The organism is Mycobacterium sp. Root135 (genome assembly GCF_001426545.1).
Taxonomy (GTDB): Bacteria; Actinomycetota; Actinomycetes; order Mycobacteriales; family Mycobacteriaceae; genus Mycobacterium.
In genome coordinates, this window is sequence record NZ_LMEZ01000005.1 from 56,796 (window position 1) to 112,784 (window position 55,989).

The following is a 55,989-nucleotide window of genomic DNA, read 5'->3' on the forward strand; positions in this document are numbered from 1 at the left end:
TCACGAGGGACGCCGAGACGGCGTCAGCCCGCAGTTGACACTTCGAGGTCGCGCAAGCGCCTGCGCGTCACGTCCTGGATCGTCGCCAAGCGGGACTGGTCGACCAGGAGCGACCGGACGACGAAGTCAGCCGCCTGGAGTGGTCGCTCCTCACGCATGCGTCCCGACGGACCGCCCTGTTCACGCAGCGTTTCGAAGAGCACGCCGTTGATCGCACGCTGCACGAAGCTCGGTTCGAAAGACACGAACTCACCATCGACGCATCCACCGCCGACGACACGTTCGAGTTGCTCGTGGAAGAGCGCGATGCCCTCTCGCTCGTCGGCGAATTCGTCGAGTGCGAGCACGGCGTCCTGATACAGCCCGCGCGCGTCGAACGGTTGCGCCAGGATCTCCCGCACGTCACACGCGATGGCCAGGTGCAGCTTCTCGGCCCAGGTCGACTGTTCGGCAAGCCGCTGATTCATGCGGTCGATCGACGGTCCGAGGTCCATCTCCACGAGCGCGCGAAAGACCTCGTGCTTGGCCTGGAAGTGATGGAACAGCGACGGTTGACGGATCTGCACCGCTTCGGCGATGTCACGCGTCGACGTGCCGAAGTATCCCCGCTGAGCGAACAGGACGGAGGCCGCCACCAGAATCCGGCCCCTCGTCGAGGTCCAGTCGACCGGCTTCGGCTGCAAACCCTGCCCGTATTTCACGGTCCCACTGTGACACACGTCCCTGTGCGGGAGGTGTCCCGCAGCCGAAAACCGAAGCAGCCTAGGGGGTTCGGTTCTCCCTGGCCGCCACGGAACCGGGTGGGTCGTCGATGCCGATCTCGTCGCAGATCGGCGGGATCGGAAACAGCACGCCGCGCGGACTGCAGAACGGGTGCGGCGCAGGCGGCGGGGGTGGCGGAGGTGCCACCACGGGGGGAAGCGGCGCGGCCGGGTGGGGCGGCCCGGACCACGGGTACATCACGTTGGTGGTCACGTCGGCGATTCCCTCGGAATTCCAGTACCAGTCATGGCACACGTTCCAGTCCCAGCCCAGGACCTGGCTGCCGGGCGGCAGCGGATCACCGGGACACCAGTGGGTGCAGGTCATTCCGCCCGGACAGTTCCCGCCGCTGTAACTGGGTCCGTCGGCCGACGCCGTCCCGACGCCGACCGCCGACCCGCCTGCGGCCACCGTCCCTGCCACGGCGAGCGCCATCGCGAAGTTCCCGAGCCGGTTCACGAGATCGCGGCTAACCGCGGGGAAAGAGGCGCAGTGCTCATCGTCGTAGGACCCGTCGTCGTCCCCGCACTGGCCACCGTGGTGTCTGCGAGGTGCTGGATATGCCACGGTGAGTGCACACCGTCATATCGGCTACCGATCCCAAGTACTACGACTTCGACCGCAGTCGTGCGGTCAGCTCGGCGACACCGACACCACGACCTTGTCGCCGTGGCGCTCGGCGGCCGACCGGAACGCCTTGGCCGCCTCGGTCAGCGGGTGACGCTCGGTGACCAGCAGGTCCAGGTCGATCCCGTCGCCGGCAAGTGCGATTGCCCGCGGATAGGTGTCGTTCATGCGTCGCACCATCGCGAACGTCAGCCCCTTGCGGCGAGCCGGTGCCGCAGGGAACGACGAGTCGTCCCCCGACGGGATCCCCGCGAGCGCAATCCGAGCACCCGGACGGCTGGCCTCGACGGCGATCGCGATCGCGGCGTCGGTTCCGGCGATCTCCACCACCACGTCGACGCCCCTGCCGCCCGTCGCGTCGAGAACCTCCTCTGCGCCGTGCTCGTCAGAGAAGGCGGCGTCGGCTCCGCTGCGAAGCGCGGTCGCCCTCCGATGCTCGTGGGGTTCGACGGCGAACACCCGGGCCGCGCCCTGGCGGCGGGCGACCTGGATCGCCAGCGCTCCGATGGGTCCGGCGCCGACGACGAGGACGTCCGCGCCGGGCCGCACATGGCTCAGCCCGATCGCGTGGATGGCGACGCCGAGCGGCTCCAGCAACGCTCCCGCGTCGTCACTGACGTCGTCGGGCAAGGGGTGCAGCAGGTGATCCGGCCAGAGCAGCTGTTCCTGCATGGCGCCGTCAAGTGTGCCGTGGCCGGCGAATTGCACCGTGGGACAGAGGTTCTCGTAACCCATTCGACACAGCTCGCACGCCCGGCACGGGATCGCCGGGTCGACGGCAACCCGGCGCCCGGCATACGGCCCGGTGATGGCGACGGCCGCGAACTCGTGCCCTGGCACGACGGGGCGCTCGATGCGGTTCTCCCCGATGCCACCGTCGGTGAACCAGTGCAGGTCGGACCCGCAGATGCCCACCGAGGTGACCGCGAGCAGGGACCACCCCGGCGGGGGATCCCCAGGCGGGGGTTCGTCTCCCACACGAAGGTCGCCGACGGCGTGCAGTCGGGCGGCGATCATCGCGACCGTCCGCTCACAGCCCAGCGGCGACGTGGTGATACACGTCGTTCCACTTGAGTTCGTGCTGGAAGCCCCGCACCGTGGTGGCGGCGTCGATGACCAGGAGTTCGGTGTCGGTCATGGCGGCGAAGTCGTCGATCGTCTCGGTGCCGACGGCCGTGGACATCACGGTGTGGTGGGGTGCACCGGCCATCAGCCACGCCTCTGCCGAGGTCGACCAGCACGGCAACGGTTCCCATACCGCACAGGCGACCGGAAGGTTCGGCAATTCGTGGGCCGGCTCGACGACGCGTACTTCGTTGGCGACCAACCGGAATCGCGAACCCATGTCGCAGATGCCGATGATGACGGCGTCCGACGGTGCCGCGGTGAAGCGCAACCGGACCGGATCCTCGCGGCCGCCGATACCCAGCGGATGCACCTCGAGGGTGGGCTTGCCCGCCGCGATGCTGGGGCACACCTCGAGCATGTGAGCACCGAGGATGCGTTCCTGACCTGGTGTCAGGTCGTAGGTGTAGTCCTCCATGAACGAGGTTCCACCGGGCAACCCCTCGGCCATCACCTTCACGGCGCGCAGCATCATCGAGGTCTTCCAGTCCCCCTCGCCGCCGAAACCGTAACCGTCGGACATCAGGCGTTGGACGGCAAGGCCCGGCAGCTGCCGGAGGCCACCGAGGTCCTCGAAGTTGGTGGTGAACGCGTGAAAATCACCATCCTGCAGGAACTTCCGCAGACCGATCTCAATCTGGGCGCCGTGCCGCAGCGACGCGTGCCGGTCTCCTCCGGGCAGCAGTTCGGCGGCGACCGCGTAGGTGCCCTCGTACTCCCTGACCAGTTTGTCGACGTCGGCGGGGCGGACCTTCTCGACGTACTCGACCAGGTCGTTGACGCCGTAGGTGTTGACCGAGGCCCCGAAGTGCGCCTCGGCCTCCACCTTGTCGCCCTCGGTCACGGCGACGCCGCGCATGTTGTCACCGAAGCGGGCGACCTTCATCGTCGACAGCTCGGCGCGACCGAGCGCGGCCCGCGCCCACGAGCCGATCCGGCGGCGGGTGTTCGGATCGCTGACGTGGCCGGCCACGGTCTTGCGCGGGGTCGACAGGCGCGACTGGATGTAGCCGAATTCGCGGTCGCCGTGGGCGGCTTGGTTCAGGTTCATGAAGTCCATGTCGATGCTCTGCCATGGCAACTCGACACCGAACTGGGTGTGCAGATGCAGGAGCGGCTTCTGCAGCGACTTGAGGCCGCGGATCCACATCTTGGCAGGCGAGAAGGTGTGCATCCAGGCGATGACGCCGATGCATTCCTCAGATGTGTTGGCCTCACTCAATATTTGGGCGATTGCCTCGGAGGTGGTGACGACGGGGAGCCACCGCACCTCCACCGGAATCTCGGAGCTGCCGTCGAGACGATCGGCGATCTGACGCGACTGGTCAGCGACCTGATCGAGGATGTCCGGTCCGTACAGGGACTGACTGCCCGTGATCAGCCATACCTGGCTGGTGACGAGTCGGGACGCGATCATCGCTGGTTCTCCTGGGGGGTTGCGGTTGGCGTGTCGGCCTGGCCGTACACGTTCTGGTAGCGCTCGTAGAGCGAGGTCACGTTCGCGGCGTCGATGGGCGAGGTGGTGCCCAGCTGGCGGCTGATGTGCACGGTGCGCGCGACGTCCTCCACCATGACGGCCGCCTTGACGGCGTCGCGGGCCGTACGGCCGATCGTGAACGGACCGTGGCTGTGCATAAGGACTGCGGGAGATCTGCTGCCCCGCAACGTCTCCACGATGCCGCGGCCGATCGAGTCGTCGCCGATGAGCGCGAACGGCCCGACCGGAACGTCACCACCGAATTCGTCGGCGATCATCGTCAGCACGCATGGGATCGGTTCGCCGCGCGCCGCCCACGCCGTGGCGTAGGTGGAGTGGGTGTGGACGACGCCGCCCACCTCGGGCATGTGCCGGTACACGTAGGCGTGCGCCGCGGTGTCCGACGACGGGTTGAGCTCGCCGTCGACCAGGTTTCCGTACAGATCGCACACCACCATGTCGTCGGCGGTCATCGAATCATAGTCCGCGCCTGAGGGTTTGATCACCATGAGATCGCTGTCCGGCACTCTGGCGCTGACGTTGCCCGCGGTCCAGATGACGAGGTCGTAGCGGGTCAGCTGCGCGTGGAGGTCGCAGACTTCCCGACGCAACTGGGCGATGACGCGGTTGGTCTCTTCAGTGACGGTCATCGTGCAGCCCCCACCGCGTCGAGCGAGCCGATGCGACGCAGGCGGCGCATCATGTCGTTGCCTCGGCCGAACCAGTCGTACAGCGTGACGTATTCGCGGTACAGCTGGTCGTAGAGTTCGACGTTCTCCGGAATCGGGGTGTAGGCGTTGCGCACTCGTTTACCCATCTGTTTGGCGGCGGCGCGGACGTCGGTGAACGCGCCGGCGGCGGTGGCGGCGTGGATCGCCGAGCCGAGGGCCGGCGCCTGCGTCGAGGGCACCGTGGACAGCGGCAGCCCGACGACGTCGGCGTAGATCTGCATCATGAGCTGGTTCTTCAGCAGGCCACCGGCGACCACCAGCTCGGTTACCGGGACCCCGCAGTCGACGAACGTCTCGACGATCATCCTGGTCCCAAATGCGGTGGCCTCCAACAAGGCCCGGTACGTGTCGACCGCGGTCGTCTCGAGCGTCTGTCCGACGATCACGCCCGACAGTTCGTGGTCGACGAGCACCGAGCGGTTGCCGCTGTGCCAGTCGAGGGCCACCAGACCGTGTTCGCCGATGCGCTGGCTGCTGGCCAGCTCGGTCAGGTGCTCGTGCAGCGACTGGCCGCGGTTGCGGGCCTCGACCTCGTACCGCTCCGGCACGCAGTTCTTGATGAACCAGGCGAAGATGTCGCCGACCCCGGATTGACCGGCTTCGTATCCCCAACTGCCCTCGAGGATTCCGCCGTCGACTGCGCCACACATGCCCGGTACGTCTCGCAGCACGTCGGAGTTCATCACGTGACAGGTCGACGTGCCGATGATCGCCACCATCTGCCCGTTGTCGAGCGCGTCGGCCGCCGCGACCGTCACGTGGGCGTCGACGTTCCCGACGGCGACGGGGATGCCCTCGGGAAGGCCCGTCCACCCGGCGGCCTCGGCGGTGAGTGTGCCTGCCGCCTCGCCCAACTGGCCGATCGGTTGGTCGAGTTTGTCGGTCACGAAGCCGGCGAAGTCGGGGTTGAGTTCGGCGAGGAACTCGGCCGACGGGTACCGCCCGTCCTGCCGGATTCCCTTGTACCCGGCGGTGCACGCGTTGCGGACGTAAGAGCCGCACAGCTGCCAGACGATCCAGTCCGCGGCCTCGACGAAGCGGTCCATCCTCGCGTAGACCTGCGGGTCGTCCTCCAGGATCTCCAGGGCCTTGGCGAATTCCCATTCACTCGAGATCAGACCGCCGTAGCGCGGCAGCCAGCTCTCGCCCCGTTGTGCCGCAAGGGCGTTGATGCGGTCGGCCTGCGGTTGTGGCGAATGGTGGCGCCACAGCTTGCCGTAGGCGTGCGGCCGGTCGGCGTACTCGGGCAGCTCGCATAGCGGCGTGCCGTCGGCGAGCACCGGAACCATCGTGCAGGCGGTGAAGTCGGTGCCGATCCCGATCACGTCACGGGGGTCGACGCCGGCCTTCTCGACGGCGGCGGGAACGGCGGTGCGCAGCACCTCGACGTAGTCCGCGGGAACCTGAAGTGCCCACTGGTGCGGCAGTCGACGGTCGTCACCGGGCAATGTCTCGGAGACGACGCCGTGGGGGTAGACGTGTTCGGCTTGGGCCAGCTCCTGACCGTCGCTGACGCGGACCACCACCGCGCGTCCGGACAGGGTGCCGAAATCGACTCCCACCGTATATTTTTCGGCGGTTTCCTCGCCTGTCATCGGTTCTCCTCGTACGTTGCCGTGCTGTCACGGACGATCAATTCGGGGGGGAGCAGTGGGACGTTCGTGGTCGACCCGTCCAGGGTGGCGGTGACCAGGTCGATGGCTCTGCGACCGATCGCCTGAAAGTCCTGGCGCACCGTGGTCAGCGACGGATTGAGATACCCGGCTTCCGGGATGTCGTCGAACCCGACGACGCTGACGTCCCGTGGCACCACGAGGCCCGCCTCGGCGAAGGCGTGCAACACCCCGATGGCCATCTGGTCGTTCGCGACGAAGACCGCGGACGTCTCACCGCGCCGGGCCATTTCGCGTCCAATCTCATAGCCGCGCGCGGGGGTCCAGTCCCCCTCCCACGGCTCTCGAACCTGGAGTCCGGCACCGCGCATGGCCTCTTCGTAGCCCGCGCGGCGGCCCTTCGCCTCGGTGTAGCTCAGCGGGCCGAGGACGTGGTCGATCTCTCGATGGCCAAGATCGATCAGGTGTTGGGTGGCCTGGCGGGCGCCGTCGATCTGGTCGACGCCCACGCTGAGACCCCGCCCGGAGAGGTCGCCCTCCACCACGATCAGCGGGAGGCCCGGGTCGGCGGAGTGCACCACCGCCAGCGCTTCCTCCTGCGCGGCGATCATCACGATCGCCTCGACCGCTTGGCGCGCAAGGTAATCCAGCGCTCCGGCCAGTTCCTCGACGGTCACCTCGGACAACGGCACCAGGCTGGAGAAGTAGCCGGCGCCGCGCGCGGCCTCCTGCACGGATCGCTGGATGCTGGACGGACCGTAGAGCGCACTGTTCGTGCCGACGATGCCGATGATCCCGGAACGGCGGGTCACCAGCGCACGCGCAGCGGTGTTCGGTCGGTAGCCGAGTTCGTCGATCGCCTGCTGGACACGTGCCTTGGTTGTCGGCCGAATGCTGGCCGAACCGTTGATCACTCGAGAGACGGTCTGATGGCTGACGCCGGCCAGCCGTGCCACGTCGGCCATCACCGGTTTCGGTGCCGCGGGCTGCAAGTGCTGACTGCTCATCCGGGCTTCCTCACCAATAGTCGCTGAACCAGGACGAACATCAGCAGGAGCACGCCGGTCATGATCCTGGTCCAGTACGAGTCGAGGTTCGCCGCCGTGACGAAGGTCTGGATCGTGCCGAGCACCAGCACGCCGATCAACGAGCCGAGGACGAAGCCCACCCCGCCGGACAGCAGCACTCCGCCGATCACCGCGGCGGCGATCGCGTCGAGTTCGAGCCCGATGCCGTTGAGGCTGTAGCCCGACAACTTCTGGACGCCGAGCAGCAGACCCGCGAAGGCGGCACACAGGCCGCTGATCGCGTATACCGACACCCGAGCCCGTGATGCGTTGAGCCCCATGAGTTGTGCGGACTGCCGATTGCCGCCCACCGCGTACACCGTGCGGCCGAATCGGGTCTGATGCAGCACGTACACCGCGATCACGACGACGACGAGCGCCGCCACCACCGTCCACCGGATGAACTTGTCCTCGTAGAGGTAGACGTAGTTCAGGCCGAACTGGCGCAGGGTCTGGTCCTTGATGGGAAGGGTGTCGACGCTGATTATGTAGCAGAGCCCGCGGGCCAGGAACATCCCGGCGAGGGTGGCGATGAACGGTTGGACGTCGAAGTACTCGATGACCAGGCCCATCATCACACCGAGCAGGGGACCCACCACCAGCACCGCGCCCACGGCCAGCGGCATCGGCCACCCGGCCTTGAGGGCGGTGGCCAGGATCACCGTGGACAGCGCGACGACCGACCCGACGGACAGGTCGATGCCGCCGGTGAGGATGACGAAGGTCATGCCTACCGCGAGCACGATCAGATAGGCGTTGTCCACCAACAGGTTCAGGAAGACCTGGGTGGGGCTGGCGAAGTCGTAGCGCGCCACGACTGCGGTGAACATGACGATGAACAGCACCAGTGACCCGATGGGCGAGAGGTAGCGCCCCGTGATCCGACGCATCACCTCTGAGGTGTCGACGCGTGGCCGACCGACGGTCTGAACGCTCATGACTCCCTCACTTGGCTGCCATCGTCGGCGGCGCCGGAACCGATACCTGCTGTCCGGCGATCTCTTCGGTCTCGGCGTGACCGGTTGGTGCGGCTGGCCGCTTGCGACGTCGCGAGACCAGGGCCCGGAACTTCGGCGCCTGCAGCAGGCACACCGCGATCACCACGAGCGCCTTGAACACCAGCGTGGTCTCCGGAGTGATGCCCGCGGTGTACACCGTGGTGGTCAGCGTTTGGATGATGAGCGCGCCGAGGATGGTGCCGGTGAGGCTGAAACGTCCACCCAGCAGGGAGGTTCCGCCGATCACCACCGCGAGGATCGCGTCCATCTCGATCCAGAGCCCGGCGTTGTTGGCGTCGGCGGCCGAGATGTTGGAGGCGATCATGAGGCCGGCGATTCCGGCGCAGAGCGCACAGAACACGTAGACGGCGAACACGATCGTGCGGTACCGCACGCCGGCGAGTCGGCTGGCCTCGGGGTTGATGCCAACCGACTCGAGCAGCATGCCCAGGGCGGTGCGTCGCGTCAGCAGTCCCACCAGCGCGAACACCGACAGGCTCACCAGGATCGCCACCGGCAGGCCGAACACGAATCCGGAGCCAAGGATCTTGAACGGTGCGCTGGTGATCGTCACGATCTGGCCGTCGGTGATCAGCAGCGCGAGGCCGCGGCCCGCCGTCATCAGGACCAGCGTCGCGATGATGGGTTGGACGCCGAACACCGATACCAACAACCCATTCCACAAACCGAGGCCCACGGCGACGCCGAGGGCGATCCCCATGGCCGTGATCACCGTGCCAGCGCCGGCCGGATCGTCGGAGGCGGCGATGTGCGCACACGCGAGCGCGCCGCTGACGGCGACCACGGCGCCGACCGAAAGGTCGATGCCACGCGAGGCGATGACCAGCGTCATGCCGAGCGCGACCAGCATGGTGGGTGCGCCGTTGCGCAGGATGTCGATGGTGCTGCCGAACAGGTGGCCGTCCTGGACGCGGATGCTGAGGAAGGTCGGCGTCACGATGACGTTGACGATCAACAGCGCGACGAGCGCCAGTACCGGCCAGATGAGTGGAGATGCGCTGAGCTTCTTCGTCATTCGCTTCCTCCCGCCGCGATGAGCGCGGTCAGTTCGCGGACCGAGCGGTCCGAGCCGACCTGCGCGACGCACTTGCCGTCTCGGAGGACGGCGATCCGGTCGCTGATTCTGGCGACTTCGTCGAGTTCGGCGGAGATGAAGACCACACCCATGCCGTCCTTGGCGAGGTCGGTGACGAGCTTCTGGATCTGGGCCTTGGCGCCGACGTCGATGCCGCGGGTGGGCTCGTCGAGGATGAACAGCTGCGGTTCGGTGATGAGCCACCGCGCCAGCAGTACCTTCTGTTGGTTTCCGCCGCTGAGGTTCTTGACCGGTGTGCCTGGGTTACGCGGCCGGATGTCGAGCGCTTCCATGTAGCGGTCGACGAGGTCGTCCTTCACCTTCTTCGACAGCGGTCGGGCGAAGCCGCGGCGCGCTTGCAGTGCCAGCACCAGGTTTTCGCGCACGCTGAGGTCGCCGATGATGCCCTCGCCCTTGCGATCCTCCGATGAGAAGGCCAGTCCCTTGGCGATGGCGGCGCGCGGCGTGCGCATCGCGTCGGAGGATCCGTTGACCGAGATGCTTCCGCTGCTGGCGCGGTCGGCGCCGAACAGCAAGCGCGCCAACTCCGTTCGCCCTGATCCGAGCAGGCCGGCCAGGCCGACCACTTCACCGCGATGCACGTCGAGGTCCACGGGCTGCAGCTTGGGCTTGCGGCCAAGTCCGCGCGCGCTCAGCACCGGCTCACCGGTGGACGGGGTCGTAGAAGCGGCGGCGTCACCGATCTCCTCGAGCACGTCGAGCTCGTGTCCGAGCATCGCCGCGACGAGTTGGACCCTGTCCAGCTCGGCGGTTGGGTACTCGCCGACCAGACGGCCGTTGCGCAACACCGTCATTCGGTCGGAGATCGCGTACACCTGGTCGAGGAAGTGCGAGACGAACAGAATCGCGGTGCCACCGTCGCGCAGCCTGCGCATCACGCGGAACAGTTCGGCGACCTCGTCGGCGTCGAGGCTCGAGGTCGGTTCGTCGAGGATGAGCACTCGAGCGGAGACCGCGGTGGCCCGCGCGATGGCGACGAGCTGCTGGATGGCGATGGGATGCGCGCCGAGGGTGGAGCCCGGGTCGATGGTCAGGTCCAGTTGGCCGAGGAGTTCCGCGGCGCGGCGCCTCATCGCGCGGTAGTCGATGCGGCCGAAGCGACGGGGCTCGCGTCCCAGCAGAATATTCTCTGCGACAGAGAGATTGGTGCAGAGGTTGACCTCTTGGTACACGGTGCTGATGCCGGCGTCCTGCGCCTGCCTCGGGCCGGAGAACCGCTGTTCGACGCCCTCGACGGTGATGCTTCCCGCGTCGGGATCGTAGACGCCGGTCAGCACCTTGATCAGCGTCGACTTGCCTGCTCCGTTCTCTCCCATCAGTGCGTGGATCTCGCCGGGAAGCAGGCGGAAGTCGACGGCGTCGAGTGCCTTGACACCCGGGAAGTCGATGGTGACGCCCTGCATGCGGACCACCGGGGCGGCGGTAGGCCCGGGGTGGGGTGTGGTCATCGGGAATCCTTACCGGTGGTAGCCGACGCCGCTCGGAGCGTTGGGGGGGTCCTGCATCCGAGCGGCGTCGACGGTCTTTTCGGTGGTGCGGGCTAGTACTTGCGGTCGGGCAGGGCGGCCTTGGCCTGCTGCTGGTCGAAGGTCTGGTCCGGGGTCACGATGCGGGCGGGCACCGTCTCGCCTGCGACGACCTTCTTCGCGATGTCCATCAGTTGCGGCCCGAGCAACGGGTTGCACTCGACCAGGAAGTTGAACTTTCCGTCGGCGGTCGCCTGCATGCCGTCGTGCGTGGCGTCGATCGCGACGATCTTGATGTCCTGGCCGGGCTTCTTGCCGGCAGCCTCGATCGCTTCGACGGCGCCGAGGGCCATGTCGTCGTTCTGCGCGAACACCATGTCGATCTTCGGGTTGGCCTTGAGGAAGGCCTCCATGACCTGCTTGCCACCGGAGCGGGTGAAGTCACCGGACTGCGAGGCGATCACCTTGAGGTTCGGGTTGGCCTTGATGGCGTCGGCGAACCCGGTGCTGCGCTCGAGGGCGGGGTCCGACCCGGTCGTCCCCTCGAGCTGGACGATGTTCACCGGACCTGGTGCCGACGCGTACTCCTTGGCCGTCCACTCTCCTGCCCACTTGCCCTCTTGGACGAAGTCGGCGCCGAGGAAGGTCTTGTAGAAGTCCTTTTCCTGGGTGTCGACCGCGCGGTCGGTGAGGATGACGGGGATGCCGGCGTTCTTGGCTTCCAGGAGGACGGCGTCCCAGCCGGTGCGCACCACCGGGCTGAAGGCGATGACGCTGACGCGCTGCTGGACGAAGGATCGGATCGCCGAGATCTGGTTTTCCTGCTCGCCGTTGGCGTCGGAGAACTTCAGGTTGACGTCGGCGGCCTTGGCGGCGTCCTGGATGGACGTCGTGTTCGCCGTGCGCCAGCCGCTTTCCGCGCCGACCTGGGAGAAGCCCATGGTGATCTGGCCTCCCCCGCCGCCTTCGCCGGAGCCACTCGATGGCGCCGGTCCGCTGCCGCACGCTGCGAGAACGCCGGCCGTCGCGATGCCAAGCATCGCGGTGAGGACTCTCTTCACAACAACTCCTTTGGTGTTTTCGGATTGCCGAGCTCGGCGCGTTGCCGGCGTGTGTCAAAGAGCCGCGGGACCGCGGGACGTGATGTGACCGGCGTTACACCGTCAGGATGTTAACGCTCACATTCGAAAACTGTCAACAATTTGTTAGCGCTCACATTCGAGGGTCGACGGGCTTGACAAAGGCGTGAGCCGCATCACAAGATCGGTATGTTAGCGCTCACATGGGCGCCCGCCCCGGCCTGTGAGACCGCGGTGCGAACCCACTTCAGTCGGGAGGATTTCATGCGCAAGGGCATTGTTCGGATCTTGGGGGCGTTCGCCTTCATATTGGCCGTCGTGGCCACGCTTTCGGGTTGTGGTCGGTCGACGACGACGGATCAGCCGGCGGCAAGCAACGGCGAACGATCGGGCACGGTCGGCATTGCGATGCCCACCAAGTCGTCCGAGCGGTGGGTCGCCGACGGCAACAACATGGCCGAGCAGTTCAAGAAGCTCGGCTACGACACCGACCTGCAGTACGGCGACGACGTCGTCCAAAACCAGGTCTCGCAGATCGAGAACATGATCACCAAGGGCGTCAAGGTGCTGGTGATCGCGCCCATCGACAGCTCGTCGCTGACCGACACCCTGCAGCGTGCCGCCGACGCCAAGATCCCGGTCGTCAGCTACGACCGCCTGATCCGCGGCACCGAGAACGTCAACTACTACGCCACCTTCGACAACTTCAAGGTCGGCGTCCTGCAGGCCACGTACATCACCGACAAGTTGGGCCTCAAAGACGGCAAGGGCCCCTTCAACATCGAGCTGTTCGCCGGGTCCCCCGACGACAACAACGCGACGTTCTTCTTCAAGGGCGCGATGAGCGTGCTGCAGCCCTACATCGACAGCGGAAAGCTCGTCGTCAAGAGCGGCCAGACCTCCTTCGACCAGGTGGCCACGCTGCGCTGGGACGGCGGACTCGCGCAGTCGCGGATGGACAACCTGCTGAGCAAGGCCTACACCAGTGGCCGGGTCGACGCCGTCCTCTCGCCGTACGACGGCATGTCGCTTGGCATCATCTCGGCACTGAAGAGCGCGGGCTACGGCACGCCGGCCAACCCGCTGCCCATCGTCACCGGCCAGGACGCCGAGTTGGCGTCGGTCAAGTCGATCATCGCCGGTGAGCAGACCCAGACGGTCTTCAAGGACACCCGTGAACTGGCGAAAGCCGCTGTGCAGATGGCTGATTCGCTGCTCACCGGCGGCAAGCCGGAGACCAACGACACCACCACGTACGACAACGGAGTGAAGGTCGTGCCCGCGTTCCTGCTGCAGCCCGTCAGCGTCGACAAGACCAACTACCAGAAGGTGCTGGTCGACTCCGGGTACTACACCGCCGGACAGCTGGCGTGACGATCGAAGACAACGCACCGCTGCTCGAAATGCGGGGTATCACCAAACGATTCGCAGGGGTCACGGCGCTCAGCGAGGTCAACCTCGCTGTGCGCCCTGGCGAAATCCATGCGATCTGCGGTGAAAACGGCGCCGGAAAGTCGACGCTGATGAAGGTGCTGAGCGGGATCTACCCGCACGGCAGCTACGACGGCGAGATCGTCTTCGACGGCAAGCCGGGTGACTTCAAGGACATTCGGTCCAGCGAGCGGCGGGGCATCGGCATCATCCACCAGGAGCTTGCGCTGGTGCCGGTGCTCTCCATCGCGGAGAACATCTTCCTCGGCAACGAGCACGCCTCCGCAGGCGTGATCAGCTGGCACGAGACCATGACCGACGCCGCACGGTTGCTCGCCCGCGTGGGGCTCGCCGAGAGCCCTCGCACCCGGATCGCCGACATCGGCGTTGGCAAGCAGCAGCTGGTCGAGATCGCAAAGGCCTTGTCCAAGAAGGTGAAGCTGCTCATCCTCGACGAGCCGACGGCCGCGCTGAACGACGAGGACAGCAGGCATCTGCTGGACCTCATCGTCGAGCTTCGCGACCAGGGGCTGACGTGCATCATCATCTCGCACAAGCTGGGCGAGGTGACGCGCGTCGCCGACAACATCACGATCCTGCGCGACGGCCACACCATCGAAACCCTCGCCGTGGACGACGACCTCACCGAGGAACACATCATCCGCGGCATGGTCGGTCGCGACATGACCGACCGTTTCCCCGAGCGGACGGATCACCCCATCGGCGACGTCACCTTCGCCATCGAGGACTGGACCGTGTTCCACCCGCTCGACCAACAGCGCAAGGTCGTCGACGGGGTGTCCATCAACGTCCGTCGCGGCGAGGTCGTCGGACTGGCCGGGCTGATGGGCGCGGGCCGCACCGAACTCGCGATGAGCGTCTTCGGGCGCAGCTACGGCAAGAAGGCAGGCGGCAAGGTCTTCAAGGACGGCAAGGAAATTCGCACGCGGACGGTGCCCGAGGCCATCGCCCACCGGATCGCCTATGCCACCGAGGACCGCAAGCACTATGGGCTCAACCTGATGGACGACATCGCGCGCAGCGTGACGCTGGCCTCGCTGGCCAAGGTCAGCCGCGCGTCGGTCATCAACGAGCACGAAGAGACGGTGGTCGCCGAGCGGTTCCGCAAGGACATGCACATCAAGGCCCCGTCGGTGCGCGCGACGACGGGCAACCTGTCCGGCGGCAATCAGCAGAAGGTGGTGCTGAGCAAGTGGATCTACGCCGACCCAGACGTCCTGATCCTCGACGAGCCGACCCGCGGCATCGACGTCGGCGCCAAGTACGAGATCTACACGATCATCAACTCCCTTGCCGCCCAAGGTAAGGCGGTCATCGTGATCTCCTCCGAACTACCAGAACTGATCGGTCTCTGCGACCGCATCTACACCCTCAACGAGGGCCGGCTGACCGGTGAGGTCGCCCGCGCGGATGCCAAGCAGGAGACCTTGATGCGCTACATGATGAAGGGACGCAGCTAGATGACCACCACCCCGACGGTGAGCACCGCCTCGAGTGCGCCCACGCCGTCATCACCGCCCACGTCGCCGGGTCACCGGCTGCGCGCGATGCTGCAGGGAAACTTCCGGCAATACGGCATGGTGGCCGCGCTCGCCGTGATCGTCATCCTGTTCCAGGTCTGGACCAGCGGCATCCTGCTGAAGCCGTTGAACGTCACCAACATCGTTCAGCAGAACGGGTACATCCTGATCCTCGCGATCGGCATGGTCATCGTGATCATCTCCGGTCACATCGACCTGTCCGTCGGCTCGATCGCCGGGTTCGTCGGAGCGATGTCCGCGGTCCTGATGATCAAGAACGACATGCCGTGGCCGCTCGCAGTACTGCTGTGTCTGCTCCTCGGCGCGGCGATCGGTGCGTGGCAAGGGTTTTGGATCGCCTACGTCGGGATCCCGTCGTTCATCGTCACCTTGGCGGGCATGCTGGTGTTCCGCGGTGCCACGCAGTACCTGCTGGAGGGGCAGTCCATCGCGCCGTTCCCCCGCAGCTTCAGCCAGGTCAGCAGCGGCTTCCTCCCCGACATCGGCGGCAGCGGTGGCCTTTACCACTGGCCGACGGTCATCCTCGGCGTGTTCGTCATGGCGGCGGCCGTCTGGCAGCAGGTGCGGCAGCGTAGGACGCAGTCCCGCTACGGCTTCGACGTCTCGCCGCTGGGCTGGTTCGTGTTCAAGTGTGCGGCCATCGTGGCCGCACTGGCAGCCTTCACCCTCCTGTTGGCCAGCTACCGCGGCGTTCCCGTGGTCGGCATCATCCTGGCCGTGGCGTTCGTCATCTACGCATTCGTCATGCGCAGCACCGTCTTCGGCAGGCAGGTGTACGCGGTCGGCGGCAACGAGGCGGCCGCCCGGCTGTCCGGCGTCAAGAACAAGCGCGTCACGTTCCTGGTGTTCGTCAACATGGGCCTGCTCTCAGCCCTGGCCGGTCTGCTGTTCGCGGCGCGGCTGAATTCCGCGACGCCGCAGGCTGGTATCGGCATGGAGCTGGAAGCCATCGCCGCGGCATTCATCGGCGGCGCCTCTGCCAGTGGCGGTGTCGGCACAGTGCTCGGCGCCATCATCGGTGGCTTCGTCCTCGGTGTGTTGAACAACGGCATGTCACTGATCGGCATCGGCAGCGACGTGCAGCAGGTCATCAAGGGCCTTGTCCTCCTCGCAGCCGTCGGCTTCGACATCTACAACAAGAAGAAGGGTGGGTCCTAGCATGGCGAGCGGCTTCATCGCGGATCGCTTCGCACACGACATCGTCACGTTCATGCGCAACTGGGCGCCCTACGGAGGGCCTCCCGCCGACGAGGTGCTGCCCGAATTCGGGCTGACGAGGGACCAGTTGGTGATGCGGTATCAGGAGATCATGACGGCGGCTGCCGCTCGCCGAGCACCGTCCAGCCGCCCGTCACCCGGCCGGTTGTCCCGCCCCACCAACCGTCCTGCCGGCGACTAGACACCAATCGCGGCACAGTAATTGGCCAGCACCCTGACGTGGGGAGCCACGGCCGCCAGCTGGTGCCGCGGCCGGGCGAAGATCTCCAACAGATAGCCGCGGTCAGCCGATCGCACTCCGACGGCCAGCACCGCGTGGTAACCCATCTCGGCCAGCAGGGCCGTCTCGGCGGGGTCGCAGTCCCGGAGCCCCGCCTCGGCGATGAACGCCGCACCGGTGGACGCCATCACCCTGGCCGTCCACGGATAGTCGGCCAGCGCGTACGTCGCGCCGACGTCGATCCTGCGGAGCTTCGCCAACCCGGAGTATTCGTCGAGCATGCTGTCCACACCGCAGACCGTACGGATGGAACTCCCGTCCTCGGTGACGTCCGACAGTGCCCACGCCGCCGCATCGACGGCGTTGTGCACCTGCATCGCAAGGACTTCCAGAGCCGCGGCGAGCTGCAGTGGCGCGTGTTCGTCGAGTATCGCGATGACACGGGGCACCAGCCGGTCGATCGCGGACGCGGTCTCCTCGGGGTGGGTGGTGCGCCGATTCGGACTGACGACCTGTGGCCGGTACACCCCGACGTTGTAGCGACCCGGCCCCAGCCGCTTGGCGTCCAGCAGAGCCGCGTCGGCGACCGCCAGCAGATCGTGTCCCGAAACAGTATGGGGCCCAGAGACGCTCGCGCCCCAGCTGAGGGTGACGTCGGCGCCGAGAATCCTCCTGACGCGGTGGCTCGTCTCACTGGCCACGCGCTCGGCCGAGTCCAGGGTGCAGTGCAACATCAGCACACAAAATTCGTCGCCGCCAAGGCGCACCGCCGTGACGTCGTCCATCGTCGACGCAACGTCGCCGAGGACCGAGCCGACCTCACGGAGCAACGCATCCCCGGCGGGATGTCCGTCCCGGTCGTTGACCCTCTTCAGACCGTCGAGGTCACCGACCAGTAGCGCCGCGGGCGTCGTCGTCCAGTCCACTTCCTCGAATCGCCGCTCGAGCTCGCGCCGGTTGGCCAACCCGGTCAGCGGATCCTGGTGCGCGAATCGCCACACCGTGCTGAACAACTCGGAGCGGCCGATGGCCACCGCGGTGTGCGCGGCGATGGCTTGCAGGAGCTGGACGTCGTCGGGACCGAATCTACGCCCGTCGACGCCCGCTGCCCAGAGCTCGCCCCACATGAGGTCCCCGTGCATGATCGGCACCGCGAGCTCGCTCTCCTTGCCGACACCGCGCAACCATTCCGCCTCTGAGGGATTGGCGTCCGCGTCGTCGACCGAGAACACGTAGGGGCGACCGTGTCGCAGCAGCGACATGACCGGACCGTCGTCGGTGACGTCGTAGATCTCGGCTTCTGGCCAACGCTGCTCGCCGGGCCCCGGCCTGCCGACGTTGATCAGCGTGCGAAGGTCGGTCTCGGCCTCCCACCGGCTGATGGACACCGCTGCCGCGTCGAGCGCCTGCAGCGCCTGCTCGGCGATGACCTCGAGGGCCTCGTCGAAGTAGTTGGCGCGCAGTACGGCGTTGGAGATCCTGAGTAGCGCGCGCAGGACGGGAGCGTCGGCCATGTCGATCTCGGCATCCCGCGCGCCCGCGTTCGGCTCTTTTGCCTCCACGGCAAGCGCGGCCAACGCCCGCCGCCGCTGCAACGCCCAGTCCGGCACTCGTACCCCCCAGCAACACCCTCGTCAGGCTCGAAGCCTACCGCCAGCAACCGAGTGCTCAGTCACCGATCTTCTGCTCAGGGGCCAACCGACCGTGCCGGACCATCAGTGCGGAGCGGTGGCGAGCCACTCGGTGATGCTCGCGACCACGTCACCGTAAAACGTGCGGTAGAGGTCCTCGGCGACGTAGCCGATGTGCGGTGTCACCAGCGCGTTGGGCAGCGATCTCAGCGGATGGTCGACCGGCAGGGGTTCGGTGTCGAAGACGTCCAGCGCGGCACCGCCGATCGAGCGGTCGGTCAGCGCCGCGACGAGCGCGGCTTCATCGACGATCGGTCCTCGCGACGTGTTGACCAGCCAGGAGGTCGGCTTCATCAGCGCCAGTTCGTCAGCGCCGACCAGACCGCGGGACCGGTCGCCGAGCTTGAGGTGGATGGTCAAGGTGTCGGACTGCCGGAACAGGTCGTCCTTGGACACCAGCCTCGCTCCGGCCGCCGTCGCCGTAGCGGCGTCGAGGTTCTGGCTCCAGGCGACGACGTCCATCCCAAAGGTGGTGCCGAGGCGGGCGATCTCCCTGCCGATGTTCCCAAGGCCGAGGATGCCGAGGACCTGCCCGCGCAGTTCCCGCCCTACCGAGGTCTGCCAGCCGCCGGAGCGAACGGAGCCGAACTCGTCGACGAGATGACGCGAGCTGGCCATGATCAGGGCCCAGGTCAGTTCGACGGTGGCGGTGGCGTCGTACCCGGTGTCGGTGACGACGACGTCGTGGTCGGCGGCGGCGCCGTAGTCGATCGACGCGTTGCCGGGACCGGTCGACGCGATCAGCTTCAGCCGGGGTAGTCGTTCGATGACCTCGCGCGGAAGCGGCGTGCGCTCCCGCATCACGCAGATGACGTCGAAGGGTTCGAGCCGGGCCACCAGGTCGTCCTGATCGGCGATGTGGTCGGCGAACACGGTGATCTCCGCCTGGCGTTCGACGGCCGACCAGTCGGCCATCGAGAGCGCGGCGTCCTGATAGTCGTCCAAGATCGCGATCTTCACGTTCGTGTCCCTTCCATGCGTTGACGAGACCTTCTCAACCTGCGACGGCTGTGCCACAGATACCGCAGACTTCGTACCGCCGGTGGCTCCACCGGGCAACGGGAACGAAGAACACGCTCAATTGTTTGAACTCATCCATCCGCGACCACGTCGTCGTGTTGTGGCAGCGCGGACAGGTCCGGGTCTGACCGTCACCGAGGAACTTCTGCTTGGAGCCGTACCCGAAGAGAAAGAACACTGCGGGTACATACCCGCAATCCGCCCCGCCTACCGTCGGCAATACCCGCTAGCCCCCACTGCACGGTCACGGTCGCAGCAAGGCATGTTGGGGGTCAGCATCGACGCCTCGGGCGGGGCTCTCGACAAGAGTTGAGGCATGGCAGCGAACAGCCCAGAACCCAACGAGATCTACCAGACCGCGACGATGGAGGCGCTGCTCGACGGCGTCTACGACGGCGACGTCGAGATCCGAGAGCTGTTGAGCCACGGCGACTTCGGGCTGGGAACCTTCAACGGTCTCGACGGAGAGCTGCTGATGCTCGACTCGGTGTGCTACCAGCTCCGGTCCGACGGCAGCGCCACCAGGGCCGCCGAGGACGAATTGGTTCCCTTCGCGGTGGTCACGCGGTTCCGTCCGCAACGGACCATCGAGGTGACCACCGAGTCCGATCGCGCGGCCGTGACCGCCCTGTTGGACACCAGCGTGGAGAGCGCCAACCTGATGGTGGCCGTGCGCATCCGCGGCGAGTTCGCGACCGTGCGCACCCGAACGGTCAGCAGGCAGGAACACCCGTACCGGCCGTTCACCGAGGCCACCCGCGACCAAGGCGAAGTCACCCTGACCGACGTGTCGGGAACCCTGGCCGGGTTCCGGATGCCGCAGTGGGTACAGGGCATCTCGGTTGCCGGCTACCACGCGCATTTCCTCGACGCCGACCAGACGCGGGGCGGCCATGCACTCGACTACCGCTTGCTCAACGGCACCGTCGAGATCGGCGTCTGCTCCGACCTTCACCTCAGCCTGCCCCGGACACCGCAGTTCGAGGCGGCCAACCTTTCCGACGTCGACGCCGACGGACAGATCCGTCGCACAGAAGGGCAGTGACATGGACACTGAGAAGAACTCTCCCTCAACACGTTCCGCACAGCGCATGGTCGACACCCTGTCGGCGTACGGCGTCGAGTTCATCTTCGGCATCCCCGGAGCCAAGATCGACGCGGTGTTCGACGCGCTCGACGACGGCGGGCCGCAGCTGATCGTGTGCCGTCACGAGCAGAACGCCGCCTTCATGGCCGCCGCCGTCGGCCGGCTCACCGGCACTCCCGGGGTCGCACTGGTGACCTCCGGACCGGGAACGACGAACCTGGCCACCGGCCTGGTGACCGCGAACACCGAGCAGGATCCGATGATCGCCATCTGCGGGGCCGTCGGCCGCGCCGATCGACTCAAGCGCACGCATCAGTCGATGAACGCCGCGGCGGTTCTCACCCCCATCACCAAGTTCACCGCTGAGGTGGCCCATCCCGACAACGCCGCGGAGGCGATCGCCAACGCGTTCCGGGCCGCCACCACGGTGCCACGGGGAGCCGCCGCCGTGGTGATCCCGTCGGACGTGGCGGCCGAGTCGACCGACGCCGTCGTCACCCCCGTCCCCGTCGCTCCACTGGGTGCCGCACCGGCAGAACACGTTTCCCGCGCCGCCGACCTGATCCGCAACGCCAGCCGACCGGTACTCCTGGTCGGGATGCGCGGTGGCGATCCCCGGGCCTGCGCGGCGATCCGCGACCTGCTCGCCGTCACCGACCTCCCAGTCGTCGAGACGTTCCAGGCGGCGGGAGTGGTGCCGCGCGAGCTGGTGGACCACTACGTCGGCCGGGTGGGACTGTTCCGCAACCAGCCGGGTGACGTGCTCGTCGACGAGGCCGACGTCCTCCTCACCATCGGCTACGACCCCGTCGAATACGACCCCCGGCTGTGGAACGCCGACCCCGCCCGCGTCGTCGTGCACCTCGACGAGGTCGCCGCCGACGTCGACGCGCACTACCAGCCTGCGCTGGAACTTCGCGGCGACGTCGCAGCCACCATTCGTGCCCTCATCCCCGAGCTGACGGGCCTTCGACTGCCGGAGTCGGCGGCGGCGTCCGTCGCCGAGAAGCGCGCCGCCTTGACCGCCATCGACGAGGCGGCCGCCACGCACCCCGACACCGAGGTAGGGGTCAACCCCGCGGCACTGGTACTCAAGATTCGCGACCTCGTCGACGACGACGCCACCGTCGCCTGCGACATCGGGTCCAACTACATCTACGCCGCCAGGCACCTCCGCGCCTACGAGCCCCGCCGACTGCTGTTCTCCAACGGCCAACAGACCCTCGGGGTGGCCCTGCCCTGGGCCATGGCCGCCGCCCTGGTCCGGCCGGGGACCCAGGTCGTGTCGATCTCCGGCGACGGCGGATTCCTCTTCAGCGCACAGGAATTGGAGACGGCAACCCGACTGGGGCTGAGCTTCACCCACGTCATCATGCGCGACAACACCTACGACATGGTCGGCTTCCAGGAGGAGTTGAAGTACGGCCGCAAGTCGGGCGTCCAACTCGCCGAGTACGACGTCGTCCACTACGCGGCGGCCTTCGGGGCCACCGGTGTCCGCGTGAGCGGGCTTGCCGACTTCGAGAGCGCCTTCAAGGAGTCGCTGGGCAACCCCGGCATCACCATCATCGACGTCTGCGTCGACTACCGCTCGAACACCGATCTCGCCAAACAGCTTCACGACGACGTACTCGAATAGGTCGACGGCGACCACGACCACCGAACACCCCCAGACACGAGGAGATTCACCCACGATGCCCACATCAACTGAAGCCAACCAGGGTCCAGACGTCGTACTCGTCGGCGCCGGAGTCATGAGCGCCACGCTGGGAGTCCTGCTCCGCGAGCTGGATCCGAGCCTGCGGGTGGAACTGTACGAAGTTCTGGATCAGCCTGCGCAGGAGAGCTCGAACGCGTGGAACAACGCCGGGACCGGTCACGCGGCCCTCTGCGAGCTGAACTACACACCCGAAACCCCCACTGGCGTGGACATTTCGAAGGCACTGCAGGTCAACACCGAGTTTGACCTCTCCCGTCAGCTCTGGTCCTTCCTCGTCGAGAAGGGCACCATCAAGAATCCGCGCAGCTTCATCAACCCCGTCCCGCACTACAGCTTCGTGCGCGGCGCGGACAACGTGGCGTTCCTGAAGCGGCGGTTCGAGGCGTTGTCCGCCCACCATTGCTACGAGGGCATGGAGTTCACCGACTCGGTCGACGAGCTCACCACGTGGCTGCCGCTGGTCATGGAGGGCCGCGACGCCCGCGAACCGGTGGCTGCGACGCGCATGGTGACCGGCACCGACGTGGACTATGGCGCGCTCACCTCCGAACTACTCGAATCCCTCGGCAGTTCGGGTGGATTCGCGGCTCATTACCGCACCCGGGTCCAGAACCTCAGCCGTGACGGCGACCGCTGGACGGTCCGGGTCAGGGACGAGCAGACCGGTGAGCACCGTGACGTGTCGGCGAAGTTCGTCTTCATCGGCGCCGGCGGAGGGGCGCTTCACCTGCTGCAGAAGTCGGGGATTCCGGAGGCCCGTGGGTACGCCGGCTTCCCGGTCAGCGGAGTGTGGCTGCGATCCGACGACGCCACCGTCGCGGAGCGCCACCACGCCAAGGTGTACGGCAAGGCGTCGGTGGGCTCACCGCCCATGTCGGTACCTCACCTCGACACCCGCCACGTCGACGGCAGTGTCTCGTTGCTGTTCGGACCCTATGCCGGGTTCTCGACGAAGTTCCTCAAGCACGGGTCCTACCTCGACCTGTTTGGCTCGATCGACCCCGAGAACCTGCTGCCGTTGCTGGCCGTCGGCCGCGACAACGCCGCCCTGGAGAAGTACCTCGTCGGTCAGGTCCTCGAATCCGACGACGAGCGCTTCGCGATGCTGCGGGAGTACTTCCCAGATGCTCGGCGCGACGACTGGCGGGTCGAGTTGGCCGGGCAGCGGGTGCAGGTCATCAAGAAGGACCCCGAGCACGGCGGCATCCTGCAGTTCGGCACCGAGATCGTGGGCTCCGGCGACAATTCGATCGTCGCCCTGCTCGGTGCGTCACCGGGTGCGTCGACGGCGGTGTCGATCATGGTCGACGTCATCGAGCGCTGCTTCTCCGACGAGATGAAGAATGACGGGTGGGCGGAGCGGCTGAAGGGCATGATTCCTTCGTACGGCGAGTCACTCGTCGACGACGCGGACCTGTGTCGGCGGGTTCGCGCCAGCACCGCGACTGTCCTGCAGGTCAACCAGCAGCCCACAAATCAAGGAGCCTCAGCATGATTCGCGCGTACCGCCTCTACACCGGTCCCGACGGCAACTCCCATGTCGAGCGCGGCAGCATCACCGGCGGACAGCTGGTGGACGCCGAGTCGATCGAATTCAAGGAAACGGCACCGCATTCGTCGTTCGACTGGCACAACGACCCGATTCCGCAGTACGTCATCACGCTGTCCGGCGTGCTGGAGTTCACGACGGTGGGCGGCGAGTCGTTCACCATCCACCCAGGCGACGTCCTGCTGGCCGTCGACCACACCGGCACGGGCCACGAGTGGCGGCTGCTCGACGACGCGCCGTGGAAGCGTGCGTACGTGGTGTTCAAGACGGGCGCGGACACCCACTTCGTGGCCGACCAGGCCTGACGAGACCGCGCGCCCGTTCGAAAGTTGGGATCGGTAGGCCCCCGGGTGCCGTGTACTTGCCTCACTTACACGGCAACCGAGGGAGTCGACCATGAGTTCAAGGTCTCGCACGAAGGCAGCGGGCGCTGCCACGCTGATGGCAAGTGTCGGCGCATTCGTCGGCGTGCTGTTCAATCCAGCCGTCGCGCAAGCTGATCCGCAGGGGAAGGGTCCATTCACATGGTGCCCCGGCCAGTATCAGTCGTTCCTCAAGTCGGGTCCGCAACGACCCAATTGGGACTGGAACGTCTGCCACACCTACTGGACTGTGTGGGACGTGCCGGGGAACGTGGCCGACTACGTGTGGGAGGGCGAGGTGCCTCCCGCCGGGATTCCGTTGGAGAACCTGACCCGGCCGCCGGTCAACTGCGGGTTGTTCTACTGCCAAGATCCCGGCGGTCACTACACGGTCGACCCGCGGCTTCCGGCACCATAGCGCCTATGCCCGAACGCGCCGTCACCCTCGAGACGCTCGGGGCGTGGGTGATCAAGTGCAATCCCCACCGCACCGACGTCGGGCCGATGCGTGCGGCTGGCGAGACGAAGCCGTCCTGGTGCGTCGCCGACAACTACCGGTCGCAGCTCATCCGCCCCGGCCAGCGTGTCCTGTTCTGGGTGTCGGCGCACCCGCGCCGAGGCTTCTGGGGAGCGGGGCGGGTCACCGGCGACGTCACGATGGAGGACGGTCAGCTGCACCTTCCCGTTCACATCCCGTTGTTCACCGAACCACTGACGGCCGCGGAACTGCAGACTGCTGCCGGCTTGCACTCCCTCGAGGTCTTCCGTTCGCCGCAGCAATCCAATCCGTCCTGGGTGAGCTTGGCTGAGTTCGCGCTCATTGGACGACTGCTGGCTGCTCGACCAGAATCGTCTGCATGACAACCTCTTTCGTCATACTTCAGGGACCTCGGTCGACGAGTAGTCGTTCGGGGTGGTGGAGGTAGTTGACGCGGGCTTGTCCGACGTCGATGGGTAGCGGTGGGATCCATTCGACGACGCCGTTGCGGATCTGAACCGTCCAGCCTTCTTCGGCGAGGCGGTTGTCTCCGCCGCAGGCGAAGACCACTTCGTCGATGTCGGTTTGTCCGTTGTTCTTGGCCCAGCCGTTGGTGTGGTGGACCTGAGCCCCGTAGCCGGGGACGGTGCACCCGGGTTTGGTGCAGCCGCGGTCGCGGGCGTGCAGGATGATTCGCTGCCCGACTGAGGCGAGGCGTTTGGTGCGGCCCAGATACAAGGCTTGGTTGGTGTGCTTGTCGAACACCGCCAGATAATGGTGCGCGTGGGAGGCCATCCGGATCACGTCTGCCATCGGGAGCAGTGATCCGCCGCCGGTGACACCTGACCCGCGCGCGGCTTCTAGGTCTTGCAGGGTGGTGGTGACGATGACGGTGACGGGCAGTCCGTTGTGCTGCCCCAGTTCACCGGAGCTCAACGCGGTGCGGGCAATCGCAATGAGCGCGTCATGGGTGCGTTGTCCGTGGTTGCGGGTGTCGTTGTCGATCTGCTCCTGACTGGGGGTGCCGGAGGTGCGGGGTTCGTGGTCGTCGGGGTTGCACATCCCGGGGGCGGCGGATTTGGACAGGCCCGGTTCCAGCGTGGCCCGTGCTTCGGGATCGAGCAGTCCGGTGATACGGCTCATCCCGTCGGCTTGCTGCGGCCCGATCGTCACGCCCCGTTTGCGGGCTCGGTCGCGGTCGTCGGGTTCGGGTCCGTCTTGGTCGATCGCGGCGGCCAACTTCTCCGCGGCCTTGCGCACCTCGTCCGGTCCGGTGCTGGACCCGACGACCACCAACGTCTTCTCCGAGAGTTCCCGCACCTCGGGGTCCACCCGGGCGGGCAGCTTGTCCAGGAACGACCGGATCTCCGTGACGTGCTCCGGGCCGATCGAGCCGTTACCCTGCGCCGTGGCGGTGGGGGCGAGCAGCGGGTCCAGGGGTTCGCCGTTCAACGCAGTCCTCGGGCCCAGCTCCTTGGCGTCGGCCAACCGGCGCTTGGCGTCCTTGCCCGAAATCCGCAACCGCTGCACCAACACGCTTTTCAGTGACTTGGCGCCCAGCTCGACGGCGGAGGCTTCGCGTTGCAGGCGGGCGATCACCTGATGCCCCACCGCCGGCAGCTGCCAGGTGACTGTTTCCAGTTCCCCCAACAGCTCCACCAGTTCGAGGTGGGTGAACTCTTCGAAGGAGCGCTCCAGGAGTTCGGCCGCAGCGGCCTGGTACGCCGCAACTGCTGCGGTGACCCGATCCGAACTCATACTCGAACACTAGTGCGACCCACCGACAAGAAACCCTGATCTGTGACAGCTGAAACCGAAGTGACACAGGGGGATTGGACCCGTCCCCAATTCGCTCAGAGGCGGGCACTCGCACTCCCCGGCGGAGAGCTTCGACCGTTGTCGGTCAGGATCTGGCCGCGCATTGCACAATTACTACGTCCACGCCCTCGAAGGGAGACACCGGTGAGCAAGCATTACGGCTCCATCGCGTTCACCGATGCCGTCGTCGGCGTGCAGCGCGAATACGGCAGTGACGGCTTCTACGGCCGCAAACGAGTGCAGGGCAACGCCGCTCCCGGGATCGACGCGCTCACCGACGACGAGCGCGAGTATCTCGCCGAACGGGACAGCTTCTACCTCGCCACCGTGAGCGAGACGGGGTGGCCGTACGTCCAGTACCGCGGTGGCCCAAGGGGTTTCCTGCGCGTCGTCGACGACCACACCATCGGCTGGGCCGACTTCCGGGGCAACCTGCAATACATCAGCACCGGAAACGTCGGCGGCGACGACAGGGTCGCCATCATCGCCCTGGACTACGCGCATCAGCGGCGGTTGAAGATATTCGGCCACGCCCGCGTCGTCACGGTCGCCGAGGACCCGGCCTTGGTCAAGAGTTTCGCGGATCCCGGCTACTCCGCCGAAGTGGAACGCGCCGTCCTCGTCACCGTCGAGGCGTTCGACTGGAACTGCCAGCAGCACATCACTCCGCGCTTCAGCGCCGCCGAACTCGAACCCCACCTCGCGCCGCTGCGCCGTCAGCTGGCAGATCTTCAGGCCGAGAACGCACGACTGCGCGAGGGACTCGGAAGCGACGATCCGTCCGCCCGTTAGTGTGCTTTGGTCGGCCCCCAGCGAACTGACCGATAGAAAAGAAGAGCACATCTATGACCGCAGCAGCAGAAACGTCGGAGCTCGAATCCCGAGTCGGCCACCACTACCAGGCTGACGGCACCTACCTGGTCGGACGCGAGAAGGTTCGCGAGTTCGCCCGTGCGGTGCAGAACTATCACCCGGCGCACTGGGACGTCGCCGCTGCCGCGGAACTGGGCTTTCCCGACGTCGTGGCCCCGCTGACCTTCACGTCGACCCCCGCCATGGCCTGCAACCAGCGCATGTTCGAGTCCGTGGTCATCGGATACGACATGTACCTGCAGACCGAAGAGGTCTTCGAGCAGCATCGGCCCATCGTGGCAGGCGACGAGCTGACGGTTGACGTCGAGCTGACGTCGGTCCGCCGGATCGCCGGTCGGGACCTGATCACCGTGACCAACACCTTCACCGACGCCGCCGGCGAGCGCGTTCACACGCTGCACACCACCGTCGTCGGCGTGACCGGTGAGGACGTCGACCCGGCGATCAGGCCGGCCATTCAGGGCGTGATGATGCACGACGTCAACCTCCTCGGCGTCGACGAGTCGGGTGCGGCGTACGAGAAGACCGTGCGGCCCGACGGCGAGGTGCGAATCTCCGACGGCGGTGCGACACGCACCCCGTCGGCGACGTCCTTCGACGACGTGACGGTCGGCGACGAGCTTCCGGTGCATCACGCCCGGCTCTCCCGCGGCGACCTGGTCAACTACGCAGGCGTGTCCGGCGACGCCAATCCGCTGCACTGGGACGAGGCCATCGCCAAGCTGGCCGGGCAGCCCGACGTCATCGCCCACGGCATGTTGACCATGGGCCTGGGTGCCGGCTTCGGCTCCGCCTGGCTGGGCGACCCCGGCGCCGTCACCCGCTACGCGATCAGGCTGTCCCAGCCCGCCATCGTGTCGGCCTCCGGTGGCGCCGACATCGAGTTCGGCGGTCGGATCAAGTCGCTGGACCCCGCGACCCGGACCGGTGTCGCCATCGTCACTGCGAAGTCCGCGGGCCGGAAGATCTTCGGCCTGGCCACGCTGGACGTCCGCTTCCGCTGACGCGTCAAGGATTCGCGGTCGCGAGGCCGGATGAATCCCGACGCGGGACGGCGTTCGACGGGGCAGACGGGTCATCTCGACTCGTTCTCCCCCTTGGGCGTTCAGAAGGAGTAGGAACATGAGCTTGGTCGACGAGTTGGTGCCCTCGCGCTACGCAGTGCAGGTCGGCGACGTCGAGGTGATGGTGATCAGCGACGGAGTGTTGCCGATAACCGCCTCCACGATGGCCACCAATGCGGCGCCCGCCGAGTTGTCGGCGTGGCTCAAGGACATGTATCTACCTCCGGAGATCACCGATTGGCCCCTCAACGTGGCCGTCGTGCGCAGCGGCGACAAGGTGATCCTCGTCGACTCCGGCCTCGGGTCGGAGTTTCCGGGCTTCCCGCGCGCCGGGCAGTTGGCGATGCGACTGGACGCCGCAGGCATCGATCCCGCCACGGTGACCGACGTGGTGCTCACCCATCTGCACATGGATCACATCGGCGGGTTGCTCGTCGACGGGCTGCGGGGGCGCCTACGAACGGATCTGCGGGTCCACCTGGCGGCCGCGGAGGCGGACTTCTGGGAGGCACCGGACTTCTCCCGCACCGTCATGCCGGAGCCGATCCCCGAGGTGCTTCGCTCGACTGCGACGAAGTTCCTCGACCTGTACCGCGGCCAGCTTCGACCGTTCGAGACGGAGTACGAGGTGGCACCCGGCGTGCTGATCCGCCGCACCGGCGGGCACACCCCCGGCCACAGCATCGTCCGCGTCGAATCCCGCGGCGAGGCTTTGACTTTCGCCGGCGACGCGGTGTTCCAGCCCGGATTCGAAAAGCCGGACTGGCAGAACGGTTTCGAACACGATCCGGAGGAGTCCACCCGGGTTCGGCTGCGGCTGTTGAAGGAACTGGCCGCCACCGGTGAGCAGTTGGTTGCCACCCACCTGCCCTTCCCGTCGCTGTGTCACGTGGCCGAGGCTGGCAACGCCTTCCGTTTCGTGCCGACCAACTGGGATTACTGACTCAGCGGTGGCGGCGGGAACGTTCCACTCGGCGGGGACCCGCTGCCCCGTGGTCGTTCACGTCGGCACCTCCAACGTCGTGATGCGCAACCGCACCTCGTCGAGCATCTCGGGGACGGACGCGAAGTCGTCGGGGTGGATGGGCTCGCCGAAGATCACGTAGACGGTGTGGCCGAAGACCGGAAACTTCTTGTCCACGGGCAGCAATTCGTTGGCGTTCACCAGACGGACGGGGATGATCGGCACGCCCGTGCGCTTGGACAGGACCGCAACGCCGGGACGGTACGGCGCGGATTCTCCTGGCAGTACGCACTTCTGCTCGGGGAAGATGCCCACCAGGGCCCCGTCGAGCAACGCCTGCGTTGCGCTTTCCATCGCCTGCTTCCCCGACTCGGAGTCCCCTCGGACGACGGGGATCTGGCCAAGCACCTCGACGAGCCAGCGGGTCAGCGGCGACTTCCACAGTTCTGCCATGGCCATGGCGATCGCCTCTCGGCGCAGGGCCGCCAAGATGAAGAGTACGTCGACCATCGACGTGTGGTTGGCGGCCAGCAGCACCGCACCCTTGGCGGGCACCACGTCGGCGTTCACGATCGTGGTCTTGACGACGCGCGTGAATCCCAGCGTCCACAACACCAGCCGAATGGACCACGTCACGAGCCACGCGCGCGTGCCGAGGCCGCGCGACCGGGGTCGTCCCAACCGTCGGGCCATCCGCCTCCCCAGACCCGCCAGCCCCTGCGCCCGGCGTCGCTCCCCAGTTAACCTCATGGCGTGAGCTGCAACTGCGATGACGGCACCGCTGAACGGGGTTCGTTGTCGCGGCGGTCCCTGCTGGCGGCGTCGAAGTCGACCGCCGTCGGCGCGGCCGTGGTGAGCACGTCGGCACCCGCGACGGCCAGCCCGCAGGAGGCTCCCGCAACCCTGCCGGAGAAGGCTCTGGTCACCCTTGGCGTCCAGGCGGCGACGACCTCTACCAAATCGATTGCGGCTTGGGCTCGTTGAATGCCTTCACCAACGCCGGGTTTACGCGTCAAGAGGATGTTCATCACTCACCTCATTTGCAGGCCGGGGAACTTGTCGAGCAGCCCGGAGTAGACGAGCCGCAGCACGTGCGTGCCCATTTCGGCAGCAAAGCCCCACGATGCGAGATGCATGCCGTTCGAGACGTACGGTGCGAACCACGCGTCCATCACGGCGGGGTCCGGCGTCGTCGGGTGCAGATAGATCGGTGCGCCCGGCGACTCGGCACAGGCGAACAACGGCTCGTAGGCCGGGTCGTCGAGGTAGCGACCCTGGCAGTGCCCGTTGAGCAGGCCACCAGCCATCCCCAATTCGGTGTCCGCACACTGGAATTCCCGCGCCGCGGCGTTGGGATCCTATGTTGCCAAGGTGGCGAAGCCGCCAAATCGTTTGGGGCGAGCGCGCACCGACTCGGCGAGGTCGTCGTTCGCGGACCTAGGTCGACGGCACGGGTGGCGTCCGGTTCGTCCTGAACACCCGGGTCGCCGGACCCCCCGTGTTCCACCAGGTGCGTACCGGGCAGCCCGAAGCGCGAACCGACCAGCCGGACCTCCGTCATGATCGGCGTGTGCCGACCACCGCGGGGTCGACCGGCTAGCGGGAAGGCGCCAACGCGAGAAGCGGACCGCGCACCCATGCGTCGACCTGAGCTTGGCCGGCGAGGCGGACGACGTCGGGACCGCTTACTTGCTGGGCTACCGCGAGAGCTTCGCGCTCTCGCTTGCGGTGCGTACGCCAGGACCAGCGGACGATGTGATCGGGGTCCGTGAAGATGGTTCGCAGGGGTGGCTCGTAGTTACCGTTCCACAGTTCGACGTGGTGGATGTGTCGTCGCAAAGTCCGGCGCACCACCCGTTGGGTAACCGTCCATCTGTTGTGGTTCAGCCAGACAAGCGCGTCGGCGCGACTCGATAGCAGAGACCGCACCTGTGCGTACTGCCATTCGATGACCCAGGCTGGGCCAGAGGTGAATTGGTCGACGTCGGCAGCGAACGTCGACCGGGGTATCCAGTTACGACCGTGGTGCAACGAATCCAGTTCGACCGTCGGCAGTCGGAGCGTCTCGCTGATCGTTTCTCGCAGTGTGCTCTTGCCTGCGCCGGACGGCCCGGTGATCAGGATGCGCCGAGTCGTGAGAGGAAGGGGATCCTCGGGGCCGAGCAGCACGGACGACAATCTATCGGGGTGCTCGGCCCCGTCACTACCCGCGGGCGTGAGGTGATGCCGAGCACCGGCGGGTTCTCGTCGACGCGGCCGGGTCGTGACCGCCGGTCGGGGCACCTGCCGCCACAGCCCGTCAACGAACGATGACGATCGTCAACGATTGATGACGCGCGTGAGCGCGTCCCCTACCCGGAGACCGAGCGCCCCCTGGTTTGTTCGCCCCGACGACGGGTACGACGACTGGCGTGAGCAGACCGATGACGGTGGTGACCGTTGCCTCCGCGCCGGTTCGGCGATCTCCGACCCACGAGGAGCGCGAATGACGGACCACCCGCCAGGAGTCGAGAGTCAGCTCACCGTCAGGCGCGACACCACGGCCAGTCGGCAACGGGTGTGGGACGTGATGGCCGACGGCTGGACCTATTCGCAGTGGGTCGTGGGCAACAGCCGCATGCGCGCCGTGTCGCCGGACTGGCCGACTGCGGGCAGCACCATCCATCACTCGGTTGGCGTGTGGCCGCTCCTACTCGACGACCAGACGGTGGTCGAGGAGTGCGTGCCGCAGGAGCGGCTGGTGCTGCTGGCGAAGGGGCGACCGCTCGGGAAGGCACGGATTACGCTGTGCCTCTTCGACATCGAGGGGGCTGGCTGTCGAATCGAGATGGCCGAGGTTCCCGTCGGCGCACCGATGGGCTGGGTGCCCGACCGGCTGGCACTGGCGGCGGCCATCCCACGCAACCGCGAATGCACGTGGAGGCTGGCGGCGCTCGCCGAACGCAAGGTCTCCGACGGCGGGGATTAGGCCCTAGGGAATAGCGTGCGCCAGCTCACGTGTTGGGTCAGACCATGAGGCACTTCACCGAAGATGAGCGACGTCGGTTTCTCGAGGACAAGCGGGTCGGCGTGTTGTCGGTGGCCGCGGACAACGGCCGACCGCCCGCCAGTGTGCCGATTTGGTATGACTACACCGCCGACGGCCACATCCGGATCAACACGGGGACGAACTCACGCAAGACGCGTCTGATCGAGCAGGCCGGTGCGGTGACGATGGTCGTGCAGCGCGAGGAGCCGCCCTATCAGTACGTCGTCGTCGAGGGCACGGTCGTGGACACCAGCCCAGCGCCACTAGAGGTGAGGGAGGCCATCGCCATCCGCTACCTCGGCGACGAGGGCGGACGTGCCTTCGTCGAGGGCATGGGTGACACGCCGAGCACCCTGTTCACCGTGCGGCCAGACCGCTGGATCACCGCCGACTTCGCCGGGGACGTGTAGCTCAGCCGTTCCGCACCGCGTCGACCACGCGGGTGCAGACCAGGTCGACGACGTCGTCGGTCATGGCCGTCGACAAGGCGAGCAGCCCGTTTGTGCCTGCCAGCACGCCCGCCTCGTAGAGCCGCCACCACGTCGCGGTCGTGTCCTCGACCATCACGCGAAGCAGTGACCCATGGCCGTTGACGGTCAATCCGGCGTCGGTCAGCTGCTGACGCAGCCGGTCACCCTTGCCGTTGAGCGCCGCCACGTCGGCGTCGGCGAATCGACGAAGGGCGACCATGCCCGCGGCCATCGTGACCGGGTTGGCGCTGAACGTCCCGCCCCATCCGACCGGCCCGTCACCCAGGGGGCTGAAGGCAGCCAGCACGTCGGCCCGTCCGCCGACGGCGCCGACCGGGAACCCGCCGCCGATGACCTTGCCCAGCGCGACCAGATCTGGCGATATGCCATAGGACTGGTGAAACCCGCCGACCCCTAGGCGGAAGGTGATCACTTCGTCGACGGCCAGCAGAGCTCCGTGGGCGGTGCTCAACGACCTTGCTGCCGTAGCGAACTCGCGGGACACCGGCCGCAGGCCCGCGCGGTTCGGCATCAGGTCCAACAGGATCGCGGCGACGCGGTCACCGTGATGCCGCATGGCGTCCTCCAGGGCCCCGACGTCGTTCTGCGGCAGGACGATCGAGCCGTCCACGGCGCTGCGGGGAACACCGCGTGCGTCGGTGGACACCACACCGTCGTACGTGCCGTGATAGCTGCCGTCGAACCGCACCACGACGTCGCGGCCCGTGTGGGCACGCGCACCGCGGATGAGCATCATGACGGCCTCGGTGCCAGAGTTGCAGAAACGCCACTGCGGCAGCCCGATTCGTGACCCGAGTGCCTCGGCCATCTCGACTTCGTGGGCCGTTGGCAGTCCGAACGCGGTCCCGTTGGCGGCTACCGATGCCACCGCCGCGAGGATCTCGGGGTCGGCGTGCCCGTGGATCAGCGCGGTGTAGTTGTTGTTGCAGTCGATCGTCCGGTGTCCAGCCGAGTCGACGACGTACGGGCCCTCACCCTTGACGGCGTAGGGCGGGTGCGGTCTGACGAACAGCGTCGACCGCGTGTTGCCGCCCGGCATCACGTCGACGGCGCGGGCGAAGAGCGCGTCGGCCTCGGTCATCGCGAGCTGACGGTCCGGCTCTGCTCGCGCATGAAGCCCGGCAGGTACCACGGTCCGAGCCCGCCCTTGCCCGAGGACCCGCTGGCCTTCCAGCCGCAGAACGACTGCAGGCCGGGCCACGCCCCGGTGGTGGCGCCCTCGCGGCGGTTGACGTAGACCACGCCGGCCTGGATCTCGTCGAGGAAACGATCCGTCTCGTCCTCGACGGCGCTGAAAATGCCTGCGGACAGGCCGTATTCGACGGCGTTGGCCTCCACGAGGGCGTCGTCGATGCCGTCGACGGCGGTGACCGTGACGACGGGGGCGAACAGTTCCTCACGCGTGAGCCGGTGCCCGCGCGGCAGGCCAGTGATGATGGTCGGCGCGACGAAGTGGCCGGGCCCGTCCGGAGTCGCGGCGCTTGTGACGGTGGCCCCGTCGCCTCGGGCGTCGGCCACGGCCGCCCGGACCCGTGCGGTGATGGCGTCGTCGATCAGTGGTCCGACGAAGACGTCGGGCCGGGTGGGGTCTCCGACGACGACGTCCTTCACGCGTGCCGCCAGGCGCTCGACGAGGTCATCGTGGACTGCGCTTTCGACGATGACCCGCCTTGTGGCGCTGCACTTTTGACCCGAGAAGCCAAATGCGGACCGCACGATTCCCTCGACGGCGTCGTCGAGGTCGGCACTGGCCATGACGATGGCCGGGTTGCTGCCGCCCATCTCGGCCAGCACGGGCTTGGCGTACGCACCGCTGGACAGCGACCGGATGATTCCCCAACCCACCTCGGCGGACCCGGTGAAGGCAATGCCGTCGACGTCGGCTCCGACGAGCAACTCACCCGTGCGCGCTCCGCCGTGGACGACGTTCAGCACCCCGGCGGGCAGCGACTCGGACAACAGACGGGCGGCCAGCGCCGTCGAGCGGGGCGTCTTGTCGGACGGTTTGAGAACCGCCGTGTTTCCGGTGACCAGCGCGCCGACGGTCATGTTGACCGCCAGGGCGACGGGGAAGTTGAACGGCGCGAGGATGCCGAATACGCCGTAGGGCCGCAGCACGTCGGTGGTCGTGTCGGTCGCCGTCGGCCGAAGTGGTGTCACGAACCCGTCGTTGAGTTCGATTTGCGCGCAATAGTGTTCGATCAGGTCGACCGATTCCTGCGCCTCGGCGAGCGCTTCGATGCGCGACTTCCCGGTTTCGGCCGAGATGGTCGCCGCGATCTCGACGACGTTCTCGGAGAATCCGTTCTTGGAGGCGCGCAACGCTGCCGCGCGCTCGACGAACGACAGGGACCGCCAGCCGCGGGCGGCCAGACGCGCCGCGGCCACCGCGTCGCCGACGACCTGCTCGGTGGCGGCGTGGGCGCGGGCGACGACGCGACTGGGATCGCTGGGGTCGCGCCGGTCGAACACGTCGCCGTTCCGACGGACCTCACCGCCGACGACGTGTGCCAGCGGCTCGGGAACGTCGGTGCGACACCCCTCGAGAGCGTGCTCGAAGTGGTCGTCGAGTTCGGGGTTCAGCGACGTGCTGCCGTAGTTGAGCGTGGTCATGGGAGTCCTTTCAGACAATGGGCCGAGACGGGATGCCTGCGGTGACGCGGTCCGGCGCCCAGGCCGACGACCAGGAGAAGGTGGGGACGCTGTCGAGGACCGCCTCGGCCGCGACGAGGCCGATGGCCGGAGCGAGCTGGATGCCCGAGCCACCCGCGCCAAGCGCGCAGATCACCGTCGGCTGCTCGGGGTGGCGACCGACGATTGGCCGGTGGTCGGGGCTCATCGGGTAGATCCCCTGCCAACTTCCGCTGACGGCGAGGTCGTCGGCGACGTTGAGCCGCTCGGCCATCAAGGTGAGCACTCGTTCGACGTCGTCCTCACTGACACGCCGGAGCCGGACGTCCGGCGAGACCGCTTCGTGCACGCCCTCGTCGGTGTGGAGGCCCGCGATCAGCTGGTTGGCGCGCTCAGCCCGGAAGTACACGCCGTCGGTACCCGAGTCGGGCACGTAGTCCATGACGAACGGCAGCAGCGGTTCCATCGGCGTGCGCAAGTCCACGGTGACCGCGCCGTGCAGCTGTGGGTGAAGTGCGACCGGCGCACCGAGACGTTCGCCGACGATCGCACCCCATGCGCCCGCGGCGTTTACCACGACGTCTGCGGTGAAGGTCTCCGTGGACGTGACCACCTTCCACGTCCCGTCGGCGCCAGGGACGGCACCGAGCAGATCGCAGGTGGTGGAAATCCGCGCACCCGCCGCCTTGATCATCCGTGCCGCCAAGGTGCAGTACTCGTACCCGTCGATGTAGCCGTCGGACTCGCCGTAGAGACCACCGATGCGGTCGGCCGTCACGAGCTGTGGCCACCTGCTCGAGATCTCCTCGACGGTAAGGACTTTGGAGTCGCCGACTCCAAATTGCCGTTGGGTCGCCACGCTGCCTTCGAAGGAGGCGATGTCGTCTGTCGTCGACCCCAGCCGCAGGTAGCCACAGGCGACGAAGCCGAGGCCGTGGTCGGCGGCCATTCGGTCGTAGAACCGTCGGCCGTACACGCGGGCTTCGACGTCGTCGGCCCGGAAGTACTGCGTCTCGACCATTCCGACCGAGCGGCCCGACGAGCCTTCGCCCGGGTGGCTTCGTTCGATCACGTGGACGTCGGTGACGCCGCGATTGACGAGTTCGAGAGCCGTGGACAATCCGAGGACGCCGGCTCCGATCACGACCACCTTTGGGGCCGTTGTCATTACGCCTCCAAGCTGAGAAAGTTCGCCGAGCCGGCCTGCACGACCGGCCCGCGAGCGCTGCCGACAGCCGGCAACAATCAAATCCTATAGTTGAGTTCTTTTAAGTACAAGCGGCATCTTGGCGCCCGATCACCCGGCGCTCCGACGGATCGGTCATGGGCTGAGGCCGGAAAGCGCTGCGAGACCTGCGATTCAGCGGCGTCCCGCACCGAGCGCGGCCAGACCCGTCGCAGGTGGCACTCCCGGACCCCGGTTCCCAAATGACGTCCGCACCACCGTATTGGTACGTATAGTCAGGCCTGATCTATACGAATCGATACGGAGAGCTGTGCTGCCAAGTCCATACTCCCCCGGCGCCGTGCCCGTCTATCTCGCGGGCCGCGGTGCCGAATTGGAGACCATCCGCACCCGCCTGGCGCGTACCAGAATGCTAGGTCGCTCCGGCGGGCCGTTGCTGGCGTTCTACGGATCCCGCGGCCTCGGCAAGACCTCGTTGCTTCGAGCGGCCCAACGGGAAGCCGCCGCGGCCGGTTACCTAACCGTGTGGGTGACGGGCCGGGACGACGTCGCGCTTGCTCCGGACCTCGCGGCGTCGTTGACCGAGGAGATCGGCCGCCGGTCGACGAGCCAGAAGGCCAAGGGAATTCTGCAGAGCCTCAGCAAGGTCCAGGTCGAGGTGGGAGTTCCCGGCGCCAAGGTGGGGGTCGAGGCCGACCGGACCCGCGCGTCCGCCGCCGTCGAACGCAGCCTCGCCGACGCCGGTCGCTTCGCGCGCCAGCACGATCACCATGGCCTCGCGGTGTTCGTCGACGAGTTCCAGGAGGCCCAACTGGCCGACCGGCGGTCTCTGCTGATTGCGCTTCAGCACTTCGACGGCGCACCGGAGGGCTACCCCGTCGCCATCATCGCCGCGGGCCTGCCGTCGCTCCTGGGAGCGGTACCGGAGGCCGCCACCTTCGGGGAACGCACCGACTTCGTCGAGATCGGCCTGCTCGGCGAGGTCGCGGTCGCGGAGGCGTTGCGGCTGCCTGCCCAGGAACTCGGGGTGACGTGGTCGGACGACGCGATCCTCGCGGCCATCGACGCCGCCGCGGGCTATCCCCACCGAGTGCAGTTGATCGGCGATGCCGCATGGGAGGCGGGCCGTCCGCAACGCGGCGACGTCATCGAGCAGGCTCAGGTCCGGCTGGGCGCCGAGCGCGCCGAACAACGGATGGCGGCGGTGTTCCGTAGCCGAATGGCGAAGATCAACCCCCAGCAGCGGCGGGTCGTCACGGCCATGGCCGAGCTTGGCGACCACCCGGTGTCGCGCGCGGCCCTCGCCGGGCGTCTTGGCATCACGTCCGAAGCGCTGAGCCGACCGCGCCAAGAACTCATCGACCGCGGCCTGATCGAGTCGGCGGGGCGCGGCCTCCTCCGTTTCACCATTCCCGGCTTCGCGGGCTTCCTGCGCGCCAATCCCGACCTGGAGTGATCCCGGCTCAGAACGGGCCTGCGCCGGCGTGACCCTCGTAGTCGACGTCGCCGACTTCGGACACCTTCTCAGGTTCCGGGGCGGGGGGATGCTCGTCAGCCTTGTCCGTGGGCCAGTCGGTGGTCGTCACGGGCGGCGGCGGATCGGGGAGTGGGGCGTCGGCGGTCGTCATTGGCGAGTACTACCCCGGCAGGCGGGAAGCCATGCCTGGAAACCCCGCACGAGGTTGCCGCGCCAACCACCCCCCAGCGGGCCGCTCGGCACTGTAATATATCAACTGGCGATCACCCGGTCCTCGCCTTCGGCAGAGTGGGACGATCGCAGGCTGCACTACCGGCAACTCAGAAGGGCCGTCTCATGACGATCAGCGTGTTCGAATTGTTCTCGATCGGCATCGGACCGTCGAGTTCGCACACGGTGGGTCCGATGCGAGCCGCCGCGAGATTCGTCGCCGACCTGGAGACGCTCGGCGCACTCGACGACACGGTCGACGTCCGAGTGGACCTCTTCGGCTCCTTGGCTGCCACCGGGGCCGGACACGGCACGATGACCGCCATTCTGCTTGGCCTGCAGGGCCTCGTTCCCGAATCGCTCGAGACCGAGGAGATGGAGCGACGCATCGACGCGATGCGCGCGACCGGTCGCATCACCCTCGGCGGTGCGCACGAGATAGCCCTCACCGAGGGCGACTTCATCCTGCGACCGTTGACGATGCTGCCCTTCCATCCGAACGCCCTGACGATCACCGCGCGCGACGACTCCGACGCCGAACTGCATCGCGAGACCTACTTCTCCGTCGGCGGCGGCTTCGTCGTCACCGAGGCCGAGAGCCGCGAGACCACCTCGGGCCAGGTCGACCGGCACCCGTCGAGCTTCGGATCGGCCAAACAACTTCTCGAGCTGTGCCATGAGAAGGACTGCAAGATAAGCGATCTCATGCTCGAGCTCGAGACCGCCACCCGGGAGGCCTCCGAGGTCCGGGCCCGCCTTCTGCACATTCGCGACGTCATGGTGGAGTGCGAGCTTCGCGGTGTCGGCCGTGGCGGCAACCTGCCGGGCGCATTGCAGGTGCGCCGCCGCGCCAAGGACTGGTTCGAACGGCTCAAGGACGAAGATCCCGACCGCAGTGCCGAATTCGCCGAGGACTGGGTGAACCTGGTGGCGCTCGCCGTGAACGAGGAGAACGCCTCGGGCGGACGCATCGTCACCGCACCCACCAACGGTGCCGCCGGCATCGTGCCCGCGGTGCTGCACTACGCCATGCACTACACCCCGGCGGGCAAGCGGGACCGCGACGAAACCACGGTTCGCTTCCTGCTCGCCGCCGGTGCGATCGGTTCGCTGTACAAGGAACGGGCCTCGATCTCGGGTGCCGAGGTCGGATGTCAGGGCGAAGTGGGTTCGGCGGCGTCCATGGCTGCGGCCGGGCTTGCCGAAATCCTCGGCGGCACAACGGAACAGGTCGAGAACGCCGCCGAGATCGCGATGGAGCACAGCCTCGGGCTCACGTGTGATCCGATCGAGGGGCTCGTCCAGATTCCGTGCATCGAGCGCAACGCCATCTCTGCGGGCAAGGCGATCAACGCCGCCAGGATGGCGCTTCGCGGCGACGGAACCCACCGCGTCAGCCTCGATCAGGTCATCGAGACGATGCGCACCACGGGCGCGGACATGCATTCGAAGTACAAGGAGACCTCCACCGGCGGCCTCGCAGTCAACGTTCCGGTCAACTACGTCGAGTGCTGAGACCGCCGGTTACGGCCTAAACGCGTAGTGCGCGAGCGCGTTTCAAAAGACCCCGGTCCAGCTCCCCGAGCGGGAGACCGGGGGTGTCGTCGAGGTCGATGACGGCGTCGAGCCGGCGCATCACGCGTTGCGCGCTGATGCCGAAGCAGGCGAAGGTCTGTTCGTCGGTCGGCTGTGAGCAGGGCCCACACGCGACCACGAATTCGAGAATCCTACGGTCATACCAATCGAGACGCATCGTCGCTCCTCACGCGCCGAGCTTGGCGCGCAGCCAGTCGTGGAACTCGCCGAGGTGATGCTCACTGGGCACCAGGACCCCACCGTCGCGGTAGGTCCGTGAGCTCATCGCGGGCTGGCAGCGCTCGCAGGCGTCGAAGTCCTGCTGGTTGACGCGGTGGAACAGTTCGACCGAGTGCCCGACGTCGCGCCCCGACTCGACGACGTGCGGCATGTACAGCCAGTCGCATTCGACGATGGTGCGGTCGGCTGCCATCGGGAACATCCGGTGCACGATGACGTGGTCGGGTACCAGGTTGACGAACACCTGGGGCCGAACGGTGATGGCGTAGTAGCGGCGGTCCTGGCCCTCGGTGACACCGGGGATGTGGTCGAGGCCCTCGGAGCCGTCGATCGTGAAACCCTTGACGTCGTCCCCGAATTCAGCGCCGTGGCCGACGTAGTACTGCGCGGCGTACCCGTCGGCGAACTCGGGCAGCACCTCCGTCAGCTCCGGGTGAATCGTGGCGCAGTGGTAGCACTCCATGAAGTTCTCGATGATGAGCTTCCAGTTGGCCTTGACGTCGTAGGTGATCCGACGGCCCAGGCTCAAGTCGGCGACGCCGTAGTGGTCGATCGACTCGACGTCACCGAGCCGGTCGACGATCTCCTGCATCACGGTGGCTTCGAACGACGGCGGCTCGTCGTCGAGGCAGACCCAGACGTAGCCCAGCCATTCACGCACCGCGATCTTGCGCAGGCCGTACTCGTTGCGGTCGACGTCCGGCATCTTGGTCAGGTTCGGGGCCGCGATCAGCTTGCCTTCGAGGTCGTAAGTCCAAGCATGGTAGGGACATTGGAACGCCCGCTTGACCTCGCCACTGTCCTCGGTGCACAGCTGCGCGCCACGGTGCCTGCAGACGTTGAAGAAGGCGCGGACCTCGCCCTTGCGCGACCGCGTGATCAGCACGCTCTCACGCCCAACCTGCACGGTCCGGAACGCGCCTGGCTTGTCCAGGTCGGCGGCGCGGACGGCGCAGAACCACATGGTCTCGAAGACCTTCTCCTGCTCGAGGGCGAACACACCGTCGTCGGTGTAGTAGTGCCCAGGCAGGGTGGCGATGAGGCTCTCGGGCAGGGTGGGGGTAGCGATGGTCACTACGGAAACTCCTGGTCGGTCGTGGTCTGAAAAGTCTGGGTCTGAAAAGTCGAGGTCTGGGAAGCTGATTGAAGACTGGGGTCAGACGCTTGCGGGCGCGGCGGCCAATTGGCGGCGCCAACGGCCGAACAACCGGGGCTGGTCGACGGCGAGAACCGCGACCAGTCGACCGTCACGTCGGTAGGTGGCGAGAAAGCAGCGGTCGTCGCAGCTGCCTTCTTCGATGGTGATCTCGTCACCACTGCGAGTGGCTCCCGCGAATTGAATGCGAGCGCCGTACTGGTCCGACCAGAAGTACGGCGCCTTGGCCGGGGTGCCCTGGTGCAGTCCGCCTGCGAGCAGCGTCGACACGGCGATGGCGGGCCGTTCGAGCGCGCCGGTCCAGTGCTCCACCCGATGTGGCGCGCCGTGAAGGTCGTCGTGCCATGCCGCGCAGTCACCGACGGCGACGACGTTGGGAATGGTCGTCTCACCGCCGGCGCCGCAGAGCACGCCGTTGCCGAGTTGGAGACCGCTGTCCCGAAGCCAATCGATGTTGGGGATGCCGCCGATTCCCACGACGACCACGTCGGCCGGGAGGTGCCGACCGTCGGCGAGGTTGACGCCGGTGACCCGGTCCGGGCCGGACGACCCGCGCAGCGGCCGGTTCTCACCGGTGAGGCCCGCGACGACGGTGCCGCAGATCAGCGTCGTCCCGTTGGCCATGTGTGCCGAGGACACCACGTTGCCGAGCCGCTCGCCCAGCTGTACCGCCAGCGGCGTCGGCGCGGCCTCGACGACGGTGACGTCGAGCCCGAGTTTGCGGGCAGTCGACGCGACCTCGGCGCCGATGAAGCCGGCCCCGATGACGACCATCCGGGCACCGGTCCGCAGATCCTCGCGCAGCGCCAATGCGTCGTCGATGGTCCTGATCACGTGGACGCCGGCCAGTTCGTCACTGCCCGGCCACCGCCGCGCCCGCGAGCCGGTCGCGAGGACGACGCCGTCGGCGTCGATCCGCGTCCCGTCGGCGAGTTCGATTGCGCCGCAAGCGGCGTCGAGTCGAGAGGCGGGTGCGCCGAGCAGCCAGGTGGCGTCGAGGTCGTCGTCGTCGCACTCAAGCGCGAGGTCAGCTTCGGTCACGTCGCCGACGAGGAACCCCTTCGACAGAGGCGGGCGGTCATACGGCCGCCGTGACTCGTCTCCGACGATCGTGAGCCGTCCGTCGAAACCCTGGGCGCGCAGCGCCCGTGCGGCCGAGAGCCCGGCCAAGGACGCTCCGACGATTGCGACGTGCTTCACCGGTTCGCCCCGTCGCCGAGCCGGGCCCGGATGTCGGGCGGCAGGTTCGGCTTCTCGGTGCTGAGCTCGACGCGGATGAGGCCGTCCTCGATCGCGACGACGTGCGCGCGGACGGGCAGCTTCGCCGGGGGTGCGTCCACCGCACCGGTCCGCAGGTTGAACCGCGAAGCATGCAGCGGGCATTCGACCTCGCACCCCTCGACCCAGCCGTCGGCGAGTGAGGCGTCTTGGTGTGAGCAGGTGTCGTCGATGGCGAACACCTCGCCGTCTTCGGTGTGGAACACGGCAATCGGAGGGACGGTGTCGACTCGCAGAGCTTCCCCGGGGGGCAGGTCGGCGAGTGGGCAAATGTCGATCATGTGCGGACCCTTCCGGTTAGACCGCTGGTGCGTATTACGCAACGTGATTCGTATTACGCAACAGTCTGCGGGCGTATCACACTGCTGTCAAGAGGGGGAAGCTGGTGCGAAACACTCCGCCATCGGGCGGCAATGTCGAGGAACGCCAAAGGGCGGCCCCGGTGCGGGGCCGCCCTCGACGTACTACTCCTGCGAGACCTTCGGAAGCCTCCGCAGCTCCTTTGCCAACGGGTCCTTCCTGAGGTCGAGATACAGCGAGACGCACATGCCGATCATCACGAAGACGAAAGGCGCCGCGACGATGATCGTCATCGTTTGCAGGCCGTTGAGCGCATCGCTACCCCCCGCCCACAGCATCAGGATCGCGACTGCCCCGGTCGCCAGGCCCCAGGTGGCGACCGCCCATCGCGAGGGGTTCAACGAGCCCCGCTGCGACAGCGTCCCCATGACCATCGAGGCGGCGTCCGCGCCGGAAACGAAGAAGATCGCCACCAACGCCATCACCAGCAGTGACGACACACCGACGAACGGCAGACGGTCGAGCATTCCGAACAGCGTCGACTCCGGTTCGCCACTGCCGTACAGGTCGATCCCGTCACGCTGCTGGCCTATCCCCGCCCCACCGAACACCGCGAACCACACCATGCTCACCGTGGTGGGGATCAGGATGACGCCGACCACGAACTGCCTGATGGTGCGTCCCCGGCTGATGCGGGCGAGGAACATGCCGACGAACGGCGTCCACGAGATCCACCACGCCCAGTAGAAGATCGTCCAGGAGGACAGCCACTTGTCGGTGTCCGCACCGTCGGCGCCCGACCTGGCGGACATGCTGGGCAGGTTGGCCAGGTAGTCGCCCAGCGAGGTCGGGATCAGGTTGAGGATCAGGACCGTCGGGCCTGCGACGAAGACGAAGATCGCCAGAATCAGGGCCAACACCATGTTGATGTTGGACAGCCACTGGATGCCCTTGGAGACTCCGGATATCGCCGATGCGACGAATGCCAGCGTCAGCAGCGCGACGATGGAGACGAGAAGCAAGGTTCCCGCCTGGCCCACCCAGCCGACGGTCTCGATGCCGGAGCCGATCTGCAGTGCGCCGAGGCCCAGCGAGGCGGCCGTGCCGAACATCGTCGCGAAGATCGCGAGGATGTCGATGATCTTGCCGATGGGCCCCTCGACGCGCTTGCGACCGAACAGCGGGGTGAACGCGGCACTGATGAGCTGCTTGCGCCCCATCCGATAGGTGCCGTAGGCGACCGACAAGCCGACGACGGCGTACATCGACCACGGGTGGAATCCCCAGTGGAACAGCGCGGTGGCCAACGCGGTGCCCGCCGCTGAATCCGCAAGCCCCGGTGGGGGTTTGACGAAGTGCGTGAGCGGCTCGGTGACGCCCCAGAAGATCAGGCCGATACCCATGCCTGCGCTGAACATCATCGCGATCCAGCTGACGGTGCTGAACTCGGGTTTGTCCCCGTCCCCACACAGCGGGATCCTGCCGTAGCGGCTCAGGGCGAGCCAGACCGCGAACAGCACGAAGCCGGTGGCCGACAGGATGAAGAGCCATCCGAGGTTGCCGACCACCCAGTTGAGGATCGAGGTCATCGTCGTCGAGAACCCGGGCGGATCGAGCAAGCCCCACGCGAGGATGGCGACGACGGACAGGGCCGCCACGCCGAATACGACGGGATCGGTGACGGGGCGACCGGGAGGTTGCGGTCCGTCCATTCCGGACGCCGGCGAACAGTAGTCGAGCGCTTCTGGCTCGAGCGGCATGGATTCGGTGTCTGGTGGATTTTCTTGCTGTGCTGTCACGGGAAACTCCTGAGGGCGCTGAGCCGGCTCGTTTCGGATCGGACTGATGTGACGTGGACCATGTCGCCTTTCGACGGAGACCCACGTCACACACTTCTGTTGGTATGCGACTGCCCTGGCGAAATTTCTCCAAGGTTCACATACCGCCGCAGTGCGTCCCGGGCTGTTCCGAGCGGCATGAAAGCCGGCCATTGCGGACCCGGGTGACTCGACCCGCTGCGGGTGGATGACGCCATCCACCAGCGGCGTTCGTGATATATTAGACCGCGACTGGCTGATACGCGACTGCTAGACAAAGAAACTTTCGCCGAGGTTGGGCACCGCCGAGCGCTTTAGGTAGCTGCTCGACGCGTAAGCGCAGCACGACGTCGAATCACGATTCGCCGCAGCCGCGCAGCGTTCAGCCCAGATGACCCATCCGTCGGCCGATCGCAGCAGCCGACGAGGCGATTTCGGGCCCGATTTCCTGCATCCGCGCCTCGTCGAGGCGGTAAACCGGTCCTGAAACGCTCAGTGCGGCGATGGCCACGCCGCCGTGGTCGCGAATCGGCGCGGCGACCGCGTTGAGGCCAGCCTCGAACTCACCCACCGACAAGACCCACGCGTCGTCCGCCACGGCGTCCAGCTGACGTTCCAACTCGTCGACGGACGTAATCGTTCGGTCGGTGAACCGCGTCAGGGGCCCTGAGCCGAGGAGTTCGCGCCGGGTCCGAGCCGGCATCGACGCCAACAGCACCTTGCCGCTCGACGTGGCATGCAAAGGCGTCAGCTCACCGACCCAATTGTGGGTGCCAACCGCGGACGGCCCCCTCGCCTGGTCGACGTTGACGACGTATCCCGATCGGCGGACGGCGACGTTGACCGTCTCTCCCACGTCGGCCGCCAGGCGCTCGCAGATGTCGCGCCCCTGCTGCACGACGTCCAGTTCACCGCTGACGGCGTTCGCCAACCGGAGGATGCCGACGCCGAGCCGGTACTTGCCGCGGTCCTGCAGCTGTTCGACGAGGTCGCGGTCCTCCAGCGAACTGAGCAATCGGGACGCCGTCGACTTGTGCACGTCGAGTTCGGACGCGATCTCGGTGACGCCGGCCTCGCCGAGGCGGGCCAGGATCTCCAGCACGATCAGCGCTCGGTCGACGGACTGCACGCCACCGCCAACCGCGTCCGACCGTCCGCTGCCCATCGCGTCACACTATCGAGCGCGTCGCCTCCGCAACGGCCCTTCCTCACCGGCCTGCCGTCCCGCACCCCTTGACGCCGCCGACGGTCACGTCGTACGGTTGGTATATCAGTTGTTGATCAATTAGTCGCACGTACTGGCGCAGCCGGCACCACTAGGAGAACTACGAGTATGGGCTCACCCCGCGTCGTCATCATCGGGGCCGGCATCGTCGGCACCAATCTCGCCGACGAACTGACGGCGAGGGGGTGGGACCAGGTCACCGTCGTCGACCAGGGACCGCTGCCGTTGACCGGCGGCTCGACGTCCCACGCCCCCGGTCTCGTCTTCCAGACCACGCCGTCGAAGACCATGACCGCGCTGGCGAGCTACACCGTCGACAAGTTCAAGGGCCTCGACGTCGACGGCGAATGGTGCTTCAACCAGGTCGGCGGCCTCGAGGTCGCCACCACCTCCCAGCGACTGGCCGAACTGCACCGCAGGCAGGGCTGGGCGACCTCGTGGGGCGTCGACGCCCGCGTCATCGAGCCGGAGGAATGCGCCAAGCTGCACCCCCTCCTCGACCCCAAGCGCATCCTGGGCGGGCTCTACGTCGAGACCGACGGCCTGGCCAAGGCGTCTCGCGCCGTCGTGGCGCTGAGTCGTCGCGCACAGGCCCGCGGTGCAGAGTTCCGAGGCTCGACGAAGGTCGTAGGAATCGAGCACAGCGGCGGCCGGGTCACCGGTGTCACGACCACCACCGGCGTGATCCCCGCCGACATCGTCGTCTCCTGCGGCGGATTCTGGGGTCCGGACCTCGGCGCGTTGATCGGCATGGACGTCCCGCTGTTGCCACTGGCGCACCAGTACGTCACGACCCACCAGCTCCCCGAACTGGTCGGCCGCAACACCGAATCGTCGGAAGCCGGATTCCCGATCCTGCGCCATCAGGACCAGGACCTTTACTTCCGCGAGCACGTCGACCGCCTCGGCATCGGCTCCTACGCACACCGCCCCATGCCCGTGGACCTTCGCGACCTGCCCGGCGGTGAAGTCACCAGTGACGCAATGCCTTCCATGCTCACGTTCACCGAAGAGGACTTCGCTCCCGCGTGGGAGAAGTCCAAGGAACTGCTGCCGTGCCTGCGGGACGCGACCATCGAGACCGGGTTCAACGGAATCTTCTCGTTCACCCCCGACGGCGGACCGCTGATCGGCGAATCACCCGACGTCGCAGGCTTCTGGATCGCCGAGGCGGTCTGGGTCACCCACTCGGCCGGCGTCGCCAGAGCAGTCGCCCAGCTCCTCGTCGACGGACGCTCCGAGGTGGAGTTGCACGGGTGCGACGTCCATCGCTTCGAGGAGATCCAGCTCGACCCGCAGTACGTCAGCGAGACCTCGCAGCAGAACTTCGTCGAGATCTACGACATCCTGCATCCGTTGCAGCCCAAGGAATCTCCGCGCGACATCCGCGTCAGCCCGTTCCACGTCCGCCAGAAGGAACTTGGCGCGATGTTCCTCGAAAGCCACGGCTGGGAGCGCCCGCACTGGTTCGAGGCCAACGCCGACCTGGTCGCCCAACTGCCGCCCGAATGGCAGCCGAAGCCCCGTGACGAGTGGGCCGCCAAGTTCCACTCCCCGATCGCCGCAGCCGAAGCGTGGCGGACGAGGACCGCGGTGGCGATGTACGACATGACGCCACTGAAGCGACTCGAGGTGTCCGGGCCAGGCGCACTGGCACTCCTCGAGCGGCTGACCACCGCCAAGATGGACAAGTCGATCGGCGCGGTCACCTACGCATTGGCGTTGGACGCCGCCGGCGGCGTGCGCAGCGACCTGACCGTTGCCCGCCTGTCCGAGAACACCTTTCAGGTCGGCGCCAACGGAAACCTGGACATGGACTACTTCCGCCGCCAGGCCCCGGCCGACGGCAGCGTCACGGTCCGCGACATCACCGGCGGTACCTGCTGCATCGGACTGTGGGGTCCGCTGGCCCGCGAGGTGGTCACCGCGCTCAGCCGCGACGACTTCTCGAACGAGAACTTCAAGTACTTCCGCTCCAAGCAGGTTCGCATCGGCGGCGTGCCCGTCACCGCAATGCGCCTGTCCTACGTCGGCGAACTCGGCTGGGAGCTCTACACGTCGGCCGACAACGGTCTGCGTCTCTGGGACGCACTGTGGGCAGAGGGCCAGCGGCACGGCGTCATCGCCGCGGGCCGGGCCGCGTTCAACAGCCTCCGCATGGAGAAGGGCTACCGGTCGTGGGGCACCGACATGACGACCGAACACAACCCGTATGAAGCGGGACTCGGGTTCGCCGTGCGACTCCAGAAGGAGGAGTTCCACGGTCGCGACGCCTTGGCCGGAATCTCCGACGACACCGTGCAAAGGCGGCTGGCCTGCCTCGTCGTCGACGACGGCATTTCGGTCGTGCTGGGATCCGAGCCGGTGTTCGTCGACGGCGCACCCGCCGGTTACGTCACCAGCGCGTCGTTCGGGCATACCGTCGGTGCGCCCATCGCCTACGCGTGGCTGCCTGCCACCGCCGTCGTCGGAACCGGTGTCGAGATCCAGTACTTCGATCGACGCATCGCGGCCACGGTCGCGGCCGAACCACTCGTCGACCCCGAGATGAAGAAGATTCGGGCATGACCACGACGGAGAACGCACTCCGCGTCGACGGGGTGGCTGCCTTCCTGGACGCGTTGGCCGCGAAGGTCCCCGCACCCGGCGGAGGCGCCACCGCCGCACTGCACCTCGGCCAGGCCGCGGCGTTGGTGTCGATGGTCGCCAGGTACACCGTCGGCGCGCGCTACGCCGAGCACGAAGCCCTGGTGTCCGCAGTCTGCGCGGACGCCGACGCGGTCCGCGGCAGCGCGCTGCAGCTGATCGACGACGACATGGCCGCCTTCAGCGGTGTCATCTCCGCGTACAAGATGCCGAAAGCCACTGCGGTGGAATCGGAATCGCGTTCCGCCGCGATCAGTGCGGCCTCGGTTCGAGCGGCCGAGGTGCCTGCCCGCGTCGCCGACCGGGCGGCGACCGTGGTCGAACTGGCCGAGAAGCTGCTGCCGGTGGCCAATCCGAACGTCATCAGCGACGTGGCAGCCGCCGCGGACGCCGCCCGCGCCGCGGCCACCACCGCGAGGGTGAACGTCGAGATCAACCTGTCGAGCATCGCCGACGCCTCGACCCGCGCCTCGTTCGCCGCCCGCATGGGGGGCGTCGACGCCCTCGCCGCGCGAGCCGACGCCATCACCGACCTAGTCCGAAAGCAGTTGACCGCATGACTCGAATCCTTGGTGGCGGTGAGCTGTCGGCCGCGATCCGCGCCGACGTGACCGCCCGCGCCGGCGCCCTCCGCGAATCGGGTGTGCAGCCCAAGTTGGCGGTCGTGACGGCCACCGACGACGAATCGACGGCGTGGTACGTCCGATCCATCGCCAAGGCCGCCACTCGCACGGGAATCGATTGCCAGATCGTCGATCTCGGCGCGACCGCCGGTCAGAACGACGTCCTCTCCGCACTCGTCGAGCTGAGCGCGGATCCCGACGTCCACGGCATCATCCTTCAGACCCCGCTGCCCGAGGGCGTCGACGTGACGTCACTTCGGACCGCCATCGCCCCGGACAAGGACGTGGACGGGGCAAACCCGTTGAGCCTCGGGCGGTTGCTCGCGAACCAGCCGGCGTTCGCCCCCGCTACGGCGGCTGCGGTGATGGCCCTGCTCGACCATCACGAGGTACCGCTGCGCGGACGCGTCGCGTCCGTCGTCGGCCGGTCGGTCGTGGTCGGCACTCCCGTTGCGCACCTGCTGGTTCAACGGGACGCAACGGTCACCGTGTGCCATCACCACACCGTCGACCTGGCCGCCAGTACCCGTAACGCCGAGATCGTCGTCGTCGCGGTAGGCGTCCCCGGTCTCGTGACGGCCGACCACGTCGCCGACGGCGCGATCGTCGTCGACGTCGGGACGACGGCCACCGACGACGGCGCCCTGCTCGGCGACGTCGACGCGGCCTCGGTCGATGGACGGGCCGGCGGCCTGACCCCGGTCCCCGGTGGCGTCGGCCCGGTGACCACCGCACTGCTGCTGGCCAACACCGTCACTGCCGCAACGGCATTGAGCACGACCACCCACCACGATGCCGGCGTTCTCGTCGGAGCCGTCGCCAGATGACCTTCCCCGCACCTCGTTCCGACCAGGAGATCTCATGACCCAGAACTTCACCCTGACGCTGAGTTGCCCCCAGCGGCCGGGCATCGTCCACGCCGTCACCTCGTTCCTGTTCTCCCGCAACTGCGACATCGCCGAGCACCAGCAGTTCGACGACACGGTGAGCCAATCGTTCTTCCTTCGTACGAAGTTCATCTGCGGGGAAGAGGTGGCCGGCGTCCCCGAGCTGACCGAGCAATTCGAAACTCTTGCAAACAGTTTCGGGATGAACTTCCGCTTCGACGCCGGCGTGCCACCGCGGGTGGTCGTGATGGTGTCGAAGATGGGGCATTGCCTCAACGACCTGATCTTCCGCTGGCGCGCCGGCACCCTCGGCGGTGAACTGGTGGCCGTCGTCTCCAATCACGAGGTGCTGCGCCCCATGGCCGAGGCAGCGGGCCTACCGTTCGTGCACATCCCCGTGACGCCGACGACCAAGCCGGAGGCCGAAGCCGAACTGCTCGCGCTGGTCGACGAGTACCAGGCCGACCTGGTCGTGCTGGCCCGCTACATGCAGGTGCTGTCCAACGAGACCTGCACGGCGCTGCAAGCCCGCGCGATCAACATCCACCACTCGTTCCTGCCCGGCTTCAAGGGCGCCAAGCCGTACCACCAGGCCTACGACCGCGGCGTGAAATTCGTTGGTGCGACGGCACATTACGTGACGCCCGACCTCGACGAGGGCCCGATCATCGAGCAGGAGGTCATCCGCATCGACCACTCGTATGACCCGGCTCGGCTGGCGACAGTGGGCCAGGACGCCGAAGCGCTCGCCCTGTCCCGCGCGGTTCGGTGGCATTGCGAGAACCGCGTGATGATGCACGGGCATCGCACCGTCGTCTTCAGCTGACGTTGGTCGGGGATGCCCTGATCACCCCCCTGGGGCGAGCAGGGCTCGAGCGTCCTTGATGAGCAGCAGAAGGTGCAGCGGGTCAGTCGGTGAGGGTTCGAAGCCGAAGTGGGCGTAGAACTCGCGTGCGTGGCCATGCAGCGAATGCACTAGCAGAGCCCGGACGCCGACGATCTGTGCGGCGGCCACCGCCCGGGTGATCGCATCACGCAGCAGCTGCGCACCTAGTCCTTTGCCGTGCTCCTCGACGTCGATCGCCAGCCGGGACAGCAGAATCACAGGTACGGGATCGGGTATGTTGCAGCGCACACGTCCGGGGGTATCGGCGCGATCCACCGAGGCCGATGCCAGCGCGTAGAACCCGACGACGCGACCGCCCCGACAGGTGACGAAGCATCGTGAAGCACCCTCCACGTGATTGGCCAGCGCTCTCCCGCGCAGGTACCCGTCCAAGCTGGGCTCGCCGCTGTTGAAGTCGGCGACGTCGTCGTCTGCGCTGATCGGCCTTGGCGCGCTGTATCCGCTCACTCGTCGAAGATCGAGGGCTCCGCGAACAGCTTCGCCAAACGCGGCTTGTGCAATACCGGCCGGTCCAGCACCGAAACGAACTCCGCCCAGGTCGCGTCGTCGAGCGTGAACAGCCGGCGATCAGCGAGAACGTCGCGGGCATGAGCCAGCGTCGCGGTCAAGATGAAGTTGGTCAGGTCGGTCCCCTCCACCTCGGCTGCTCGACGAATTAGCGCGTCCTGCTCAGCGGTCAGGCGCACTGCGAAACGTTCCGTCTTCGTAGCCATCTACCCATTGTGTGCCCACCGGGCGTACGCGTCAACGTGATGCAGTGCCGCCGATCAAACGATGGCGCGCACCGACTCCTCGAACCCGATGACGTGCTCGAGTGCGATCGCCGCGGCTGCGTCTCCGTCACCGGCGGCGATGGTCCGCAGAAGATTGGTGTGTTCGCCGACGTGCTTGGCCACCGTCGGCAGCCGATCCAGGAACAGGCAGAAGATCCGGGTGGCGAGGTTGTCGTATCGGACGAGCACGTCTTCGAGATGGGGATTGCCCGCGGCGCGGTAGATGGCGCGGTGCACCTTGAGGTCCCACCGCATCAGTTCGTTGCGGTCGATACCGGCGACGTCGAGTGCGTCGGTGTCGTCGGCCAAGCGCACGAGCTCTGCTCTCATCGATGCACTCGCGGCCTCGGCAGCGGTCCTCGCTGCCACCGGCTCCAGGTTCACCCGGATCTGCGAGATGTGCCGAAGGTCGGCGACGTCGACTCCGGTGGCGAACGTGCCGCGACGGGGATAGGACACGACCAGCCGGTCGGCCTCCAGTCGCTTCAGCGCCTCCCGGACGGGGGTTCTTCCGAACTGCAGTTCGGCAGCCAGCTCGCTCTCCACGATCGCCTCGTTCGGGCGGATGTCGAGCATGATCAGCTTGTCTCGGATGGCGAGGTAGGCGCGGTCGGCGAACGACATGCCCTCGGGGTCGGCTTCCAGCTCCTCCGAGCTCAGCGTTGTCACGGTCACGATCCTCCCGACGTCGACGTCCTGCACCCGGAAGTTAACCCGACCGTGCCGTGTCGATGATATATCAGTACGTCGACGCCCGGTGACCGCCGTGCCCGGCTCGCCGTCAGAGCAGCGCGCGGATCTCCCGCTCGAAGCCCGTGACGTGCGCCAAGGTCAGGTCGGCCGCGGCCGCCTCGTCACCGGCGACGATCGCATCGAGCAGCGCGATGTGCTCCCGTACGTGGCTCGCGACGTCGGGCAGCCGGTCCAGGAACAAACACCAGATCCGCGTCGCGTGGCCGTCGAGGGTGATCAGGATCTGCTCGAGGTGCGGGTTCCCCGACGCCCGGTAGATCTCGCGGTGCACGTAGACGTCGCGGCGCAAGACCTCCCGCGGGTCGTCACCGTCGTCGATCGCGGCGATGCTCTCTGCCAAGACACCGAGTCGCGCGCGCATGTCGGCGGACGCCGTGCGGGCCGCCCTGGCCGCCGCGGTGGGCTCGAGCTGTTTGCGGATCTCGGAGATGTCCGCGAGGTCGGTCAGGTCGACGGCGGTCGCGAAGGTGCCGCGGCGGGGATACGCGACGACGAGTCGATCCCGTTCCAGGCGCTTGACGGCCTCCCGAACGGGGGTGCGGCCGAGGCCCAGTTCCGCGGACAGCCGGTCGTCGTTGATCGGTTCGCCGGGCCGGATGTCGAGCATCACCAGGCGCTCGCGAATCACCTCATACGCGCGGTCCGCGTTGCTCTCGGTGCCGATGTCGGTTCCGGTCAGGGAGCCGTCGGCCTGGAAATCCGCCAGTGTCATCGCCGACCTTCCGTTGATCTGTTGACGTAATCGCGTTTTGATCCTAGCCTAATCGTTAACTGATATACCAGTGACTTACCCAATGAGATCTCAGTCAGGAAGGCGTCCATGACTCTCGATACCGCGGTGCCGATGTCGGTACAGCCCGCGAACCCACTCCTTGGCGCGTCCCTGGCTGAGCTCGACCCGGCCGTCCACGACGCGATCACCGCCGAGCTGGCCCGCCAGGAGAACACCCTCGAGATGATCGCGAGCGAGAACTTCGCCCCACTCGCCGTGATGCAGGCCCAGGGCTCGGTGCTGACCAACAAGTACGCCGAGGGCTACCCGGGCCGGCGCTACTACGGCGGGTGCGAGCACGTCGACGTGATCGAACAGCTCGCCATCGACCGAGTCACCGAGCTCTTCGGCGCGAAATACGCCAACGTGCAACCGCATTCGGGCGCGCAGGCCAACGCCGCGGCGATGGCCGCACTGCTCACCCCCGGCGACACCATCCTGGGTCTGGCACTGCCGCACGGCGGTCACCTGACCCACGGGATGAAGCTCAACTTCTCCGGCAAGCTGTACGACGTCGCCGCGTACCACGTGACCGAGGGCGACCACCTGGTCGACATGGCCGAGGTCGAACGTGTGGCCCACGAACGGAAACCCAAGCTCATCCTCGCCGGCTGGTCGGCCTATCCGCGGCAGCTCGACTTCGCCGAGTTCCGCCGCATCGCCGACGACGTCGGGGCCTACCTCATGGTCGACATGGCGCATTTCGCCGGCCTGGTGGCCGCCGGTCTGCACCCCTCCCCCATGCCGCACGCACACGTCGTCACCTCGACGACGCACAAGACCCTCGGCGGCCCGCGCGGCGGCATAATCCTGACCAACGACGAGGCCCTGGCGAAGAAGTTCAACTCCTCGGTCTTCCCCGGTCAGCAGGGCGGTCCGCTGGAACACGTCATCGCCGCCAAGGCCGTCTCGTTCAAGGTCGCCGCCCAACCGGAGTTCGTCGTGCGCCAGCAGCTCACCCTCGACGGCGCCAAGATCCTCGCAGACCGTCTCCTGCAACCGGATTCGCGTGCCGCAGGCATCAGCGTCGTCTCCGGTGGCACCGAGGTGCACCTGGTACTCGTCGACCTTCGTGACTCCGAGTTGGACGGCCAGCAGGCCGAGGATCGGCTGCACCGCGTCGGCATCACCGTCAACCGCAACGCCGTCCCCTTCGACCCACGCCCGCCCATGATCAGTTCGGGCGTGCGCATCGGCACCTCGGCCCTCGCGACGCGCGGCTTCGACCTCGACGCCTTCGCCGAGGTCGCCGACGTCATCAGCCACGCGCTGCGACCCGCAACCGACGACGCCGCCCTCGCCGAACTCCGTACCCGGGTCGACGCCCTCGCGGCGCGCTTCCCGCTCTACCCAGGCCTCGCAGGAGCCACGCTGTGACCACCCAAACCGTGCCGCCCGGCGCACACCTGCCCGACCATCCGGAATTCCTCTGGCGCACACCGACGCCCAAGAAGAACTATGACGTCGTCATCGTCGGCGGCGGTGGCCACGGACTGGCGACCGCGCACTACCTCGCGCAGAACCACGGCATCACCAACGTCGCCGTGCTCGAACGCGGCTGGCTCGCGGGTGGCAACATGGCCCGCAACACCACGCTGATCCGGTCGAACTACCTCTGGGACGAGAGCACCCGCATCTACGAGCACGCGCTCAAACTGTGGGAGGGCCTCGAAGACGATCTCGACTACCCAATCCTGTTCAAGCAGTGCGGTGTTCTGAACCTCGCCCACAGCCTGCAGGACGTCCGCGACAGTGTGCGACGGGTCGAGGCCAACAAGCTCAACGGGGTCGACGCCCATTGGGTGGACGCCGACGAAGTCAAGAAGCTCTGCCCGATCGTCAACGTCTCCGACGACATTCGCTATCCCGTCATGGGGGCGACGTACCAACCGCGGGCAGGCATCGCCAAGCACGACTACGTCGCGTGGGGCTTCGCGCGTCGCGCCGACCAGGCCGGTATCGACATCATCCAGAACTGCGAGGTGACCGGGTTCGTCACCGACGGCGACCGGGTCACCGGGGTCCGCACCACCCAGGGCGACATCGGCGCGGGCCAGGTCGCCCTCTGCGCGGCAGGGCACACGTCGACGCTGACCGACATGCTCGGCATCCGCACACCTCTGCAGAGCCATCCCCTGCAAGCTCTGGTCTCGGAGCTGCTCGAGCCCGTGCATCCGACGATCGTGATGAGCAATGCCGTGCACGTCTACGTGTCTCAGGCCCACAAGGGTGAACTGGTGATGGGCGCAGGCGTCGACTCCTACAACGGATACGGTCAGCGCGGGGCGTTCCACATCATCGAACGGCAGATGGCCGCCGCCGTCGAGCTGTTCCCCGTGTTCGCCCGCGCACATCTGCTGCGCACCTGGGGCGGCATCGTCGACGTCTGCCCGGATGCGTCCCCGATCGTGGGCCGCACCCCGTACGAGAACCTGTATCTCAACGCGGGCTGGGGAACAGGTGGATTCAAGGCGACCCCCGGCATCGGCTGGTGTCTTGCCGACACCATCGCCAACGACGAACCGCACGAGTTCGTCGCCCCGTTCAGCCTCGACCGGTTCGTCAGCGGAGCGCTCGTCGACGAACACGGCGCCGCCGGCGTCGCGCACTAGGTCCATCGAGCCGTTCACAGGAGCAACACCATGCAACTCATCGAATGTCCTTGGTGCGGAACGCGCGAGGAGACCGAATTCCACTACGGCGGGGAGGCACACGTCGCCTACCCCGAGGACCCGCAGGCGCTGACCGACGAGGAATGGGCACGCTACGTGTTCTTCCGCACCAACCCGAAGGGGCTCTTCGCCGAACGCTGGAGCCACAGCGCGGGTTGCCGCCGGTGGTTCAACGCCGTCCGCGACACCGCCACCTACGAGTTCCACAGCGTGTACCGACCTG

56 protein-coding genes and 1 pseudogene (1 of these 57 cut by a window edge) are annotated in these 55,989 nt (G+C 67.2%); 25 read left to right on the forward strand and 32 right to left on the reverse strand.

All coding sequences use genetic code 11. From position 1 onward, the window contains the following. Positions 1-23 precede the first annotated feature (23 nt). From ASD37_RS11425 to ASD37_RS11475, 11 genes are all read right to left on the reverse strand, one after another. Positions 24-701, reverse strand: coding sequence for a TetR/AcrR family transcriptional regulator (locus ASD37_RS11425; protein WP_056551123.1), 678 nt, complete (start codon positions 699-701; stop codon positions 24-26). Positions 702-762: 61 nt separating this feature from the next. Then, the gene (locus ASD37_RS11430) at positions 763-1,221 is read right to left on the reverse strand and encodes a hypothetical protein (protein ID WP_235568074.1); all 459 of its coding nucleotides are present in this window, start codon (positions 1,219-1,221) and stop codon (positions 763-765) included. A gap of 174 nt (positions 1,222-1,395) precedes the next feature. Next, on the reverse strand, positions 1,396-2,406 hold the full coding sequence (locus tag ASD37_RS11435) for a zinc-binding dehydrogenase (RefSeq protein WP_056551124.1): 1,011 nt from the start codon (positions 2,404-2,406) through the stop codon (positions 1,396-1,398). Positions 2,407-2,419: 13 nt separating this feature from the next. Further along, on the reverse strand, positions 2,420-3,931 hold the full coding sequence (gene araA, locus ASD37_RS11440) for an L-arabinose isomerase (protein WP_056551125.1): 1,512 nt from the start codon (positions 3,929-3,931) through the stop codon (positions 2,420-2,422). Further along, positions 3,928-4,641, reverse strand: coding sequence for an L-ribulose-5-phosphate 4-epimerase (locus ASD37_RS11445; protein WP_056551126.1), 714 nt, complete (start codon positions 4,639-4,641; stop codon positions 3,928-3,930). The genes araA and ASD37_RS11445 overlap by 4 nt, the downstream gene beginning before the upstream one ends. Further along, complete coding sequence (gene araB, locus ASD37_RS11450; RefSeq protein WP_056551127.1) at positions 4,638-6,317, reverse strand: ribulokinase; 1,680 nt, start codon at positions 6,315-6,317, stop codon at positions 4,638-4,640. The genes ASD37_RS11445 and araB overlap by 4 nt, the downstream gene beginning before the upstream one ends. Continuing rightward, positions 6,314-7,342, reverse strand: a complete 1,029-nt coding sequence (locus tag ASD37_RS11455; RefSeq protein ID WP_056551128.1) for a LacI family DNA-binding transcriptional regulator — start codon at positions 7,340-7,342, stop codon at positions 6,314-6,316. The genes araB and ASD37_RS11455 overlap by 4 nt, the downstream gene beginning before the upstream one ends. Then, on the reverse strand, positions 7,339-8,340 hold the full coding sequence (locus tag ASD37_RS11460) for an ABC transporter permease (RefSeq protein WP_056551129.1): 1,002 nt from the start codon (positions 8,338-8,340) through the stop codon (positions 7,339-7,341). Before ASD37_RS11460 ends, ASD37_RS11455 begins: the two co-directional genes overlap by 4 nt. A gap of 7 nt (positions 8,341-8,347) precedes the next feature. After that, the gene (locus ASD37_RS11465) at positions 8,348-9,436 is read right to left on the reverse strand and encodes an ABC transporter permease (protein WP_056551130.1); all 1,089 of its coding nucleotides are present in this window, start codon (positions 9,434-9,436) and stop codon (positions 8,348-8,350) included. Then, positions 9,433-10,965, reverse strand: a complete 1,533-nt coding sequence (locus tag ASD37_RS11470) for a sugar ABC transporter ATP-binding protein (protein ID WP_056551131.1) — start codon at positions 10,963-10,965, stop codon at positions 9,433-9,435. Before ASD37_RS11470 ends, ASD37_RS11465 begins: the two co-directional genes overlap by 4 nt. A 92-nt stretch (positions 10,966-11,057) precedes the next feature. Beyond that, entirely contained in the window at positions 11,058-12,044 is a 987-nt protein-coding gene (locus ASD37_RS11475; protein ID WP_056551132.1) for an ABC transporter substrate-binding protein, read from the reverse strand. 282 nt (positions 12,045-12,326) lie between these two features. Between ASD37_RS11475 and chvE the strand changes: the two genes are divergently transcribed. The 4 genes from chvE to ASD37_RS11495 are packed head-to-tail and all read left to right on the forward strand — an operon-like array spanning position 12,327 to position 16,454. Continuing rightward, positions 12,327-13,436, forward strand: a complete 1,110-nt coding sequence (gene chvE / locus ASD37_RS11480; RefSeq protein WP_056551133.1) for a multiple monosaccharide ABC transporter substrate-binding protein — start codon at positions 12,327-12,329, stop codon at positions 13,434-13,436. A gap of 29 nt (positions 13,437-13,465) precedes the next feature. Beyond that, positions 13,466-14,974, forward strand: coding sequence for a multiple monosaccharide ABC transporter ATP-binding protein (mmsA, locus tag ASD37_RS11485; protein WP_056553029.1), 1,509 nt, complete (start codon positions 13,466-13,468; stop codon positions 14,972-14,974). Next, on the forward strand, positions 14,975-16,213 hold the full coding sequence (gene mmsB, locus ASD37_RS11490; protein WP_056551134.1) for a multiple monosaccharide ABC transporter permease: 1,239 nt from the start codon (positions 14,975-14,977) through the stop codon (positions 16,211-16,213). A 1-nt stretch (position 16,214) separates the two neighbouring features. After that, positions 16,215-16,454, forward strand: coding sequence for a hypothetical protein (locus tag ASD37_RS11495; protein ID WP_056551135.1), 240 nt, complete (start codon positions 16,215-16,217; stop codon positions 16,452-16,454). Here the strand turns inward: ASD37_RS11495 and ASD37_RS11500 are convergent. The 3 genes from ASD37_RS11500 to ASD37_RS11510 form a co-directional block, all read right to left on the reverse strand. Beyond that, positions 16,451-18,103, reverse strand: a complete 1,653-nt coding sequence (locus ASD37_RS11500) for a diguanylate cyclase domain-containing protein (protein WP_235568075.1) — start codon at positions 18,101-18,103, stop codon at positions 16,451-16,453. The two genes, ASD37_RS11495 and ASD37_RS11500, sit on opposite strands and share 4 nt — an antisense overlap. A 105-nt stretch (positions 18,104-18,208) precedes the next feature. Further along, a complete protein-coding gene (locus ASD37_RS11505; RefSeq protein ID WP_235568084.1) occupies positions 18,209-19,144 on the reverse strand; it encodes a D-2-hydroxyacid dehydrogenase family protein in 936 nt (311 codons plus the stop codon). Between the two features lie 34 nt (positions 19,145-19,178). After that, entirely contained in the window at positions 19,179-19,382 is a 204-nt protein-coding gene (locus ASD37_RS11510; RefSeq protein WP_056551136.1) for a zinc-ribbon domain-containing protein, read from the reverse strand. Between the two features lie 138 nt (positions 19,383-19,520). On the opposite strand from ASD37_RS11510, the gene budA reads away from it, so the two are divergent. The 6 genes from budA to ASD37_RS11540 all read left to right on the forward strand — a co-directional run bounded on the left by budA (position 19,521) and on the right by ASD37_RS11540 (position 24,783). Then, a complete protein-coding gene (budA, locus tag ASD37_RS11515) occupies positions 19,521-20,249 on the forward strand; it encodes an acetolactate decarboxylase (RefSeq protein WP_082570095.1) in 729 nt (242 codons plus the stop codon). A 1-nt stretch (position 20,250) separates the two neighbouring features. Next, positions 20,251-21,930: an acetolactate synthase AlsS gene (gene alsS / locus ASD37_RS11520; RefSeq protein ID WP_056551137.1), complete on the forward strand. Its 1,680-nt coding sequence runs from the start codon at positions 20,251-20,253 to the stop codon at positions 21,928-21,930. Positions 21,931-21,985: 55 nt separating this feature from the next. Next, on the forward strand, positions 21,986-23,506 hold the full coding sequence (gene mqo, locus ASD37_RS11525; RefSeq protein WP_056551138.1) for a malate dehydrogenase (quinone): 1,521 nt from the start codon (positions 21,986-21,988) through the stop codon (positions 23,504-23,506). Then, a complete protein-coding gene (locus tag ASD37_RS11530) occupies positions 23,503-23,865 on the forward strand; it encodes a cupin domain-containing protein (RefSeq protein ID WP_056551139.1) in 363 nt (120 codons plus the stop codon). Before mqo ends, ASD37_RS11530 begins: the two co-directional genes overlap by 4 nt. Positions 23,866-23,956: 91 nt before the next feature. After that, positions 23,957-24,340: a hypothetical protein gene (locus ASD37_RS11535; RefSeq protein WP_156720855.1), complete on the forward strand. Its 384-nt coding sequence runs from the start codon at positions 23,957-23,959 to the stop codon at positions 24,338-24,340. A 5-nt stretch (positions 24,341-24,345) separates the two neighbouring features. Continuing rightward, positions 24,346-24,783, forward strand: coding sequence for a hypothetical protein (locus ASD37_RS11540; RefSeq protein ID WP_056551141.1), 438 nt, complete (start codon positions 24,346-24,348; stop codon positions 24,781-24,783). 19 nt (positions 24,784-24,802) lie between these two features. On the opposite strand, the gene ASD37_RS11545 is transcribed toward ASD37_RS11540, so the two are convergent. Beyond that, positions 24,803-26,158, reverse strand: coding sequence for an HNH endonuclease signature motif containing protein (locus tag ASD37_RS11545; protein ID WP_056551142.1), 1,356 nt, complete (start codon positions 26,156-26,158; stop codon positions 24,803-24,805). A 204-nt stretch (positions 26,159-26,362) separates the two neighbouring features. On the opposite strand from ASD37_RS11545, the gene ASD37_RS11550 reads away from it, so the two are divergent. From ASD37_RS11550 to ASD37_RS11560, 3 genes are all read left to right on the forward strand, one after another. Then, a complete protein-coding gene (locus ASD37_RS11550; RefSeq protein WP_056551143.1) occupies positions 26,363-27,010 on the forward strand; it encodes a pyridoxamine 5'-phosphate oxidase family protein in 648 nt (215 codons plus the stop codon). 53 nt (positions 27,011-27,063) lie between these two features. Then, positions 27,064-28,095, forward strand: a complete 1,032-nt coding sequence (locus ASD37_RS11555; protein WP_056551144.1) for a fused (3R)-hydroxyacyl-ACP dehydratase subunits HadA/HadB — start codon at positions 27,064-27,066, stop codon at positions 28,093-28,095. 118 nt (positions 28,096-28,213) lie between these two features. After that, positions 28,214-29,098, forward strand: coding sequence for an MBL fold metallo-hydrolase (locus ASD37_RS11560; protein WP_056551145.1), 885 nt, complete (start codon positions 28,214-28,216; stop codon positions 29,096-29,098). 57 nt (positions 29,099-29,155) lie between these two features. Here ASD37_RS11560 and ASD37_RS11565 read toward each other — a convergent pair whose 3' ends face one another. After that, positions 29,156-29,812: a 1-acyl-sn-glycerol-3-phosphate acyltransferase gene (locus tag ASD37_RS11565; RefSeq protein ID WP_162253256.1), complete on the reverse strand. Its 657-nt coding sequence runs from the start codon at positions 29,810-29,812 to the stop codon at positions 29,156-29,158. Between the two features lie 60 nt (positions 29,813-29,872). Here ASD37_RS11565 and ASD37_RS32195 point away from each other — a divergent pair. After that, positions 29,873-30,157 (forward strand): annotated as a pseudogene (locus tag ASD37_RS32195) (MBL fold metallo-hydrolase); the annotation flags it as partial. Here ASD37_RS32195 and ASD37_RS32200 read toward each other — a convergent pair. Both ASD37_RS32200 and ASD37_RS11580 read right to left on the reverse strand, forming a co-directional pair. Further along, on the reverse strand, positions 30,151-30,426 hold the full coding sequence (locus ASD37_RS32200) for an amidohydrolase family protein (RefSeq protein WP_235568094.1): 276 nt from the start codon (positions 30,424-30,426) through the stop codon (positions 30,151-30,153). The pseudogene ASD37_RS32195 and the gene ASD37_RS32200 sit on opposite strands and share 7 nt — an antisense overlap. 289 nt (positions 30,427-30,715) lie before the next feature. Beyond that, entirely contained in the window at positions 30,716-31,288 is a 573-nt protein-coding gene (locus ASD37_RS11580) for an AAA family ATPase (RefSeq protein WP_056551148.1), read from the reverse strand. A 316-nt stretch (positions 31,289-31,604) separates the two neighbouring features. On the opposite strand from ASD37_RS11580, the gene ASD37_RS11585 reads away from it, so the two are divergent. Both ASD37_RS11585 and ASD37_RS11590 read left to right on the forward strand, forming a co-directional pair. Beyond that, positions 31,605-32,087, forward strand: coding sequence for an SRPBCC family protein (locus ASD37_RS11585; RefSeq protein ID WP_056551149.1), 483 nt, complete (start codon positions 31,605-31,607; stop codon positions 32,085-32,087). A gap of 44 nt (positions 32,088-32,131) precedes the next feature. Beyond that, positions 32,132-32,557 carry a pyridoxamine 5'-phosphate oxidase family protein gene (locus ASD37_RS11590; protein ID WP_056551150.1) on the forward strand — a complete coding sequence of 142 codons (426 nt, stop codon included), beginning with the start codon at positions 32,132-32,134 and terminating at the stop codon, positions 32,555-32,557. 1 nt (position 32,558) lies between these two features. On the opposite strand, the gene ASD37_RS11595 is transcribed toward ASD37_RS11590, so the two are convergent. Genes ASD37_RS11595 through ASD37_RS11605 form a run of 3 tightly spaced genes read right to left on the reverse strand, consistent with a single transcriptional unit; the run spans position 32,559 to position 36,437 of the window. Continuing rightward, complete coding sequence (locus ASD37_RS11595; RefSeq protein WP_056551151.1) at positions 32,559-33,719, reverse strand: aspartate aminotransferase family protein; 1,161 nt, start codon at positions 33,717-33,719, stop codon at positions 32,559-32,561. Next, positions 33,716-35,251 carry an aldehyde dehydrogenase family protein gene (locus ASD37_RS11600; protein WP_056551152.1) on the reverse strand — a complete coding sequence of 512 codons (1,536 nt, stop codon included), beginning with the start codon at positions 35,249-35,251 and terminating at the stop codon, positions 33,716-33,718. The genes ASD37_RS11595 and ASD37_RS11600 overlap by 4 nt, the downstream gene beginning before the upstream one ends. 10 nt (positions 35,252-35,261) lie before the next feature. Further along, positions 35,262-36,437 carry an FAD-binding oxidoreductase gene (locus ASD37_RS11605; RefSeq protein ID WP_082570097.1) on the reverse strand — a complete coding sequence of 392 codons (1,176 nt, stop codon included), beginning with the start codon at positions 36,435-36,437 and terminating at the stop codon, positions 35,262-35,264. A gap of 328 nt (positions 36,438-36,765) precedes the next feature. On the opposite strand from ASD37_RS11605, the gene ASD37_RS11610 reads away from it, so the two are divergent. Further along, positions 36,766-37,911, forward strand: coding sequence for an AAA family ATPase (locus ASD37_RS11610; protein ID WP_056551154.1), 1,146 nt, complete (start codon positions 36,766-36,768; stop codon positions 37,909-37,911). A gap of 7 nt (positions 37,912-37,918) precedes the next feature. On the opposite strand, the gene ASD37_RS31440 is transcribed toward ASD37_RS11610, so the two are convergent. Then, entirely contained in the window at positions 37,919-38,083 is a 165-nt protein-coding gene (locus ASD37_RS31440; protein ID WP_156720856.1) for a hypothetical protein, read from the reverse strand. A 185-nt stretch (positions 38,084-38,268) separates the two neighbouring features. Between ASD37_RS31440 and ASD37_RS11615 the strand changes: the two genes are divergently transcribed. Next, positions 38,269-39,657 (forward strand): L-serine ammonia-lyase, encoded by a 1,389-nt coding sequence (locus ASD37_RS11615; protein ID WP_056551155.1) that lies wholly within the window; start codon positions 38,269-38,271, stop codon positions 39,655-39,657. A 16-nt stretch (positions 39,658-39,673) separates the two neighbouring features. On the opposite strand, the gene ASD37_RS11620 is transcribed toward ASD37_RS11615, so the two are convergent. The 6 genes from ASD37_RS11620 to ASD37_RS11645 form a co-directional block, all read right to left on the reverse strand. Continuing rightward, positions 39,674-39,895 carry a hypothetical protein gene (locus ASD37_RS11620; RefSeq protein WP_056551156.1) on the reverse strand — a complete coding sequence of 74 codons (222 nt, stop codon included), beginning with the start codon at positions 39,893-39,895 and terminating at the stop codon, positions 39,674-39,676. Between the two features lie 9 nt (positions 39,896-39,904). Next, entirely contained in the window at positions 39,905-41,026 is a 1,122-nt protein-coding gene (locus ASD37_RS11625) for an aromatic ring-hydroxylating dioxygenase subunit alpha (RefSeq protein ID WP_056553044.1), read from the reverse strand. Between the two features lie 87 nt (positions 41,027-41,113). After that, entirely contained in the window at positions 41,114-42,313 is a 1,200-nt protein-coding gene (locus ASD37_RS11630; RefSeq protein ID WP_200959881.1) for an NAD(P)/FAD-dependent oxidoreductase, read from the reverse strand. Further along, on the reverse strand, positions 42,310-42,672 hold the full coding sequence (locus tag ASD37_RS11635) for a bifunctional 3-phenylpropionate/cinnamic acid dioxygenase ferredoxin subunit (protein ID WP_056551157.1): 363 nt from the start codon (positions 42,670-42,672) through the stop codon (positions 42,310-42,312). Before ASD37_RS11635 ends, ASD37_RS11630 begins: the two co-directional genes overlap by 4 nt. Positions 42,673-42,855: 183 nt before the next feature. Next, positions 42,856-44,403 carry a BCCT family transporter gene (locus ASD37_RS11640; protein ID WP_056553052.1) on the reverse strand — a complete coding sequence of 516 codons (1,548 nt, stop codon included), beginning with the start codon at positions 44,401-44,403 and terminating at the stop codon, positions 42,856-42,858. A gap of 487 nt (positions 44,404-44,890) precedes the next feature. After that, positions 44,891-45,673, reverse strand: coding sequence for an IclR family transcriptional regulator (locus tag ASD37_RS11645; protein WP_056551158.1), 783 nt, complete (start codon positions 45,671-45,673; stop codon positions 44,891-44,893). Positions 45,674-45,841: 168 nt separating this feature from the next. On the opposite strand from ASD37_RS11645, the gene ASD37_RS11650 reads away from it, so the two are divergent. From ASD37_RS11650 to purU, 4 genes are read left to right on the forward strand one after another with little or no spacing between them, the layout of a single operon-like run. Then, complete coding sequence (locus ASD37_RS11650; protein ID WP_056551159.1) at positions 45,842-48,301, forward strand: FAD-dependent oxidoreductase; 2,460 nt, start codon at positions 45,842-45,844, stop codon at positions 48,299-48,301. Then, a complete protein-coding gene (locus tag ASD37_RS11655; RefSeq protein ID WP_056551160.1) occupies positions 48,298-48,939 on the forward strand; it encodes a cyclodeaminase/cyclohydrolase family protein in 642 nt (213 codons plus the stop codon). The genes ASD37_RS11650 and ASD37_RS11655 overlap by 4 nt, the downstream gene beginning before the upstream one ends. Further along, positions 48,936-49,829 (forward strand): bifunctional 5,10-methylenetetrahydrofolate dehydrogenase/5,10-methenyltetrahydrofolate cyclohydrolase, encoded by an 894-nt coding sequence (locus tag ASD37_RS11660; RefSeq protein WP_056551161.1) that lies wholly within the window; start codon positions 48,936-48,938, stop codon positions 49,827-49,829. The genes ASD37_RS11655 and ASD37_RS11660 overlap by 4 nt, the downstream gene beginning before the upstream one ends. A 34-nt stretch (positions 49,830-49,863) precedes the next feature. Beyond that, entirely contained in the window at positions 49,864-50,715 is an 852-nt protein-coding gene (gene purU, locus ASD37_RS11665; protein WP_056551162.1) for a formyltetrahydrofolate deformylase, read from the forward strand. A gap of 21 nt (positions 50,716-50,736) precedes the next feature. Here purU and ASD37_RS11670 read toward each other — a convergent pair whose 3' ends face one another. From ASD37_RS11670 to ASD37_RS11685, 4 genes are all read right to left on the reverse strand, one after another. After that, on the reverse strand, positions 50,737-51,243 hold the full coding sequence (locus ASD37_RS11670; RefSeq protein ID WP_056551163.1) for a GNAT family N-acetyltransferase: 507 nt from the start codon (positions 51,241-51,243) through the stop codon (positions 50,737-50,739). Beyond that, entirely contained in the window at positions 51,240-51,509 is a 270-nt protein-coding gene (locus ASD37_RS11675; RefSeq protein ID WP_056551164.1) for a DUF1778 domain-containing protein, read from the reverse strand. The genes ASD37_RS11670 and ASD37_RS11675 overlap by 4 nt, the downstream gene beginning before the upstream one ends. 54 nt (positions 51,510-51,563) lie before the next feature. After that, on the reverse strand, positions 51,564-52,238 hold the full coding sequence (locus tag ASD37_RS11680) for a GntR family transcriptional regulator (protein ID WP_370072766.1): 675 nt from the start codon (positions 52,236-52,238) through the stop codon (positions 51,564-51,566). 112 nt (positions 52,239-52,350) lie between these two features. Beyond that, on the reverse strand, positions 52,351-53,034 hold the full coding sequence (locus ASD37_RS11685; protein ID WP_056551165.1) for a GntR family transcriptional regulator: 684 nt from the start codon (positions 53,032-53,034) through the stop codon (positions 52,351-52,353). 108 nt (positions 53,035-53,142) lie between these two features. Between ASD37_RS11685 and glyA the strand changes: the two genes are divergently transcribed. The 3 genes in view from glyA to ASD37_RS11700 are tightly spaced (at most 30 nt apart) and all read left to right on the forward strand, a layout consistent with a single transcriptional unit that may run on beyond the window. Next, the gene (gene glyA / locus ASD37_RS11690) at positions 53,143-54,471 is read left to right on the forward strand and encodes a serine hydroxymethyltransferase (RefSeq protein WP_156720858.1); all 1,329 of its coding nucleotides are present in this window, start codon (positions 53,143-53,145) and stop codon (positions 54,469-54,471) included. Then, positions 54,468-55,706 carry a sarcosine oxidase subunit beta family protein gene (locus ASD37_RS11695; RefSeq protein ID WP_056551167.1) on the forward strand — a complete coding sequence of 413 codons (1,239 nt, stop codon included), beginning with the start codon at positions 54,468-54,470 and terminating at the stop codon, positions 55,704-55,706. The genes glyA and ASD37_RS11695 overlap by 4 nt, the downstream gene beginning before the upstream one ends. A 30-nt stretch (positions 55,707-55,736) precedes the next feature. Next, positions 55,737-55,989: the 5' portion of a sarcosine oxidase subunit delta gene (locus tag ASD37_RS11700; RefSeq protein WP_056551168.1), read on the forward strand. 26 nt of this gene lie beyond the right edge of the window; only the first 253 of its 279 coding nucleotides appear in the window; its start codon is at positions 55,737-55,739; its stop codon lies off the right edge, out of view.

Coding starts and splice junctions, on each gene's coding strand:
- ASD37_RS11555 (WP_056551144.1), top strand. CDS start 27,064: ATGACCGCAGCAGCAGAAACGTCGGAGCTCGAATCCCGAGTCGGCCAC.
- araA (WP_056551125.1), bottom strand. CDS start 3,931: ATGATCGCGTCCCGACTCGTCACCAGCCAGGTATGGCTGATCACGGGC.
- ASD37_RS11455 (WP_056551128.1), bottom strand. CDS start 7,342: ATGAGCAGTCAGCACTTGCAGCCCGCGGCACCGAAACCGGTGATGGCC.
- ASD37_RS11560 (WP_056551145.1), top strand. CDS start 28,214: ATGAGCTTGGTCGACGAGTTGGTGCCCTCGCGCTACGCAGTGCAGGTC.
- ASD37_RS11530 (WP_056551139.1), top strand. CDS start 23,503: ATGATTCGCGCGTACCGCCTCTACACCGGTCCCGACGGCAACTCCCAT.
- ASD37_RS11635 (WP_056551157.1), bottom strand. CDS start 42,672: ATGATCGACATTTGCCCACTCGCCGACCTGCCCCCCGGGGAAGCTCTG.
- ASD37_RS11445 (WP_056551126.1), bottom strand. CDS start 4,641: ATGACCGTCACTGAAGAGACCAACCGCGTCATCGCCCAGTTGCGTCGG.
- ASD37_RS11565 (WP_162253256.1), bottom strand. CDS start 29,812: ATGGCCCGACGGTTGGGACGACCCCGGTCGCGCGGCCTCGGCACGCGC.
- glyA (WP_156720858.1), top strand. CDS start 53,143: ATGACTCTCGATACCGCGGTGCCGATGTCGGTACAGCCCGCGAACCCA.
- ASD37_RS11675 (WP_056551164.1), bottom strand. CDS start 51,509: ATGGCTACGAAGACGGAACGTTTCGCAGTGCGCCTGACCGCTGAGCAG.
- ASD37_RS11685 (WP_056551165.1), bottom strand. CDS start 53,034: ATGACACTGGCGGATTTCCAGGCCGACGGCTCCCTGACCGGAACCGAC.
- ASD37_RS11615 (WP_056551155.1), top strand. CDS start 38,269: ATGACGATCAGCGTGTTCGAATTGTTCTCGATCGGCATCGGACCGTCG.
- ASD37_RS11495 (WP_056551135.1), top strand. CDS start 16,215: ATGGCGAGCGGCTTCATCGCGGATCGCTTCGCACACGACATCGTCACG.
- ASD37_RS11465 (WP_056551130.1), bottom strand. CDS start 9,436: ATGACGAAGAAGCTCAGCGCATCTCCACTCATCTGGCCGGTACTGGCG.
- mmsA (WP_056553029.1), top strand. CDS start 13,466: ATGCGGGGTATCACCAAACGATTCGCAGGGGTCACGGCGCTCAGCGAG.
- mmsB (WP_056551134.1), top strand. CDS start 14,975: ATGACCACCACCCCGACGGTGAGCACCGCCTCGAGTGCGCCCACGCCG.
- ASD37_RS11460 (WP_056551129.1), bottom strand. CDS start 8,340: ATGAGCGTTCAGACCGTCGGTCGGCCACGCGTCGACACCTCAGAGGTG.
- ASD37_RS11640 (WP_056553052.1), bottom strand. CDS start 44,403: ATGGACGGACCGCAACCTCCCGGTCGCCCCGTCACCGATCCCGTCGTA.
- ASD37_RS11645 (WP_056551158.1), bottom strand. CDS start 45,673: ATGGGCAGCGGACGGTCGGACGCGGTTGGCGGTGGCGTGCAGTCCGTC.
- ASD37_RS11600 (WP_056551152.1), bottom strand. CDS start 35,251: ATGACCACGCTCAACTACGGCAGCACGTCGCTGAACCCCGAACTCGAC.
- chvE (WP_056551133.1), top strand. CDS start 12,327: ATGCGCAAGGGCATTGTTCGGATCTTGGGGGCGTTCGCCTTCATATTG.
- ASD37_RS11655 (WP_056551160.1), top strand. CDS start 48,298: ATGACCACGACGGAGAACGCACTCCGCGTCGACGGGGTGGCTGCCTTC.
- ASD37_RS11595 (WP_056551151.1), bottom strand. CDS start 33,719: ATGACCGAGGCCGACGCGCTCTTCGCCCGCGCCGTCGACGTGATGCCG.
- ASD37_RS11660 (WP_056551161.1), top strand. CDS start 48,936: ATGACTCGAATCCTTGGTGGCGGTGAGCTGTCGGCCGCGATCCGCGCC.
- ASD37_RS32200 (WP_235568094.1), bottom strand. CDS start 30,426: ATGGCTGGTGGCCTGCTCAACGGGCACTGCCAGGGTCGCTACCTCGAC.
- ASD37_RS11650 (WP_056551159.1), top strand. CDS start 45,842: ATGGGCTCACCCCGCGTCGTCATCATCGGGGCCGGCATCGTCGGCACC.
- ASD37_RS11545 (WP_056551142.1), bottom strand. CDS start 26,158: ATGAGTTCGGATCGGGTCACCGCAGCAGTTGCGGCGTACCAGGCCGCT.
- alsS (WP_056551137.1), top strand. CDS start 20,251: ATGGACACTGAGAAGAACTCTCCCTCAACACGTTCCGCACAGCGCATG.
- ASD37_RS11435 (WP_056551124.1), bottom strand. CDS start 2,406: ATGATCGCCGCCCGACTGCACGCCGTCGGCGACCTTCGTGTGGGAGAC.
- ASD37_RS11540 (WP_056551141.1), top strand. CDS start 24,346: ATGCCCGAACGCGCCGTCACCCTCGAGACGCTCGGGGCGTGGGTGATC.
- ASD37_RS11605 (WP_082570097.1), bottom strand. CDS start 36,437: ATGACAACGGCCCCAAAGGTGGTCGTGATCGGAGCCGGCGTCCTCGGA.
- ASD37_RS11620 (WP_056551156.1), bottom strand. CDS start 39,895: ATGCGTCTCGATTGGTATGACCGTAGGATTCTCGAATTCGTGGTCGCG.
- ASD37_RS11470 (WP_056551131.1), bottom strand. CDS start 10,965: ATGACCACACCCCACCCCGGGCCTACCGCCGCCCCGGTGGTCCGCATG.
- budA (WP_082570095.1), top strand. CDS start 19,521: ATGGCAGCGAACAGCCCAGAACCCAACGAGATCTACCAGACCGCGACG.
- ASD37_RS11585 (WP_056551149.1), top strand. CDS start 31,605: ATGACGGACCACCCGCCAGGAGTCGAGAGTCAGCTCACCGTCAGGCGC.
- ASD37_RS11590 (WP_056551150.1), top strand. CDS start 32,132: ATGAGGCACTTCACCGAAGATGAGCGACGTCGGTTTCTCGAGGACAAG.
- ASD37_RS11535 (WP_156720855.1), top strand. CDS start 23,957: ATGAGTTCAAGGTCTCGCACGAAGGCAGCGGGCGCTGCCACGCTGATG.
- mqo (WP_056551138.1), top strand. CDS start 21,986: ATGCCCACATCAACTGAAGCCAACCAGGGTCCAGACGTCGTACTCGTC.
- ASD37_RS31440 (WP_156720856.1), bottom strand. CDS start 38,083: ATGACGACCGCCGACGCCCCACTCCCCGATCCGCCGCCGCCCGTGACG.
- purU (WP_056551162.1), top strand. CDS start 49,864: ATGACCCAGAACTTCACCCTGACGCTGAGTTGCCCCCAGCGGCCGGGC.
- araB (WP_056551127.1), bottom strand. CDS start 6,317: ATGACAGGCGAGGAAACCGCCGAAAAATATACGGTGGGAGTCGATTTC.